Annotated in this window: 53 protein-coding genes (1 of these 53 only partly in view); 20 read left to right on the forward strand and 33 right to left on the reverse strand. The window is 78.0% G+C overall.

Translation table 11 applies throughout. The annotated features are described in order from the left end of the window. Positions 1-340: 340 nt before the first annotated feature. Complete coding sequence (locus tag ACI8AR_RS19590) at positions 341-2,746, reverse strand: phosphatase PAP2 family protein (RefSeq protein WP_457052483.1); 2,406 nt, start codon at positions 2,744-2,746, stop codon at positions 341-343. 257 nt (positions 2,747-3,003) lie between these two features. Between ACI8AR_RS19590 and ACI8AR_RS19595 the strand changes: the two genes are divergently transcribed. Further along, entirely contained in the window at positions 3,004-4,554 is a 1,551-nt protein-coding gene (locus ACI8AR_RS19595) for an RIO1 family regulatory kinase/ATPase domain-containing protein (protein WP_457052484.1), read from the forward strand. Then, positions 4,551-6,986 (forward strand): HAD-IC family P-type ATPase, encoded by a 2,436-nt coding sequence (locus tag ACI8AR_RS19600; protein ID WP_457052485.1) that lies wholly within the window; start codon positions 4,551-4,553, stop codon positions 6,984-6,986. The genes ACI8AR_RS19595 and ACI8AR_RS19600 overlap by 4 nt, the downstream gene beginning before the upstream one ends. Positions 6,987-7,085: 99 nt before the next feature. On the opposite strand, the gene ACI8AR_RS19605 is transcribed toward ACI8AR_RS19600, so the two are convergent. Continuing rightward, positions 7,086-8,108 (reverse strand): Acg family FMN-binding oxidoreductase, encoded by a 1,023-nt coding sequence (locus tag ACI8AR_RS19605; RefSeq protein ID WP_457052486.1) that lies wholly within the window; start codon positions 8,106-8,108, stop codon positions 7,086-7,088. Next, positions 8,105-8,689 carry a flavodoxin domain-containing protein gene (locus ACI8AR_RS19610; RefSeq protein WP_457052487.1) on the reverse strand — a complete coding sequence of 195 codons (585 nt, stop codon included), beginning with the start codon at positions 8,687-8,689 and terminating at the stop codon, positions 8,105-8,107. The genes ACI8AR_RS19605 and ACI8AR_RS19610 overlap by 4 nt, the downstream gene beginning before the upstream one ends. Before the next feature lie 179 nt (positions 8,690-8,868). Here ACI8AR_RS19610 and ACI8AR_RS19615 point away from each other — a divergent pair, with 179 nt between their 5' ends. Next, a complete protein-coding gene (locus tag ACI8AR_RS19615; RefSeq protein WP_456935354.1) occupies positions 8,869-9,540 on the forward strand; it encodes a response regulator in 672 nt (223 codons plus the stop codon). A 4-nt stretch (positions 9,541-9,544) separates the two neighbouring features. Here ACI8AR_RS19615 and ACI8AR_RS19620 read toward each other — a convergent pair whose 3' ends face one another. The 5 genes from ACI8AR_RS19620 to ACI8AR_RS19640 all read right to left on the reverse strand — a co-directional run bounded on the left by ACI8AR_RS19620 (position 9,545) and on the right by ACI8AR_RS19640 (position 14,132). Further along, entirely contained in the window at positions 9,545-11,194 is a 1,650-nt protein-coding gene (locus ACI8AR_RS19620) for a GAF domain-containing protein (protein ID WP_457052488.1), read from the reverse strand. A gap of 185 nt (positions 11,195-11,379) precedes the next feature. Beyond that, complete coding sequence (locus ACI8AR_RS19625) at positions 11,380-11,811, reverse strand: pyridoxamine 5'-phosphate oxidase family protein (RefSeq protein WP_457052489.1); 432 nt, start codon at positions 11,809-11,811, stop codon at positions 11,380-11,382. Between the two features lie 172 nt (positions 11,812-11,983). Then, entirely contained in the window at positions 11,984-12,538 is a 555-nt protein-coding gene (locus ACI8AR_RS19630; RefSeq protein ID WP_457052490.1) for a flavodoxin domain-containing protein, read from the reverse strand. Further along, entirely contained in the window at positions 12,535-13,452 is a 918-nt protein-coding gene (locus ACI8AR_RS19635; RefSeq protein ID WP_457052491.1) for a universal stress protein, read from the reverse strand. The genes ACI8AR_RS19630 and ACI8AR_RS19635 overlap by 4 nt, the downstream gene beginning before the upstream one ends. Continuing rightward, a complete protein-coding gene (locus ACI8AR_RS19640) occupies positions 13,449-14,132 on the reverse strand; it encodes a CBS domain-containing protein (protein WP_456935359.1) in 684 nt (227 codons plus the stop codon). Before ACI8AR_RS19640 ends, ACI8AR_RS19635 begins: the two co-directional genes overlap by 4 nt. A gap of 192 nt (positions 14,133-14,324) precedes the next feature. On the opposite strand from ACI8AR_RS19640, the gene ACI8AR_RS19645 reads away from it, so the two are divergent. Further along, positions 14,325-15,308 carry a universal stress protein gene (locus tag ACI8AR_RS19645; RefSeq protein WP_457052492.1) on the forward strand — a complete coding sequence of 328 codons (984 nt, stop codon included), beginning with the start codon at positions 14,325-14,327 and terminating at the stop codon, positions 15,306-15,308. A gap of 22 nt (positions 15,309-15,330) precedes the next feature. On the opposite strand, the gene ACI8AR_RS19650 is transcribed toward ACI8AR_RS19645, so the two are convergent. Continuing rightward, a complete protein-coding gene (locus tag ACI8AR_RS19650) occupies positions 15,331-16,392 on the reverse strand; it encodes a TerC family protein (RefSeq protein ID WP_457052493.1) in 1,062 nt (353 codons plus the stop codon). Between the two features lie 274 nt (positions 16,393-16,666). On the opposite strand from ACI8AR_RS19650, the gene ACI8AR_RS19655 reads away from it, so the two are divergent. From ACI8AR_RS19655 to ACI8AR_RS19665, 3 genes are all read left to right on the forward strand, one after another. Then, a complete protein-coding gene (locus ACI8AR_RS19655; protein WP_457052494.1) occupies positions 16,667-17,557 on the forward strand; it encodes a universal stress protein in 891 nt (296 codons plus the stop codon). Between the two features lie 10 nt (positions 17,558-17,567). Continuing rightward, on the forward strand, positions 17,568-18,566 hold the full coding sequence (locus ACI8AR_RS19660; protein ID WP_457052495.1) for a zinc-dependent alcohol dehydrogenase family protein: 999 nt from the start codon (positions 17,568-17,570) through the stop codon (positions 18,564-18,566). 103 nt (positions 18,567-18,669) lie between these two features. Further along, positions 18,670-18,957 (forward strand): hypothetical protein, encoded by a 288-nt coding sequence (locus ACI8AR_RS19665; RefSeq protein ID WP_456935364.1) that lies wholly within the window; start codon positions 18,670-18,672, stop codon positions 18,955-18,957. Between the two features lie 15 nt (positions 18,958-18,972). Here the strand turns inward: ACI8AR_RS19665 and ACI8AR_RS19670 are convergent, their stop codons facing one another. From ACI8AR_RS19670 to ACI8AR_RS19680, 3 genes are read right to left on the reverse strand one after another with little or no spacing between them, the layout of a single operon-like run. Next, a complete protein-coding gene (locus tag ACI8AR_RS19670; RefSeq protein WP_457052496.1) occupies positions 18,973-19,575 on the reverse strand; it encodes an Rv1733c family protein in 603 nt (200 codons plus the stop codon). Positions 19,576-19,578: 3 nt separating this feature from the next. Further along, entirely contained in the window at positions 19,579-20,442 is an 864-nt protein-coding gene (locus ACI8AR_RS19675) for a universal stress protein (RefSeq protein ID WP_457052497.1), read from the reverse strand. After that, on the reverse strand, positions 20,439-21,551 hold the full coding sequence (locus ACI8AR_RS19680; protein ID WP_457052498.1) for an Acg family FMN-binding oxidoreductase: 1,113 nt from the start codon (positions 21,549-21,551) through the stop codon (positions 20,439-20,441). The genes ACI8AR_RS19675 and ACI8AR_RS19680 overlap by 4 nt, the downstream gene beginning before the upstream one ends. A 212-nt stretch (positions 21,552-21,763) precedes the next feature. Here ACI8AR_RS19680 and ACI8AR_RS19685 point away from each other — a divergent pair, with 212 nt between their 5' ends. After that, positions 21,764-23,350, forward strand: coding sequence for a DUF4389 domain-containing protein (locus ACI8AR_RS19685; protein ID WP_457052499.1), 1,587 nt, complete (start codon positions 21,764-21,766; stop codon positions 23,348-23,350). A gap of 81 nt (positions 23,351-23,431) precedes the next feature. Then, positions 23,432-23,884 (forward strand): thioredoxin, encoded by a 453-nt coding sequence (trxA, locus tag ACI8AR_RS19690; protein WP_457052500.1) that lies wholly within the window; start codon positions 23,432-23,434, stop codon positions 23,882-23,884. Positions 23,885-23,919: 35 nt separating this feature from the next. On the opposite strand, the gene ACI8AR_RS19695 is transcribed toward trxA, so the two are convergent. The 3 genes from ACI8AR_RS19695 to ACI8AR_RS19705 form a co-directional block, all read right to left on the reverse strand. Further along, complete coding sequence (locus ACI8AR_RS19695) at positions 23,920-24,606, reverse strand: hypothetical protein (RefSeq protein WP_457052501.1); 687 nt, start codon at positions 24,604-24,606, stop codon at positions 23,920-23,922. Between the two features lie 28 nt (positions 24,607-24,634). Next, on the reverse strand, positions 24,635-25,168 hold the full coding sequence (locus ACI8AR_RS19700) for a hypothetical protein (RefSeq protein WP_457052502.1): 534 nt from the start codon (positions 25,166-25,168) through the stop codon (positions 24,635-24,637). A gap of 116 nt (positions 25,169-25,284) precedes the next feature. Beyond that, complete coding sequence (locus ACI8AR_RS19705; protein ID WP_457048893.1) at positions 25,285-25,533, reverse strand: PLD nuclease N-terminal domain-containing protein; 249 nt, start codon at positions 25,531-25,533, stop codon at positions 25,285-25,287. Between the two features lie 162 nt (positions 25,534-25,695). Between ACI8AR_RS19705 and ACI8AR_RS19710 the strand changes: the two genes are divergently transcribed. From ACI8AR_RS19710 to ACI8AR_RS19720, 3 genes are read left to right on the forward strand one after another with little or no spacing between them, the layout of a single operon-like run. After that, positions 25,696-26,733, forward strand: coding sequence for an alcohol dehydrogenase catalytic domain-containing protein (locus ACI8AR_RS19710; RefSeq protein ID WP_457052503.1), 1,038 nt, complete (start codon positions 25,696-25,698; stop codon positions 26,731-26,733). A gap of 16 nt (positions 26,734-26,749) precedes the next feature. Then, entirely contained in the window at positions 26,750-27,187 is a 438-nt protein-coding gene (locus ACI8AR_RS19715) for a DUF302 domain-containing protein (protein ID WP_457052504.1), read from the forward strand. Positions 27,188-27,197: 10 nt separating this feature from the next. Continuing rightward, a complete protein-coding gene (locus ACI8AR_RS19720; RefSeq protein WP_457052505.1) occupies positions 27,198-27,857 on the forward strand; it encodes a RibD family protein in 660 nt (219 codons plus the stop codon). Between the two features lie 10 nt (positions 27,858-27,867). Here the strand turns inward: ACI8AR_RS19720 and ACI8AR_RS19725 are convergent, their stop codons facing one another. From ACI8AR_RS19725 to ACI8AR_RS19735, 3 genes are all read right to left on the reverse strand, one after another. After that, positions 27,868-28,173: a zf-HC2 domain-containing protein gene (locus tag ACI8AR_RS19725; protein WP_457052506.1), complete on the reverse strand. Its 306-nt coding sequence runs from the start codon at positions 28,171-28,173 to the stop codon at positions 27,868-27,870. Then, entirely contained in the window at positions 28,166-28,882 is a 717-nt protein-coding gene (locus tag ACI8AR_RS19730; protein ID WP_457052507.1) for an RNA polymerase sigma factor, read from the reverse strand. The genes ACI8AR_RS19725 and ACI8AR_RS19730 overlap by 8 nt, the downstream gene beginning before the upstream one ends. Positions 28,883-28,985: 103 nt before the next feature. After that, a complete protein-coding gene (locus tag ACI8AR_RS19735) occupies positions 28,986-30,815 on the reverse strand; it encodes a glycoside hydrolase family 15 protein (RefSeq protein WP_457052508.1) in 1,830 nt (609 codons plus the stop codon). A gap of 116 nt (positions 30,816-30,931) precedes the next feature. On the opposite strand from ACI8AR_RS19735, the gene ACI8AR_RS19740 reads away from it, so the two are divergent. Next, entirely contained in the window at positions 30,932-32,335 is a 1,404-nt protein-coding gene (locus ACI8AR_RS19740; RefSeq protein WP_457052509.1) for a dihydrolipoyl dehydrogenase family protein, read from the forward strand. Between the two features lie 11 nt (positions 32,336-32,346). Beyond that, positions 32,347-33,594, forward strand: a complete 1,248-nt coding sequence (locus tag ACI8AR_RS19745) for a cation:proton antiporter (protein WP_457052510.1) — start codon at positions 32,347-32,349, stop codon at positions 33,592-33,594. Between the two features lie 298 nt (positions 33,595-33,892). Here ACI8AR_RS19745 and ACI8AR_RS19750 read toward each other — a convergent pair whose 3' ends face one another. Genes ACI8AR_RS19750 through ACI8AR_RS19765 form a run of 4 tightly spaced genes read right to left on the reverse strand, consistent with a single transcriptional unit; the run spans position 33,893 to position 37,959 of the window. After that, the gene (locus ACI8AR_RS19750) at positions 33,893-35,521 is read right to left on the reverse strand and encodes an FAD-dependent oxidoreductase (RefSeq protein WP_457052511.1); all 1,629 of its coding nucleotides are present in this window, start codon (positions 35,519-35,521) and stop codon (positions 33,893-33,895) included. Between the two features lie 10 nt (positions 35,522-35,531). Then, on the reverse strand, positions 35,532-36,467 hold the full coding sequence (locus ACI8AR_RS19755; RefSeq protein WP_457052512.1) for a cyclase family protein: 936 nt from the start codon (positions 36,465-36,467) through the stop codon (positions 35,532-35,534). Continuing rightward, complete coding sequence (locus ACI8AR_RS19760; protein ID WP_456927122.1) at positions 36,464-37,285, reverse strand: glucose 1-dehydrogenase; 822 nt, start codon at positions 37,283-37,285, stop codon at positions 36,464-36,466. The genes ACI8AR_RS19755 and ACI8AR_RS19760 overlap by 4 nt, the downstream gene beginning before the upstream one ends. After that, on the reverse strand, positions 37,282-37,959 hold the full coding sequence (locus ACI8AR_RS19765) for a hypothetical protein (RefSeq protein WP_457052513.1): 678 nt from the start codon (positions 37,957-37,959) through the stop codon (positions 37,282-37,284). Before ACI8AR_RS19765 ends, ACI8AR_RS19760 begins: the two co-directional genes overlap by 4 nt. Positions 37,960-38,174: 215 nt before the next feature. On the opposite strand from ACI8AR_RS19765, the gene ACI8AR_RS19770 reads away from it, so the two are divergent. Next, positions 38,175-38,771, forward strand: a complete 597-nt coding sequence (locus ACI8AR_RS19770) for a sensor histidine kinase (RefSeq protein ID WP_457052514.1) — start codon at positions 38,175-38,177, stop codon at positions 38,769-38,771. Positions 38,772-38,789: 18 nt separating this feature from the next. On the opposite strand, the gene ACI8AR_RS19775 is transcribed toward ACI8AR_RS19770, so the two are convergent. Genes ACI8AR_RS19775 through ACI8AR_RS19800 form a run of 6 tightly spaced genes read right to left on the reverse strand, consistent with a single transcriptional unit; the run spans position 38,790 to position 43,909 of the window. Next, positions 38,790-40,361: an FAD-binding oxidoreductase gene (locus tag ACI8AR_RS19775; protein ID WP_457052515.1), complete on the reverse strand. Its 1,572-nt coding sequence runs from the start codon at positions 40,359-40,361 to the stop codon at positions 38,790-38,792. Beyond that, complete coding sequence (locus ACI8AR_RS19780) at positions 40,358-41,263, reverse strand: FAD:protein FMN transferase (protein ID WP_457052516.1); 906 nt, start codon at positions 41,261-41,263, stop codon at positions 40,358-40,360. Before ACI8AR_RS19780 ends, ACI8AR_RS19775 begins: the two co-directional genes overlap by 4 nt. Further along, positions 41,253-41,477 (reverse strand): hypothetical protein, encoded by a 225-nt coding sequence (locus ACI8AR_RS19785; RefSeq protein WP_457052517.1) that lies wholly within the window; start codon positions 41,475-41,477, stop codon positions 41,253-41,255. Before ACI8AR_RS19785 ends, ACI8AR_RS19780 begins: the two co-directional genes overlap by 11 nt. Continuing rightward, a complete protein-coding gene (locus ACI8AR_RS19790) occupies positions 41,470-41,781 on the reverse strand; it encodes a hypothetical protein (protein ID WP_457052518.1) in 312 nt (103 codons plus the stop codon). Before ACI8AR_RS19790 ends, ACI8AR_RS19785 begins: the two co-directional genes overlap by 8 nt. A 56-nt stretch (positions 41,782-41,837) precedes the next feature. Then, positions 41,838-43,268: an ATP-binding protein gene (locus tag ACI8AR_RS19795; protein ID WP_457052519.1), complete on the reverse strand. Its 1,431-nt coding sequence runs from the start codon at positions 43,266-43,268 to the stop codon at positions 41,838-41,840. Continuing rightward, positions 43,265-43,909 carry a winged helix-turn-helix domain-containing protein gene (locus ACI8AR_RS19800; RefSeq protein WP_457052520.1) on the reverse strand — a complete coding sequence of 215 codons (645 nt, stop codon included), beginning with the start codon at positions 43,907-43,909 and terminating at the stop codon, positions 43,265-43,267. The genes ACI8AR_RS19795 and ACI8AR_RS19800 overlap by 4 nt, the downstream gene beginning before the upstream one ends. Positions 43,910-44,236: 327 nt before the next feature. On the opposite strand from ACI8AR_RS19800, the gene ACI8AR_RS19805 reads away from it, so the two are divergent. Continuing rightward, complete coding sequence (locus ACI8AR_RS19805; RefSeq protein ID WP_457052521.1) at positions 44,237-45,013, forward strand: hypothetical protein; 777 nt, start codon at positions 44,237-44,239, stop codon at positions 45,011-45,013. Between the two features lie 18 nt (positions 45,014-45,031). Here ACI8AR_RS19805 and ACI8AR_RS19810 read toward each other — a convergent pair whose 3' ends face one another. Together ACI8AR_RS19810 and ACI8AR_RS19815 are read right to left on the reverse strand one after the other, a co-directional pair. After that, positions 45,032-45,955 (reverse strand): alpha/beta fold hydrolase, encoded by a 924-nt coding sequence (locus tag ACI8AR_RS19810; RefSeq protein ID WP_457052522.1) that lies wholly within the window; start codon positions 45,953-45,955, stop codon positions 45,032-45,034. A 48-nt stretch (positions 45,956-46,003) separates the two neighbouring features. Then, positions 46,004-48,337 carry a heavy metal translocating P-type ATPase gene (locus tag ACI8AR_RS19815; protein ID WP_457052523.1) on the reverse strand — a complete coding sequence of 778 codons (2,334 nt, stop codon included), beginning with the start codon at positions 48,335-48,337 and terminating at the stop codon, positions 46,004-46,006. A gap of 148 nt (positions 48,338-48,485) precedes the next feature. Here ACI8AR_RS19815 and ACI8AR_RS19820 point away from each other — a divergent pair, with 148 nt between their 5' ends. Next, positions 48,486-50,870: a phosphatase PAP2 family protein gene (locus tag ACI8AR_RS19820; RefSeq protein ID WP_457052524.1), complete on the forward strand. Its 2,385-nt coding sequence runs from the start codon at positions 48,486-48,488 to the stop codon at positions 50,868-50,870. Between the two features lie 56 nt (positions 50,871-50,926). Here the strand turns inward: ACI8AR_RS19820 and ACI8AR_RS19825 are convergent, their stop codons facing one another. Then, positions 50,927-51,370: a DUF4383 domain-containing protein gene (locus ACI8AR_RS19825; protein WP_457052525.1), complete on the reverse strand. Its 444-nt coding sequence runs from the start codon at positions 51,368-51,370 to the stop codon at positions 50,927-50,929. A 238-nt stretch (positions 51,371-51,608) separates the two neighbouring features. On the opposite strand from ACI8AR_RS19825, the gene ACI8AR_RS19830 reads away from it, so the two are divergent. Further along, the gene (locus ACI8AR_RS19830) at positions 51,609-52,319 is read left to right on the forward strand and encodes an AMIN-like domain-containing (lipo)protein (RefSeq protein ID WP_457052526.1); all 711 of its coding nucleotides are present in this window, start codon (positions 51,609-51,611) and stop codon (positions 52,317-52,319) included. Between the two features lie 136 nt (positions 52,320-52,455). Here ACI8AR_RS19830 and ACI8AR_RS19835 read toward each other — a convergent pair whose 3' ends face one another. Then, positions 52,456-52,611: a hypothetical protein gene (locus ACI8AR_RS19835; RefSeq protein ID WP_457052527.1), complete on the reverse strand. Its 156-nt coding sequence runs from the start codon at positions 52,609-52,611 to the stop codon at positions 52,456-52,458. A 655-nt stretch (positions 52,612-53,266) separates the two neighbouring features. Continuing rightward, positions 53,267-54,031, reverse strand: coding sequence for an SDR family NAD(P)-dependent oxidoreductase (locus tag ACI8AR_RS19840; protein ID WP_457052528.1), 765 nt, complete (start codon positions 54,029-54,031; stop codon positions 53,267-53,269). A 267-nt stretch (positions 54,032-54,298) separates the two neighbouring features. Between ACI8AR_RS19840 and ACI8AR_RS19845 the strand changes: the two genes are divergently transcribed. Together ACI8AR_RS19845 and ACI8AR_RS19850 are read left to right on the forward strand one after the other, a co-directional pair. Next, entirely contained in the window at positions 54,299-55,339 is a 1,041-nt protein-coding gene (locus tag ACI8AR_RS19845; protein WP_457052529.1) for a class I fructose-bisphosphate aldolase, read from the forward strand. A gap of 12 nt (positions 55,340-55,351) precedes the next feature. Beyond that, positions 55,352-56,172 carry the 5' portion of a phosphoribosyltransferase family protein gene (locus tag ACI8AR_RS19850; protein WP_457052530.1) on the forward strand. 478 nt of this gene lie beyond the right edge of the window, so 821 of the gene's 1,299 nt are visible here — the first part of the coding sequence; it begins with the start codon at positions 55,352-55,354; its stop codon lies beyond the right edge, outside the window.

Raw genomic sequence — 56,172 nt, forward strand, 5'->3', positions numbered from 1 at the left:
CCTGCACCCGCTGCAACTCGGCGGCGGCCTGCTCGTCCGACAGCAGCGCCACCGGCAGCCGGGGGATCGACACCGGCCGCTCGATCAGCCAGCCGGCGAGCGCGCGCTCGACCGGCGAGACGTACTCGGCGACCTCCTCCACACCCCGCACGCTACGACCGGGGTACGACAGTTTCCGCAGCTCGGGGCGGGTCCTGCGGTTTCCGCCTGCAGACAGCCGAGTCGGTCGCGACCGACGCACTCCGGTCCGCGACGGATGGTTCTCGCTGCCCGTCGGTCGACCGGACGGCAGTTGCCGGGCGCCCTGTCGGACGTGCCGCTGGGCAGCCGGTCCGGCCGGTCAGACCGACGCGCGGACGGTGGCCGGGTGCGAGCGCCGGTCCACCGCGACCCCGACGGCGGAGGGGATCCAGACGGTCAGCGACCGGGTGACGAGGACGGCGGCGCACGCGGCGGCCACGGACGTCCCCATCGCGCCGAGCACCAGCAGCAGCATCGCCTCGGGCGCGCCGGGCAGGGCGGACGGGGGCAGCGCGATCCACACCAGGCGGAGGACGGCGTAGCCGCCGGCGACGGCGAGCACGGGCACCCCGCCGCCGGCCGCCTCGACCGCGGCCGAGAGGACGGCGGCCTCGAGCGCCACGGCGAGGGCGACCCAACCCAGGAGGGCCGCCTGCTGCCGCCGCGGGACCAGGCGGCGTGCTGGGACGGGCGGGTCCGGCTCGGCACCGCCGCGGCGGGCCGTCAGCTGCCCCGCCCCCACCAGCACCCAGGCGGCGAGGCCCACGGCGGCGGCCGGGAGGACCGCGGTCGGGGACCGCCAGTCCGGGAACGAGCCGTCGACGGCGGCGAGGGCGACGACCGCGACCGCCGCCACGGCCGCTCCGGCCAGGCCGGCGACCGCGGTCCGCACCGTCGCCGCGTGCGCGGTCGCCGGGAGCAGCCCGGCCCGCTCCAGCAGCCGGGAGCGGGCGCGACGCTCGCCGTCGCGACCGTGCACCAGCCCCACGTTCCGGGCGACCAGCGTGACGACGAGCGCCCGTCCCACCGACACCCGCCGGTCGGCGGCCCGGGCGACGGCGGTCGCGCGGGCCAGGGCCGCCGCGGCGGCCAGCAGCACGGCCCCGCCCAGCCACCGCCACCCCTGCGCCCCCACGCTGTCGACCGTGGCGGCGATCCCGGCGACGACCACCGGTCCGGCGAACGCGACCGCGCAGCCGAGGGTCACGAGCACCCGCGCCACCGGCCCCGCGGGCGGGAACACCGGGCGGTCGGGGTCGGGCAGGTCCAGCCGGGTGCGGACGGCGGTCCGCAGCGCGGCGAGGCGGGACGGCTCGGCGTGCACCCGCCGCCGGGTCTCCGACGACAGCGCCAGCGGCGTCAGCGACGGCAGCGCCGCCGCGACCGCCGGCCCCCCGAGGACCTCGATGGCCGCCGCCACCAGCTTGTCCGGGTCGCAGGAGGTGTCGGGCGCGGCGGCCAGCGAGGCCAGCAGCTCGGCGACGTCGACGGCCTTCTCGTCCTCGGTGGCGCCGGTCCGGGCGTTGCCGAAGTCGACCAGCCACGGCCGGCCCTCCGGGTCGACCAGCACGCTGGAGGCCACCAGATCGCGGTGCGCGACCCCCGCGGCGTGCATGCGGGCGACCTCGCCCCACACCCCGCGCAGCAGGACCGGGTCCCGGTCCGCCGGCCCGAGCTCGTCCAGCGGCCGGCCCTCGACGTACTGCTGCACGACGACGGCGTCCCCGTCCCCGCCGCGGGCCAGCAGCACCGACGGCACCCGCACCCCGCGCCGTTCGGCCGTCAGCGCGGCGACGGCCTCGTGCTCGGCCTGGTACCCGAGCGGCGCCAGCGCGTCGGCGTCCTTCACGTCACCGACGGCGAACACCCGCCACATCCGGTGCAGCCGGTCGCGCTCGTGCCGGTCCGGCTCCAGGTACTTCACGTACAGCCGCCGGCCGTCGCCGTCGACGGCCTCGAACGGCTGCGAGCTGCGGGCGCGCACCGAGGCCGCGGCCACCTCGGTGACCGGCAGCCCGAAGCGCCGCAGCGCCGCCTCGACCCGGCCCGGCGGCACCTCGCGCGCCGGCACCCCGAACACCCAGTGCACGAGCGAGCCGATCGCCCAGCCCAGCGCCACGCCACCGACGACGTCGAGGGGCAGGTGGGCGCCCACGTACACGCGGGCGAGCGCGACCGACCACGCCAGCGCCCACGCGACCCGGCGTCCCTTCCGGGTGAGGTAGGGGGCGGCGGCGGTGGCGAGGGCCGCGGCGACCGCCGAGTGGCCGGAGACGAAGCCCGCCCCGCCGATCGGGCCCTCGTGCAGCACCGAGCCGACCGGCAGGCCCGCGGGCCGCTCCCGGCCGACCAGCGACTTCACCAGGTCGGAGGCGACGTACGCGAGCAGGCCGGACAGCAGGAGGTCGCGCGCCGCCCGGAAACGTCGGGTCAGGGCGGCGACGAGCGCGAGCGCCGGGACGGCGAGGACGTTGCCCAGCTGCATGACGACCCAGACGGCCGGCAGGATGCCGGCCGGCAGGTCGTTGAACAGCCGGAACAGGTCCCGCTCGAGGGAGGACAGCTGGCCCCGCTGGGCGATCAGCACGCCGGTGCCCAGGACGACGAGCCCGAGGGCCACGCGGACCAGGTCGGTCGTCAGGCGCTCCGGGCGCGCCCGCCCGCCGGCGGCGGGACGGCGGGGAGCGGAAGTGGTCGCCTTGTCGAGGGCGGTGCGGACGGTCACCAGGCCAGTGCAGCCCGGACGCGCGCAGCCGGGCAGGGTCCTCCGGCCCTGCCGGTCGTGCCGCCGGGCCCACGCGCAGCAGGGACCTGGGACGCGAGCCTGGACCGGTGATCGAGACCGCACGGGGGGCAGCTGTGCTCGAGGGGCACCGGCAGGCGGGACCGCACGCCGATCCGGCCGTGCGTCCGCGGCGACCGTCCTGGCCGGCGGGCCCCGGCCGCCGGCGCCCCTCGGGCCGGGAGCGGCTCCCGCGCGAGGTGCCGGCCGCGGTCTGGGGGTGGACGGCGACCCTGGTCATCGCCGCCGTGCTGCTGGTCCTCGCCGACCGGCCCGGCGGTCTGCTGGGGCTGGACCGGGCCGTCGCCGACCTCGCGGGCCCGCCGGAGGTCCACGTCGGGGCCGCCGAGCTCGCGCATCTCGGCGCGGTGCTCGGCTACCGCGTCCTGTGGGTGCCCGCGGTCGCGGTGCTGGTGTGGACGGCGCGGTGGCGGCACCTGGTCGTGTACGCGGCCACGATCTCGGTCGTCGCCGCCGTGGCGCAGCTCGCCGTCGGGGAGGGCGTGCTCGTGCGGGCCGTCCGCGCCGAGGTCATCGGGACCCCCGACGCCGTCGAGCTCTCCGCCTGGCCGGTCCTGGTCCTCGCCACGGTGTCGGTGGCGACCCTGTACGTGCTGGCGCCGCCGGGCCGGGCCCGCCGGTGGGGCTGGCTCGCCGTCGTGGCCCTGCTGATGACCGCCGTCGTGCCGCGCGTCGCCCTGGGCCTGGAGGGCCCCTCCGTCGCCGTCCCCGCGGCGGTCGTCGGCGCCTCGGCCGCGGCGCTGGTGTGCACGGTCCTCGCGCCCGAGGACGCGTTCCCCGTGACCTGGCACCGCCGCGTGGCCGCCCACCTCGCGCTCGACGGGGACCGCGCCGCCCGGATCCGCGCCGCCGTGCTCGACCAGCTCGGGGTGGAGGTCACCGCCGTGGAGCCGTTCCGGCTCGACGGGTCGGCCGGGTCCACCCCGTGCCGGCTCGTGACCGCCGCGGGGACGCCCCTGTTCGGCAAGCTCTACTCGGCGACCCACCTGCGGTCGGACCGCTGGTACAAGGTGCTGCGCGTGCTCCGGTACGGCCGGCTGGAGGACGAGGCGCCGTTCGCGTCGGTGCGCCGGCTGGTCGAGCACGAGGACTACCTGCTGCGGCTGCTCCGCGACGGCGGCGTCCGGGTGCCGGCGCCGATGGGCGTGGTCGAGGTGCTGCCCGGCCGCGAGTACCTGCTGGTGACCGAGCTCGTGCCGCGCACCGTCGAGATCCGCCGCTCGCGGGTGGACGACGCCGTCGTCGACGACGTGCTGCGCCAGGTGCGGCTGCTGTGGTCGGCCGGCGCGGCGCACCGGGACCTCAAGCCCTCCAACGTCCTCGTCCAGGACGAGGCGCTGGTGGTGCTGGTCGACGTCTCGTTCGGGGAGCTGCGGCCCAGCCGCTGGCGGCAGGCCGCCGACCTCGGCAACGCGCTGCTCTCCTGCGCGCTGGTCGCGGGCCCCGAGCGGGTGCTCGCCCGCGCCCGCCTGCAGTTCACCGACGAGGAGCTGGCCGAGGCGATGGCCGCGACCTCGTCGCTCACCCTGCCCACGCAGCTGCGGCGGCTGCTGGCCGCCGACGGCCGGGACCTGGTCGGGCGCCTCCGCGACCTGCTGCCGCCGCACCCGCGGATCCGGGTGCAGCGGTGGAGTGCCCGGCGCGTCCTGCTGGCGCTGGCGACCGGCGGCGGGGCGGTGCTCACCCTGGTGCTGGCCGCGCTCAACCTGCGGGCGGGGGGTCTGCTGTGACCGCCGCCCCGGCCGCCCGGGCGGAGGTCGCCCGCCCCACGGCGGCGACCGGCCTGACCGGCGCCCAGGTGGCCGAGCGGGTGGCGGCCGGCCGGGTCAACGCGGTCACGACGCGGACCAGCCGCACCGTGGGCCAGATCGTCCGGGCCAACGTGTTCACGTTCTTCAACGGCCTGCTCGCCACGCTGTGGGTGCTGACGCTGCTGACCGGGCGCTGGCAGAACGCCCTGTTCGGCGGGGTCGTGGTGGTCAACTCCGTCATCGGGATCGTGCAGGAGCTGCGCGCCAAGCGGACCCTCGACCGGCTGGCCGTGCTGCAGACGCCGCGCGCCCGTCCGGTCCGCGACGGGGCCGAGCGCGAGGTCCCGGTGGCCGAGGTGGTCCTCGACGACCTGCTCGTCCTGCGGGCCGGCGACCAGGTCCCGGTCGACGCCGTGGTGCGGGTGGCCCGCGGGCTCGCCGTCGACGAGTCGCTGCTCACCGGCGAGGCCGACGCCGTCCCCAAGGAGGCCGGCGACCCGGTGCTGTCCGGCTCGATCGTGGTGGCCGGCAGCGGCCGCGCGCAGGCCACCGCGGTCGGCGACGACTCCTACGCGGCCCGGCTGGCCGCCCAGGCGAAGGCGTTCACCCGGACCCGCTCGGAGCTGGTCGAGGGGACGACGCGGCTGCTGCGCTGGATCGCCCTCGGCCTGCTCGTGGTCGGCCCGGCGGTGCTGTGGAGCCAGTTCCGGACCGACGAGAACGCCGACTGGCGCGACGCCGTCACCGGCACGGTCGGCGCGCTGGTCGGCATGATCCCGGAGGGCCTGGTCCTGCTCACCACGCTGGCCTTCCTCCTCGGCGCCGCCGGCCTGGCCCGCAGGCGGACCCTCGTGCGGGAGCTGCCCGCCGTCGAGGGACTGGCCCGGGTCGACGTCGTGTGCCTGGACAAGACCGGGACCCTCACGTACGGCGACGTCGGCTTCGACCGGCTGGAGGAGCTGGCGCCCGGCCCGCCCGCCGCACCCGCGCTCGCGCTGCTGGCCGCCGCGGACGGCGGCAACGCCACCGCCCGGGCGCTGGCCGCGGCGTTCCCCGACGCCGGCGGGGAGCGGGCGGCCGACGCCGTGCCGTTCGACTCGGCGCGCAAGTGGTCGGCGGTGCGCACCGCGGCCGGCACCACCTGGGTGCTCGGGGCGCCCGAGCTGGTCCTGCCCCTCCCCGCGGGGCCGGCGCAGACCGCGGCGCGGGACCGCGCCGACGCGCTGGCCGCCGAGGGACGGCGGGTGCTGCTGCTGGCCTGCACGCCGGCGCCGTGGACCGTCCGCGCCGGGGTGCCGGGGCTGCCCGCCGGGCTGGTCCCGGTGACGCTGGTGCTGCTCGCCGAGCGGCTCCGCGAGGACGCGCCGGACGTGCTGCGCTACTTCGCCGAGCAGGGCGTGGCGCTGAAGGTGCTCTCCGGCGACAACCCGCGCACCGTCGGCGCGGTCGCCGCCGCGGTCGGCCTCCCCGGGGTGTCCGGCGCGGGGGACGCCGTGGACGCCCGCACGCTGCCCGAGGACCCCGACGCGCTGGCCGACGTCCTCGAGTCGGCGTCCGTCGTCGGCCGGGTGACCCCGCACCAGAAGCGGGCCGTGGTGCAGGCGCTGCAGCGGCGCGGGCACGTGGTGGCCATGACCGGCGACGGCGTCAACGACGCCCTGGCGCTCAAGGACGCCGACGTCGGGGTGGCGATGGGCAACGGCTCCCCGGCCACCCGTGCGGTCGCCCAGCTGGTGCTGCTCGACGGCCGGTTCGCGGCCCTGCCGCACGCCGTCGCCGAGGGCCGCCGGGTGATCGCGAACATCGAGCGGGCGGCCAACCTGTTCCTGGTCAAGAACGTGTACAGCCTGGTGCTGTCGCTGGTCACGGTGGTGACGCTGGTCGCCTACCCGCTGGCGCCGGTGCAGCTGACGCTGGTCTCGGCGGTGACGATCGGCGCGCCCGGCCTCGTGCTCGCCCTCGCCCCCAACCGGCGCCGCTACCGGCCGGGCTTCCTGCGCCGCGTGCTCGCCTTCTCCGTGCCGGCGGGCGTCGTCACCGGCGGGGTCACCTACGCCGCGTACGCGCTGACCCGGCAGCTGCAGCCGGACGGCGGGGTGCCCGCGGCCCGGACGGCGGCGCTGCTCACGGTGCTCGTCGTCGCGCTGTGGACGGTGCTCGTCCTCGCCCGGCCGCTCACCCCCGGCCGGGTGGCCCTGGTGGCCGCGATGGCCGCGGTGGTCGTGCTCGTGCTGGCCGTGCCGGTGCTGCGCGAGGACGTGCTGCTGCTGGACCTCACCGCGACCACGCTCCTGCTCGGTGCGGGGCTCGGCGCCCTGGGGGCGCTGCTGGTGGAGCTCGTGTCGCGGACGCCGGGGGCCCGGCTGCCGCGGGCGGCGACGGACGAGCGGGCGGGGGGACAGCGGCGGTGAGCACGCCGCGGGCGCCGCGTGCACGTCCGCGGAGACGCACCGTGCAGGACCGCGGAAGTGCACGGGGCACCTCCGCGGACCTGCCCGGCGGTGTCCCGGTCAGGACCAGGGGGCGTCGAGCGGGTCGATGGTGTCGTCGACCGGGCGGCGCCCGGTCGGGGGGACCGGGTCGGCGCTGACCGGCGCCCAGCCCAGCCGCACGAGGGCCTGCGGCATCCCGGGCGCCTCGGGGGAGACGCCGGCGCACAGCGCGGCCAGCCGCGCCCGGGTGCCCGGGACCTCGAGCGGCTGGCTCACCGGGTCGGTGGCCAGGCCGATCGCGGTCGCGGTGAGCAGCACCGCGCTGAGCGCCTCGCCCGCCCGCAGCTCGTCGGCCGGGCCGTCCCCGGGGGTGGTGAGGACGGCGAGGACGGTGCCGTCGGACTCGTCCCTGCCGAGCTGGTTCTCACCGAGCGCGCCGCCGGCGAAGTCCCGCACCGGGACGACCGCCTCCGGCCCGCCGGCGCCGGCGTGCACCGGGACGTTGGCCGCCGGGACGCCCTCCACCGCGCCGCGGGACCGCCCGGTCCAGGCGGCGACCTCCTGCGCCAGGCCCGGCGTGAGCGACTGCTCCACGGCAGCCTCCTCGACCAGCCGCACCACCTGCGCCTGCGCGCGGGGGCCGAGCACGGTCAGCCGGGCCCCCTCCTCGGCCGCGGCGCGCGCGAGGTCGGCGAGCAGCTCGGCCGGGACGGGCCAGGTGGAGAAGACGCGCCGGTCGCTGCGGCGGTGCTCGATCGCCTGCGCGAGGACGAGGTCGTCGGGGCGCGGTTCGGCGGGGGACACCTCGACCGCGGCGAGGTGCGCCAGGTGCGCGGGGTCGGGGAGCCGGTGCACGCGCGAGGACAGGCCGGCGGCCCGCAGGGCCACGCGGAGGTGGTGCAGCGCGGCACCGCAGCCGATCAGCAGGTCCCGGCTCTGCGGGTCGGTGGCCGGCAGCCAGCGGGACGGGTCGGCGAACAGGTGGACCGACGTGCGCCCGATCCGCCACCGCCAGGGCTGGGTGTTGTGCAGCGACGGCGCGCGGTTGGCCAGCGCGAGGGCCGCGCGGGCGGTGGTGCGGTCGAGCACGAACGGGGTCACGGCTCCTCCTGGGTGGCGGCGGGGACGGTCGGGGGGTGGGGCACCGGCAGGCGCCGCCGGGTCCCCCCGAGGTCGCCGGCCACCTGGCGGGCCCAGCCGTCGATCGCCGCCCAGTCGCGGTTGTCACCGGGGCGCTGGCCGACCGCGCGGTAGAACAGCCGGCCCCACAGCGGGACGCCGCGGGTCTGCACCACACCGGCGAACAGGCGGTGCGACCGGGGCCGGAGGCCGTGGGGGAGGTCCCGCTCGAGCCGGGCCGCCTCCTGCCGGGCGAGCCACCGGGTGACGCGGCCGCGGGGGTCGATGCCCGCGACGCTGAACAGCCAGACCGGCGGTGCGTCGTCCGCCGCGGCGAGCCGGGCGAGCAGGTCCCGGGCACCGGCCAGCCAGCGCATCGAGTGCACGGCGCTGCCGACGACCGCGGCGTCGTACCCCGACGGGTCGACCTCCTGACCGGCCGGCCGCAGGTCCACGACGCACCCGGCGTCGGTCAGCCGCGCGGCCACCCGCTCGGCCACACCGCGCGTGGAGCCGGCGGCGGTGGCGTACCCGACCAGGACCCGGAGGGGGATGTCGTCCATGCACCGACGCTCGCGCCACCGGCCGGGCGGCGGTGAGGGCCGGACGTCCCCGCCCGGCGGGCCGGAGGTCGCCGCCGGGCGGAGGACCCGCAGGCCGGGACCTCCGACCCTGAGCACCGAGTGGTCCCGAGGCCCTAGCCTCGGACGGCGACAGCGACGGGCGGGACGAGGGGTCACCGGTGGACACGGACACGCAGCAGGCGCCGATCGGGGTCTTCCTCCTCGACGACCACGAGGTGGTGCGCCGCGGCGTCGCCGACGTCCTGGAGAGCGACCCCGGCATCCGGGTCGTCGGGGAGGCGAAGAACGCCTCCGAGGCCCTGGCCCGCGTGCCCGCGCTCAAGCCCGACGTCGCCGTGCTCGACGTCCGGCTGCCCGACGGCGACGGCGTCTCGGTGTGCCGCGAGCTCCGCAGCCGGATGCCGGAGCTGCGGGTGATCATGCTGACCAGCTACAGCGACGACGAGGCGCTGTTCGAGGCGATCATGGCCGGCGCCTCGGGCTACCTGCTCAAGCAGATCCTCGGCGCCGACCTGGTCAGCGCGGTGCGCACGGTCGCCGCCGGCGGCTCGCTGCTCGACCCCGCGGCCACCACCGCGGTGCTCGAGCGGATGCGGCGGGCCGCGGAGCCGGCCGGGCCGCTGGCCCGGCTCAGCGAGCAGGAGCGCACCGTGCTCGAGCTCATCGGCGAGGGGCTCACCAACCGGCAGATCGGCGAGCGGATGTTCCTGGCCGAGAAGACGGTCAAGAACTACGTGTCCCACCTGCTGGCCAAGCTGGGGCTGGAGCGGCGCACCCAGGCCGCGGTCCTGGCGACCGAGCTGCGCGGCGGGGTCCCCCGCCAGAACTGACCGGTCAGGACAGCGGCGCCCACCACCGCAGCCGGGTCCCGCCGTCCGCGACCGCGCCGACCTCGAGGCCGCCGCCGCGCGCGGCCGCCCGCTGCTCCAGGTTGCGCAGCCCGCTGCGCGCCGCGCGGGCGTCGATGCCCCGGCCGTCGTCGACCACCTCGAGCACCAGCCCGTCACCGGCGTCGACGGTCACGGTCACGTGCCGGGCGCCGGAGTGCCGGGCGGCGTTGCTCACCGCCTCCCGGACGACGGCCACGACGTCGGTGGCCAGGTCGCCGGTGACGAGGGTGTCGACCGCGCCGGAGGTGCGCACGGTGGTCTCCAGGTCGCCCGCCGTGTCGGCGACCGTGTCGAGCACGCGCCGGCGGAGGCCGTCGTCGGCCTGGTCGACGGTGTGCAGGTCGAAGATGCTGGTCCGGATGTCGCGGACGGTCTCGTCGAGCTGGCCGACGACGTCCCGGATCCGGCGCTGCGCCTGGGGGTCGGGGATCCGGGGCAGGACCGACTGCAGGCTCAGCCCGGCCGCGAACACCCGCTGGATGACGTGGTCGTGCAGGTCCCGCGCGATGCGGTCCCGGTCCTCGTAGACGTCGAGCTGGCGGGCCACGCGCTGCTGGGCGGCCAGGTCCAGGGCCACCGCGGCCTGGTCGGCGAAGGCGCTGACCAGGGGGATCACCGCCGGGTCGAAGGAGGGCCTGCCGGCCCGCCGGGCGGCGATGATGACCACCGACTCGGTGTGCGTCCCGCGCAGGGGCACCGCCAGGCAGGGGCCCCAGTCGACGTGCGCGTTGGGCCCCTCGTAGGCCAGTCCCGTCATGTCGACGGTCACGACCCTGCCGCCGTCGTCCTCGACGGCCTGCAGCACCGGGCTGTCGCACAGGGGCAGCGTCGCCCCGGTCAGGTCGGTGAGCCCCTCGCCGACCTGGACCCGGACCTCGTAGCAGCTCCGGGGGTCGGGGCCGACCGTGATCCAGGCGGCGTCGGCGCCGGTGAGGGCGGCCACCCGGTCGGCGACGAGGGACAGCGCCCGCTCGGACGAGTCGGGGTCGAGCAGGCTGGCCCGGACGTCGGAGAGGGCGGTGGCCCACCGGCGGCGCTCCTCGGCCTCCTCGTAGAGCCGGGCGTTGTCGACGGCGACGCCCGCGGCGCCGGCGAGGGCGGTCAGCACCGCCTCGTCCTCGGGGGTGAACTCCCCGTGCCGCTTCTCGGTCATGTAGAGGTTCCCGAACACCGTGCCGCGCACGAGCACGGGCACCCCGAGGAAGGTGTGCATCTCCGGGTGGCCCGGGGGGAAGCCGACCGAGGCCGGGTGCCTGCTCAGGTCGGTGATCCGCAGCGGGTACGGCTCGGTGATCAGCTGCCCGAGCACGCCCTTGCCCTCGGGCAGGGAGCCCAGCGCGGCCGCCGTCTCGTCGTCGATGCCGACGTGGATGAACGCCGCCAGGCCGCCCTGCGGTGCCAGGACGCCCAGGGCGCCGTAGCGGGCGTCGACCAGGTCGGTGGCGCTCTCGACGATCCGCCGCAGCGTCGTCTCCAGGTCCAGCCCGGAGGAGACGGACAGGAACGCGTCGAGCAGCTGCTGGACGCGGGCCTGGCTGCGGGCGACCGCGGTCAGGCGGTCCTGCACCTCGTCGATGAGCTCGGTCAGCCGCATGCCCGCCAGCGACGGGCTGCCGGAGGGGTCGTGGCCGGTTCGGGGTTCGGGACCCGTCCTGGGCCCGGGCGCGGTCATCTCGGGGCTCCCCCCTCGGGCGGAACGGGGCCGTCCCTGGAGCCTGGCACGGAACGCCCCGGAGGAGTAGGCACCCGGGGCGCCGTCCCCGTTCTGCTCCACCGTGGTCACGCGGAGCGTCGCGGCGCCGTGGCCTGTGCGGTCGACCGCCAGCCGCGCAGGACGCCGACCTGCAGCACGACGTAGCAGTGCCCGTCGCCCGGGGTCGGGGGTGCCGGCCAGGCGAGGGCGTCGAGGACCAGGAGGGCCCCGGGGTCGGTCACCGTCCGGGCGGGACCCACGACGGTCACGGCCCACCCGTCCTGCTCGTCGGGGTCGTCGACGCCGAGGGCGACGACGGCGCCGCCGGCCGGCGGCAGGTGGTCGCTGTCCTCGTGGGCGGCGATCACGACCCGGTCCCGGTCGAGCGCGAAGCGGACGGGGGAGATCGCCGGCAGGGCGTCCCGGGTGAAGCCGAGGTGCCCGCGGGAGGTGGTGCCGAGCAACCGCCGGCACTCCTCGTCGGTCAGCAGGGTGCGCATGACCCGCACGTCGTTCACGTCCGTCCCCGTCCGGCGTCCCCGGTCGGCGCCGACCCGGGTGCGCCCGCACGGGCGCCACGAGCGCACAGCCTGCGCCCCCCCGCCCCGCAGCGCACAGGGACCTCCGTCCCGCCCCGGGAGGACCGGCGGCCCGGGAGGCCACCCGGAGCGGGAGTCCGCGCGGTCACGGTCACGTCCCCGGGGACGGCCCGGGCGCCGCCGGCGCTGGCGTCGGGACCAGCGCCGCGGCGATCTCGTCCGCCCAGGACCGGACGGCGTCCCAGTCCCGGAAGTCGCCGACCGGGGCGCGCATCGCGGTGACCATCGCGCGCTCGCCGAAGCCGAGCAGGGACCGGTCCAGCCGGCCGGGCAGGACCCGGTGACCGCGCGGGGCGAGCAGGGCGGCCAGCGCGGCGGCGTCCTGCGGCTCGTCCGGCGGGTACGGCGGGTCGCCGATCGGCCCGCTGGAGAACAGCCACACCGGCCGCCGGCGGAGCACCCCCGCGCAGCGGACGGCCAGCTCCTGGGCCGGCGGGAGCCACCGGCCGGCGTAGACGGCGCTGCCCAGCACCACCGCGTCCCAGGCGGCGGGGTCGGGCCGCGACTCGGCCGGCAGCGCCGCCGCGTAGAGGTCCACCGGGCGCCCGGCCGGGGCCTCGCCCAGGCCGCGGGCCAGGGCCTCGGCGATCTCGCGGGTGGACCCGTGCCGGCTGGCGTAGGCGACCAGGACCCGGGGCCGGCTCACCGTCCGCCTCCCCCCGCGCCGTCGTCGGCGGGGACGACCGCGACCGGGCAGGTCGCGCGGTGCACGACCCCGTGCGTGGTCGAGCCGAGCCGGGCCAGGCCGCGGTGCCGGCGGACGCCCACGACGAGCAGCTCGGCCGGGAGCGCGGCCGCCACCAGGGCGCGCGCCGGCCGCTCCCGGACGACGGCCTCGCGGATCGTCACGTCGGGCTCCTTGTCGCGCCAGCCGGCCAGCGCCTCGGCCAGCACCCGCTGCTCGTCGGCCAGCACGCCGGCCCAGTCCACGAGGGGGCCGGCCTGCAGCAGGGCGGTCTCCAGGGCCACGTCCTGCCAGGCGTGCAGGGCGAGGAGATCGGTGCCGCGCGTCGCGGCCTCGGCCAGGGCGAAGGCGAGGACGGCGTCGTCGCCGGGCCGTCCGGCGACCGCCGCGACGACACCGGACCGGGGGCGGACGACCGCCGTCGCCGGGTCGGGGAGGAGGAGCACCGGGCACGGTGGGGCGAGGAGGACCGCGGCCGCGGTCGAGCCGAGGAGCAGGCCGGCGAGCCCGCCGGCGCCCCGGCTGCCGAGCACGAGCAGCTCGGCGTCGCGGGCGGCCTCCGCGAGCGCGGGCGCCGGGGCGCCGGACTCCACCGACCAGTGCACCCGGTCGGGTCCGAGGGCGTCCGCGGCCTCGCCGGCGGCCGTGCGCAGGGCGCTCTCGGCCGCGGCGTGCAGGAGCGTGCCCAGCTGCGGCACGTCCGCCGCCCGGGTGCCGCGCACCGGCGCGGCGGCGGAGGGCCAGGACAGCGCGTGCACGAGGTGCAGGGCGCAGCCGCGCCGGGCGGCCTCCTCGACGGCGGCCGCGGTGACCTCGCGCGCCGCCGCGGACCCGTCGACCCCCGCGACGACGAACCGCCCCGCCGGCCGGCTCACGGCCGGCTCCCCGGCGCCGGGACCGACAGGGGGCGGACCGGCTCGGCGTCCGCCGCGGCCTCCCCGGCGGGCAGCACGCGGACGTCGGTGATCCCGCCGACCGTGCGGGCCAGCGCGGTCAGCGCCCGGCGCTCGACCTCCTCCGAGCCCTGCGGACCGCCGCGCAGCCGCCGGATCGTCGCGGTGCCGTCGCGCACGTCCACGGCCCAGGCGTCGAGCTCACCGGTGTAGCCCTCGACGAGGCGCAGCAACTGCTGCCGGACGTCGTCGTCGGGGCGCGCCAGCAGGTGCAGCAGGTCGCGGCGGCTGACGATGCCGACGAGCCGGCCGCCGTCGGTCACCGGCACGCTGCGCAGGCCGGCGTCGACGAACAGGCGGGCGACGTCGGCGACGTCCGCGGTGACGTCGACCGCCCGCACGTCCCGGGTCATGACGTCGTGCACCAGGGCCGGCGGGGGACCGCCGTCCGCCTCGTCGCGGCGCAGGTGCAGGCGGGGGTCCTGGGGGAGGCGGTGCCGCAGCAGGTCGGCCTCGGCGACGATGCCCACCAGCCGGTCCTCGTCGTCGACCACCGGCAGGGCGGCGAAGCCCCGCGCGGCCATCACCTCCGCGGCGTAGTGCACCGCGGTGTGCGGGCCCACCGTGACCACGTCGCGCGTCATGACGTCCCTGGTCTGCACGGCTCCTCCTCGCGGTCGGTGCCCCGGACGCTAGGGAGACCGGCGCGTCCGCCCCCAGGGTCGGCAGCCGCCGTGCGCAGGGACGGAGGTCCCGGGACCCGGGGCCCCTCGCCCCGGGCCGGGCGGCGGCCGCCCGGCGCATCGTCGGGGCGCCCGCCCGGGACGGCCCGGGCCCGGACGTGAGGACCCCCGATGGACGCCATCCCCCAGCAGCAGTCCCGCGCCGGCGCGCCGGTCGTCGTCGCGCCGGTCGTCGTCGGAGTGGACGGGTCGGTCCCGGCCCGCGCCGCCCTGCGCGCGGCGCTGCGCGCCGCCGCGGAGCGCTCCGCCGGGCTCGTGGTGGTCAGCAGCTTCGCGTCCGACCTGTACTGGTTCGGCCACGACGGGGTCCTGGTGCCCGCGGTCGACGACGTGCGGCGCGCGACCCGGGAGCTGACCGACGACCTGGTCGCGGAGGTCCGCGCCGACGTCCCGGAGGCGACCGGGGTGCCGGTGACCGTGGAGGTCACCGCGGACGCGCCCGCGGCCGCCCTGGTGGGCCGGTCGGCCGACGCGCAGCTCGTCGTCGTGGGCAACCGCGGGCGGGGGGCGGTGCGCAGCGCGCTGCTCGGCTCGGTCGCGCTGCACACGGTCACCCACGCCCGCTGCCCGGTGCTCGTGGTGCACCCGCGGACCGACGAGCCGGCCACCCCGCCCCGGCTGGTCGCCGGCTTCGACGGCTCCGCGACGGCGCGCGCGGCCCTCGCGGCGGCGGTCGAGGAGGCCGCGCGGACCGGTGCGGAGCTGCACGTGCTGGCCACGTACGTGCTCACCGACTACTGGGTGGACCTGAGCTCGGTCGTCGTCCCCTCGCGGGACGAGATCCGCGGCGAGCTGCGCAAGCGGGTGGACGAGGCGGTCGACGGCGTGCTCGCCGGCCGGCCCGCGGACGCTCCGGTCCCGCGGATCGACGTCGACGTGGTCGAGGGCGCCGCCTCCGACGTGCTGGTCGACCGGGCGCGCGACGCCGCGCTGCTGGTCGTGGGCGGCCGCGGGCGCGGGGCGGTGCGCGGGCTGCTGGTCGGGTCGGTGGCCCTGCACTGCGCGATGCACGCCGCCTGCCCGGTCCTGGTCGTCCACCCCGCCGGCCGGCGCACCGAGGTCGCGGTGGACACGGCCGAGCCGGCCCGGGCCTGACCGGGCGCCCCCGGGGCGGGGCTCACGGCCGCTCCCCGGAGGACGGGCCGGACGCCGCCGCCGCCGGCTCCACGGCGCGGCGGCGGCCCCACAGCGGCTCCAGCGCCGCGAGCTCCTCGGCGGTGGCGGTCCGGAACGGCGGGGCCGACGGGGTCTGCACCGCGCGGCGGCCCTCGCCGCGGGTGGCCCGCAGGCTGGCGGCGACCGAGACGCCGAGGATCGTGGCGATGACGGCGAGGCTGACCGCGGTCGGCACGTAGAAGAGGTCGACCTTCAGCAGCATCTTGACGCCCACCCAGATCAGCACGAGGGCCAGTCCGGTCTTCAGGTAGACGAAGCGGTGGATCAGGTCGGCGAGCAGGAAGTACATCGCCCGCAGGCCCAGGATCGCGAAGGCGTTGGCGGTGAAGACGAGGAACGGCTCGTCGGTCACGGCGAAGATCGCCGGGATCGAGTCGACGGCGAAGACGACGTCGGTGACCTCGACGAGGACGAGCACCGCCAGCAGCGGGGTGGCCAGCAGGACGCCGCCGCGGCGGATCAGCAGCCGCTGGCCGTGGTAGGCGTCGGTCATCGGCACGTACCGGCGGAAGAGGCGCAGCGTCCGGGACCGCTCCGGGTCGATGTGCTCATCGCGCTGCCGGATCATCCGCCAGCCGGTCCACAGCAGGAACACGGCGAACAGGTAGAGCACCCAGCCGAAGCTCGCGATGAGCACCGAGCCGCCGGCGATGAACAGCCCGCGGAAGACCAGGGCGCCCAGGACGCCGAGGAAGAGCACGCGGTGCTGGTACTCCCTCGGCACCGCGAAGAACGTGAAGACGATCGCCCAGACGAAGACGTTGTCCACGGCCAGGGACTTCTCGATCAGGTAGCCGGCGAAGTACTGCTGGCCGTACCCGGCGCCGTGCGCCCACCACACCCAGGCGCCGAAGGCGATCCCGAGCGCCACCCAGATCCCCGACCACACCGCGGCCTCCCGGACCCCGATCACGTGGGCCCGGCGGTGGGCGAACAGGTCCACCGCGAGCATCCCCACGATCACGCCGAGAACGGCCGCCCACACCCACAGCGAGACGTCCATGCGTCCCTCCCTCCGGTCGACGTCCATCAACCGGAGGTCTCTCCCGGCGCCGCTGCCGGGCGCCCGTCCCGCCGGGCGCCGGAGCGCCGTCCTGACGACGGGACGTGGGGGGATACTCCCCTCCGCGAGAACAAGTGAAGCAGAGTTCGCCTGTCTGCGCCACCGGGACCAAGGTCCGCCGCCGGCGGGACGTCCGGCGGCGGCCCCGGCCCGGGGCCGGGCGGAGGGTGACCGGGGTGCCCGGCGACGGCGGGGCGGGTCGCGGGGGGCGTGCATGACGGAGCGGACGACGGAGGGACCCGGCGGCCGGGTGGTCGTGGGCTTCGACGGGTCGCCGGCCGGCCGCGCGGCCGTCGTCTGGGCCCTGGCCGCGGCGGAGCGGGCCGGCACCGGCCTCGAGGTGCTCACCGTGCTCCCGGTCGGGGACGCCTGGGAGGACGCTGAGCTGCTCGACCCCGCGCGCGTGGACCTGGTGCGCTCCGACGTCGCGGCGCACGTGCGCGACCTGCTCGACGAGCAGCACGCGGAGGTGCCGGTCACCACGACCGTGCTCATCGGCCGCCCGGTCGAGGAGCTGGTCGCGCGCTCGGCCGACGCCGGGCTGCTCGTGGTCGGCAGCCGGGGCCGCGGGGCCACGCGCAGCACGCTGCTCGGCTCGGTCGCCCTCGGCTGCGTGCCCCGCGCCCGGTGCCCCGTCGTCGTGGTGCACCCGGCCGTGCCCGGCCCCGGCCGGCCGCGGGTGGTCGTCGGGCTCGACGACACCGACGGGGCCCGCGAGGTGCTGTGGCGGGCGGCGGTCGAGGCCGGCCGGATGGGCGCCGACCTCGACGTCGTCGTCGCCCGCCGCCCGCCCGAGCCCTGGGCGGCCGCCCTCGTCCCCGAGGGGCCGCCGGCGGGCGGGGACGCCGGTGCGCGCGCCGCGGCCCTCGTGCGCGAGGAGCTCGGCGCGCGGCCGGGCGTGCGGGTGTCGGTGGAGACCGGGCCGCCCGCGCAGGTGCTGGTCGGCTCCGCGGAGGGCGCCGCGCTGCTCGTCGTCGGCAGCCGCAGCCGCAGCCGCCTGGGCGGGATGCTGCTCGGCTCCACGGCGCTGCACTGCGTGGTGGCCGCGCCCTGCCCCGTCCTCGTCCTCCACCCCCGGCCGGCGCCGGCCGGGACGACGGTCTGAGGCGGCGCGCGTGCGGGCCTGGGTGGTCGGGACGCCGGCGCCGGCCGACGCGGGGCCGCTGCGCCTCGTCGAGCGCGAGCCGCCCGTCCCCGGCCCGGGCCAGGTGCGGGTCGCGGTCAGCTGCTGCGGCGTGTGCCGCACCGACCTGCACCTGGCCGAGGGCGACCTCCCGCCGCGGCGGCCGGGCGTCGTCCCCGGGCACGAGGTGGTCGGCCGCGTCGACGCGCTCGGGCCCGGGGCGGCCCGCTTCGCGCTCGGCGACCGGGTCGGCGTCCCGTGGCTCGGCCGCACCGACGGCAGCTGCCGGTTCTGCCGCCGCGGCGACGAGAACCTGTGCACCGACCCGCGGTTCACCGGCTGGGACCTCGACGGCGGCTACGCCGAGGCCTGCCTGGTCGACGAGCGCTTCGCCCACCGGCTGCCCGAGGGCCTCGACGACGAGGCGGCCGCGCCGCTGCTGTGCGCCGGGATCATCGGCTGGCGCGCGCTGCGCTGCGCCGCGGTCCCGCCCGGCGGCCGGCTGGGGGTCTACGGCTTCGGCGGCAGCGCCCACCTCACCGCGCAGGTCGCGCTGGCGCAGGGCATGCGGGTGCACGTGCTCACCCGCGGCGCCGCCAACCGGACGCTGGCGCGCGAGCTCGGGGTGGACTCCGTCGGCGGCCCGGTCGACCCGCCGCCGGAGCCGCTGGACGGCGCGGTGCTGTTCGCGCCGGCCGGGGAGCTGGTGCCGGTCGCGCTGCGCGCCCTGGACCGCGGCGGCACGCTCGCCGTCGCCGACATCTGGCTGTCCGACGTCCCCGCGCTGTCCTACGCCGGCGAGCTGTTCCAGGAGCGCCGGCTGCGCAGCGTCACCGCCAACACCCGCCGCGACGCCGAGGAGTTCCTCGTCCTCGCCGCCCGGCTGGGGGTGCGCGCGACGACGACCGCCTACCCCCTCGACGACGCCCCGCGCGCGCTGACCGACCTCGCGCACGGCCGCTTCGCCGGGGCCGCGGTGCTGCACGTGTGAGGTGCCGTTGGTCCCGCTGCCCGGGACCGTCGCCCCCTGCCCGGCCGATCCCGCACCGGCGAGCGTGGGGCCGGACGGACCGCACCGCGCAGGAGGCCCCGAGATGACCGCGACCGGCACCCCCACCCCCGAGGACCGCCCGCGCCGGGAGATGTCCGAGGACGAGAAGCTCATCGCGCAGTGGGAGGCGCGCCACGACGTGGCCGCCCGCGGTTCGCACGCCGACCCCCTGGCCGTCCAGCACTACCTGAGCCGGGCGCACGCCGACGAGCGCGGGCACGGGCAGCCGGTCCGCCCGGCGGCGCCCCCGGCCGCGGACGCCCCGGCGCCCCGTCCGGCCCGGCCGGAGCCCCGGCGGCCGTGGTGGCGGCGCCTGCTCGGCCGTCCGTGAGGGCCGGCGGGGCGCTCAGCGCAGCCGGAACCGGTGCGCCCAGAGCGGCTCGACCTCGGCCCACTCGCGGGCCCAGGCGCGGTCGCGCGCCCGGCCGGCCCAGGCGCAGACGCCGGCGTGGCCGACCGCCGCCGTCGCCAGCCCCAGCAGCAGGGTCAGCACCCCGCTGGTCACGCTGACCACCGCGACGTCGCCGCCGTCGATCGGCGGGCCGGCGCGCCCGCCGTCGGGACCGGTCCACACCGGGACCGTCGCCCCGGCCGGGGTGCCCGGCTCGACCGGGACGGTGTCCTCGCGGGTGGCGCCGTCCGGGGCCTCCCAGCGCGCCGGCGCGGTCGCCCGCAGCGACGTGGGGGAGCCGGGCAGCACCTCCGCGTCCTCGAGGACCACGGCCGGGACCTGCTGCCGCTGCGCGGCCTGGCGCTCGGCCAGCGCGCCGGTGTCGGACGCGACCACGCTGCCCACCGCCAGCGCCACCGGTACGACCGCGACGGCGAGCAGGACGCTCGCGAGCCAGGAGACCAGCTCCGCCCGGTCGGTCGTGCGGGCACCGGGGCGCAGGCCGCGCCGCACCAGCGTGCGCAGGTACCCCGGCGACGGGGCGGGCCCGGGGGTCACGGGTCACCTCGCCGGCGCGACGGCGGTGCGGCGCCGCCGGGCCTCGTCGGGGCGCGGCGGGGGAGGGGGTGGCACGACGAGGACGGGGCAGTGCGCGTGGCCCGCGACCGCCTCGGCGAGGGCGGGGCCGGCCGCGGTGCGCGCCCGCCCGAGGACCAGCAGCCCGGCGTCCCGGGACAGGCCGATCAGCGCCGGGGCGGGGTCCCCCTCGCGGACGTCGACCGTGACGGGCACCGCCGGCCAGCCCTCGTGCACCCGGGCGGCCTGCGTCTCGACGAGCCGGCGCTCGGCCTCGGCGACCGCCTCGGGGACCGCCGCCCCGCGGAGGGCGGCGCCGCCGGGCCACGCGTGCACCACGTGCAGCGGGCAGCCCCGCGTGCCGGCCTCGAGGGCCGCGGCGGCCAGCACCGCCGTCGTCCCGGCCGTGCCCCCCACGCCGGCCACGACCTCGGCGCCCCCGGTGGCGCCCGGTGGGACGGCGAGCACGGGGCAGGCCGCGGACACGAGCAGGTCCCGGGCGACCGGGCCGAGCGCGCCGGCCGTGGTCCCGGTGCCGAGGACCAGCACCTCCGCCCCGGCGGACTCCTCGCGCAGCACCTCGGCGGCGGGCCCGGTGTGCACGACGGTCCGCACCGGGATGGCGGGGGCGCGGGCGGTCAGGTCCCGGCGCAGCGCGTCCAGCCGCGCGAGCGCCCGGTGCCACGGCCCGTCGTGGGCGCGGCCGGGGTCGCGCGCGCCCTCCACCGCGGCCACCAGCAGCAGGGGGCGCAGCTCGCGGTGCGCCCGCTCGGCGGCGGCGGCCGCCACCGCCGGCGCGGACCGGTCGGGGGCGATCCCGGCCACCACCGGCGCCAGCCGGGAGGTCACACCCACGTCGTCCCCCCGCGGCCGTCGGAGACCGGGCGGGGGCCCGGTCCGGGCCGGCCGCTCCTCGACGGGGAGCCGGGGAGCTGGCGCTGGGCGGGGGCGGCGCTGTTCTCGACGACGGTGCCGCGCGGACGGCGGGGCGTCGGCGAGGTGACCGGCGCCCGGCCGATGCGCAGCACCGACTGCGGGTGCGCGTCCCAGGTGAGCGCCGAGCGCAGCTGGGTGCGGGTGACCGGCACCTCGACGGCCTGGGTGAGCGGCCCGGCCACCCAGCCGCGGACGGTGAGCTCCAGCAGCACCCGCTCGAGGGCCTCGCCGCAGCGCAGCCACGCGAGCAGGTCGTCGCGGTGCGTGGCGAGCAGCACGAGCGTCTGGTCGGTGCCCGAGCCGGTGCCGGCCGGGAGCAGCCCGGCGCCGGTGGTGTCGAAGTCGCGGACGGGCAGCTCGTCGTGCTGGAGCCCGTCGACGTGCGGGACGACGCTCACCGGCACGCCGTCCCCGGCGCCGGGTTCGCGGGTGGTCCAGCGGCGCAGCTCGGCCCGGTAGGCCGGGTCGGCGTTCTGCACGCGGTCGGCCTGCTGGGTGAGCCGGGCGAGCAGCCGCACGTGCTCCTCGCGGGTCACCGGGACCAGCACCGTCTCCTCCGCGGCCGCCGCGGCGGTCAGGACCCGCAGCACGTCCTCGGGGACGCGGTCGGCGCCGAACCGCCGCCGGTTGGTCCGGCGCCGGCGCACGGCGGGCGCGAGGGCGGCCAGCGCCGGGTCCGGGGGCCCGTCGACCGGGCGGAGGACGGCCATGAGCCCCGGGTCGGCGGGGTCGGGCAGCCGGTCGACGCGGACGGCGCGGCCCGCCGCGGCCAGCGCGACGCGGGCGTTGAACAGCGCCGCACCCACGCTCTGCGCCAGGGCCCGGCCGACGGGGTCCAGCACCACCAGCTGCCGGGTGCGGTCGGCGAACAGCTCCAGCCGGTCGGGGTGCAGCGCGATCCGCCACGGCTGCGTGTTGTGCACGGAGGGGGCGCGCACCGCGGCGTCCGCGGCCGCCTCCAGCGGTGTGCGCCGCGGGATCCGGGTGGGCTGCAGGTCCGGTGGGGGAGTGCGGCGGGCCATGGGAGGACTCCTCGGGAGGGTGCGTCCCCCGAGCGTCGTCCGCCCGGGCGCGGGCGTCCGGGGCCCGCGGTCCCCGGGACCAGCGACCAACGTCCCCGGGGGGACCCGCCTTCGTCCGTGTCGCCGCGGCGGTGCGGGCGCCGAGGCTCGGGAGGGCCGCCTGCGCCGGGGAGACGACCCCGGGTCGCCGCGGTGGCCGGAGGAGGTGCGCCGTGAGCGAGCACGTGTCCCCGGTGGCGGCACCGCCGCCCCCCGCCTACCCGGTGCGGGTCGACGGAGCCCTGGACCCACGGCTGTCCCGCGGGCTCTGGCTGGTCAAGTGGCTGCTGCTGGTGCCGCACGTCGTGGTGCTGGCGTTCCTGTGGACCGCGGTGGCCGTCGTCACCGTCGTCGCGTTCTTCGCCGTGCTGGTGACCGCCCGCTACCCGCGGCCGCTGTTCGACTTCACCGTGGGCGTGCTGCGGTGGACCTGGCGGGTCCAGCACTACGGCTACTCCGCGCTCGGCACCGACCGGTACCCGCCGTTCACGCTGGCCGACGTGCCCGGCTACCCCGCGCGGCTGGACGTCGCGTACCCGGAGCGGCTGTCCCGCGGCCTGGTGCTGGTCAAGTGGCTGCTGGCGCTGCCGCACTACCTCGTGCTGGCGGTGTTCGTCGGCGGCGGGCTCTGGTTCGGCACGGGCGACTGGGACGGCGACGGCGTCTGGAGCGAGGGGTGGGCGGCCGGCGGCCTGGTCGCGCTGCTGGTCCTCGTGGCCGGCGTCGTCCTCCTGTTCACCGGCCGTTATCCCCAACCACTGTACGACTTCGTCCTCGGCATGGACCGCTGGGCCCTGCGGGTGTCGGGCTACGTGCTGCTGCTGACCGACGCCTATCCGCCCTTCCGGTTCGACATGGGCGGCCCGGACCCGGCCGCGCTCCCGGCACCCGCCGCGGCGGCGCCGCCGGTCCCCGCCGGGCAGCCGGCTCCCGCGGTCGTGACGGCGGCACCGGTGGCCGCGCCGGCGACCAGCCGCTGGACCGCCGGGCCGGTCGCGGCCGTGGTCGCCGGGGCGCTGCTCGTCACCGCCGCGACCGGCCTGCTCGCCGCGGGCGGCAGCCTGCTGTGGGCCGACACGACGCAGCGCGCCGGTGGCTTCGTGACCTCCGAGGCCGCCGGGGTCGACACCGCCGGCCACGCCGCCGTCAGCCAGGGGCTCCTGCTGCAGGGCGACGGGACCGACTGGGTGGTCGACGAGCTGCTGGGCACCGCGCGGGTGGAGGCCACCGCCACCGGACCCGACGACGAGCTGTTCCTGGGGCTGGCCCGCACCGCCGACGTCGACCGGTACCTGGGCGGCGTCGCCCGGGCGGAGGTCGAGCCGGCCGAGGGGGGCTGGTGGTCCGGGGACGAGTGGGCGTGGGCCGTGGACGAGGAGGCCGGCGGGCCGCCGCGGGTCGCGCCGGAGGAGGCCGGCATCTGGACCGCCTCGGCCGTCGGCACCGGGACGGTGACGCTGGACTGGCGGCCGGACGAGGGCGACTGGACCGTCGTGCTCATGCGGGCCGACGGCGGCGCCGGCATCGAGGCCGACGTCCGGGTCGGCGCGACCCTGCCCGGGCTGACCTGGGTGTCCGTGTCGCTGCTGGCGGTGGGGGCGCTGCTGCTCGCCGGTGGCGTGCTGCTCGTCGCGCTGGGGGCGAACCGGGCCCGGCCGCTGCCGCCGTCCGGCCCGGTCCCGGCCGCTGGTCCTCCGGTCCTGCCGCGCCCGCGCGGTGTCGAGCCGGAGCCGTCGCCGTCCCCCAACCCGCAGCCCTGACCGCGCGCGGTGCCCCGCCGGCGGGCGGGGCACCGCGGCGCCGGGCTCGACGGTCCACCCACGGGGCGGGAGGAGGACGGCATGGGAGCGGACGGCGGAGGAGCGGGCGTCGTCGCGTGCCCGGGCTGCGGACGGCGCAACCGGGTGCCCGCCACCGCCCGGGGACGGGCGCGCTGCGCCGCGTGCGGCGCCGACCTGCCCTGGCTGGTGGCTGCCGACGACACGGACTTCGCCGCCGTCGTCGAGGACAGCCGGCTGCCGGTGCTCGTCGACGTGTGGGCGGCCTGGTGCGCCCCGTGCCGCGCGGTCGCCCCCGTCGTGGAGGAGATCGCCCGGGAGAGGGCCGGCCGGCTGAAGGTGGTGCAGGTGGACGCCGACGCCGCGCCGCGGGTGAGCAGCCGGCTCGGGGTGCGCGGCATCCCCACGCTGCTGCTGTTCGCCGACGGCCGGGAGCAGGCCCGCGTCACCGGGGCGCTCCCGGCACCGGCGCTGCGCCGCTGGCTCGACGACGCGCTGGCCGCCGCCGGTCGCTGAGCCGCCCGCCGGACGCCGAGCCGCCGGCGCGCGGGTCAGCGCGCCGTGGGGGACGGCTCCCCCGGGGGAGGCGGGTGCCCCTGCCGGCGGCCCAGCCGGACGGCGATCCGCGCGCGCCCGTCGGCGGGCGGGGAGGGGACGGCGGTGCAGCCGAGGGCCACGGCGGTGCGGGCCACGCGCTGCAGCGCCTCTCCCGTCCGCAGCCACGCGGCGGCGTCGTCGGTGCGCCAGTCGAGGACGAGGACCGTCGGCCGTCTCCCGACCGACACGACCGGCGTCCCCTCTGCGGCGGCTGCGGCCGCGAGGCGCGCGACCACGCCGGCGGGGACGTCGTCCCCGCCGGCCTCCCCGGCCGGCGCGACCGGCGGGAGGGCGGCGAGGTCGGGGTCCGGCAGGCCGGGCGCGGGGTGCAGGACGGCGAGTGGGCCGCCGGGCCCCGAGGGCAGGCGGTCGACGGTGGCGGCCCAGCCCGCGGCCGCCAGCGCCGCGCGGAGGTCGAGCACCAGGCCGCCGGCGGCGAGCAGGGAGGCCGGCGCGGCGGTCCCGCACGGCCCCTCGACCTCGAGCCGGTCGGGGTGCAGGACCACGCAGGCGGACCGTCCCGGCAGGCCCGCCCGGCCGCGGACGACGGCGGTCGCCACGTCCTCGAGCACGGCCATCAGCGGGGTCAGCCGCGGTCCGGTGTCCTCCGGCGGCCTCACCGGCGCGGTCGGGGGCCTCACGGTCTCCACCTCCCGGTCGCGTCCCCGGCTACCGGCCGGCCGCGGCGGAGGTCGTGCGGACGCCGAGGTCACGGCCCCACGCCCGGGCCCGCTCCTCCTCGCCCTCGACGAGCGGCCCCGTGGTGCCGACGACGGAGAAGTGCTCGGCCGGCGCGACGACGCGGGCGCCCAGCCGGCCGAGGAGCTTCTCCTCGGTGCGGGACGCGTGGTCCATCCGCGTGATGACGGAGTGGCCGCTGCCGCGGGTGTCGAACGCCGCCGCGAACACCCCCTCGGGCGCGTGCGCGGACTCCAGCCACTCGTGCAGGCCGGTGCCGGGATCGGGCACCGCGGCGCCGTACTGGTCCGCCGCGCTGCGCCGGGTGGAGGGCCGTGGCATGCCGAAGGCGTGGTTGGGCCCCCCGACGACCAGCAGGGTGACGTCGGGGCCGATCTCGGCCGGCGCGTCGGCCGCGGCCACGACGTCGGCCGGCAGCGACTCCGCGAGGCCCGCGGCGACCGCGCGGGCGATCGCGGCGGCGTCGCCGAACAGGGACTCGTAGACCACCAGTGCACGGCTCATGGCGACGTCCTCCCTCGGGTTCCGGTCGCTGCCGATGCTGCGCGGCGCCGGCGTCCGGCGGTCACGGGCGGAGGGCCCCGGCGGGCGGGCCGGAGGTCGCTGGCGGGGAGGGCCGCTCAGCGGCGGCGGCCCCACAGGAACCAGGCGGCGGGACCCACCCAGTTGACGGCGATGACCGCCGCCCACACGGCCCGGCGGCCGTTGACCTGGTCGGGACGGCGGCGCGCCAGGTCGGTCCACGCGGCGACCGCCAGGGACACCTGCACCGCGCCGAGGCCCAGGAGCACGCCCCGCTCCCGCGGTGTCAGCTCCGCCCAGCGGCGTGCCCGGTCCCGGCTCGCGGACGTCGTGCTCGCGGACGTCATGGCGGCCTCCTCGGCACCGGTGCGGGTCCCGTCCCGTCGAGCCTCCGGGGCCGGCCGGCCGGGCGCGAGGGGCGGTGCGTCCCTGCCGGGCGGGACGTTCGGCACTCCGGGCGCCGGCCGTCGCCGCGCTGGACTGGACGCTCCGACAGCGGGAGGAGAGTCATGCAGGCGCTCGTCTACCACGGTCCCGGCAAGCGGTCCTGGGAGGTCGTCCCCGACGCGCGCCTCGAGGACCCCGAGGACGCCGTCGTCCGGGTCGACGGCTTCACCATCTGCGGCACCGACCTGCACATCCTCAAGGGCGACGTCCCCGAGGTGACCCCGGGGACGATCCTCGGGCACGAGGCCGTCGGCACCGTCACCGAGGTGGGCCCCGGCGTCCGGACCGTCCAGCCCGGCGACCGGGTGCTGGTCTCCTGCATCACCGCGTGCGGCCGGTGCCGGTACTGCCGGGAGAGCCGGTACGGCCAGTGCCTGGGCGGGGGCGGCTGGATCCTCGGGCACACCACCCACGGCGTGCAGGCCGAGGCGGTGCGCGTCCCGTACGCCGACGGCTCGGTCCACCGGCTGCCGGAGGGCGTGTCCGACGAGGCGGCGCTGATGCTCGCCGACATCCTGCCCACCTCCTACGAGGTCGGGGCGCTCAACGGCGGGGTGCGGCCGGGCGACACCGTGGTGATCGTCGGCGCGGGGCCGATCGGGCTCGCCGCGGTGATGACCGCCGGGCTCTACACGCCGGAGCGGATCGTCGTCGTCGACCCGGTGGAGGCGCGGCGGACCGCGGCCACCGAGCTCGGCGCCGACCTCGTGCTCGCGCCCGACGACGACGTCGTCGGCCGGGTGCGGGAGCTCACCGGCGGGCTCGGCGCCGACGTCGGGATCGAGGCCGTCGGCATCCCGGCGACGTTCGACCTCGACGTGGACGTGGTCCGGCCGGGCGGCCGGGTGGCCAACATCGGCGTGCACGGCAAGCCGACGACGCTGCACCTCGAGGACCTGTGGATCCGCGACGTCACCATCACCACCGGCCTCGTGGACACGTGGACGACGCCGATGCTGCTGCGGATGCTGCAGGCCGGCAAGCTCGACGCCGGCCGCATCGTCACCCACCGGTTCGGCTTCTCCGAGGTGCCGGCCGCCTACGACCTGTTCTCCGACCCGGTCGCGTCCGGCGCGCTCAAGGTCGTGGTCCACCGGTGAGCGGGAGGACACCACGGTGACGGCAGGGGAGCAGGTCGAGGACGGCCGGTCCTACGGGATGGCGGTCGAGGTCGGCCTCCCGTACGCCGAGGCGGTGACGCGGGTCCGCGACGCGCTGGCGGCGCGGGGCTTCGGCGTGCTGACCGAGATCGACGTCGCGGCCACCCTGCGGGCGAAGCTCGGCGTCGAGGTGCCGCCGCAGGTGATCCTGGGCGCCTGCAACCCGCCGCTGGCGCACCGGGCGCTGCAGGCGGAGCCCGACGTCGGGCTGCTGCTGCCCTGCAACGTCGTCGTCCGGGTCGGCGAGGACGGCGTCACGCGGATCGCGGCGATGGACCCCGACGTGATGGTCGAGGTGACCGGCCGGGCCGCGCTGGCGCCGGTCGCCGCCGAGGCGCGCGACCGGCTCGCCGACGCGCTGGGTGAGGTGGCCGACGCCGCGCCGGTCGGCTGAGGGCGCCGGGGTGGACGCGGCTCGCCGCCCGCACGTGGTGGTCCACGCCGCGGTCTCCCTGGACGGCGCCAGCACCGGGTTCCCGGTCGACGTCGGACGCTTCTACGCCCTGGCCGGGACCTGGCACGAGGACGTCACGCTGACCGGGGCCGACACCGTCCTCGCCCGGGAGGCGGACCTGGCCGGCGCCCCGCAGCCGGGACCGGCGGCCGACGGGCCCCTGCTCGCGGTCGTCGACGGCCGCCGGCGGGTCACGGCGTGGCAGGCGCTCGCCCGGGCCGGCTACTGGTCCGGGGTCCTCGCCCTGCGGGCCGGCGACGTCCCGCCGGGCGCCGCGACCGACGTCGAGGAGCTCTCCACTGCAGGGGACCGCGTCGACCTGGCCGCGGTGCTGGCCGAGCTCGGTCGCCGCGGCCTGCGGCAGGTGCGGGTGGACAGCGGCGGGAGCCTGACCGGCGCGCTGCTGGCCGCCGGCCTGGTCGACGAGGTCAGCCTGCTGGTCCACCCCGTCCTCGTCGGTGCCGGTCCCCGCTGGCACGGTGCGGCGCCGCTGCCCCTGGTGCCGCTGGAGCTGACCGACTGCGGGAGTCCGGACGGGGGCGGCGGACTCGTGTGGCTGCGCTACCGCGTGCGGCGCGGCCAGGACACGAGGTCCACGCCGGGCGGGTGAGCGGCACCGGTCACGCGGGCGGGGCGCCCCGACCCGCACGACCCGCGTGCAGGGCGCCGTACACGTCGAGCAGCCGCTCGCGGGCCGCGTCGGGCAGCGTCGGCACCGGCAGCGCCCGCAGCGCGGCGGCCGTGCCGCGGACCTGCTCGAGGTAGACGACGCACGGGTCGCACAGCTCCAGGTGCGCGCGGACCGCCCGGTCGACCGGCTCGGGCAGCGCGCCCTCGAGGTGCTCGGTGACCAGCTCGACGAACTCCTGGCAGGCGACCTCCAGGACGTCGTCGGCGGAGGGGCGGGGCGCCGGCAGCTCAGCCACGGCCCTCTCCTTCCCCCGGGGCACCGCGGTACACGTCCTCGAGCCGGGCGCGCAGCCGCGCGCGGCCCCGGTGCAGCAGGATCCGCTGGTTGCCGGCGCTGATGCCCAGCCGCTCGCAGACCTCCTCCGACGTCAGGCCGTGCACGTCGCGCAGCTCGACCACGGTGCGCTGCCGCTCGGGCAGCTCGGCCAGCGCCGTGCGCAGCTCCCGGCGGACCTCGCCGGCCTCCACGGCCTCCTCCGGCGGGGGGTGCCAGGGGCGCGGTGCGCCGGTGTCGGTCCAGTGCCGGGGCCACCGGTCCGCGCCGCCGCGGAAGCGGGCCGGGTCGACGGTGGGGCCGGCGTCCGGGCCGTCCTCGTCGGGGAAGGCGGAGGACCACGGCAGCACGCGGACCTCCCGGGCGCCCCGGGAGCGGGCCTGGTTCTCGAGGATCCGGAACACCCAGGTGCGCAAGGAGGACCGGCCCTCGAACCGGTCCAGCTGCCGGATCACGGCCAGCCACGTGTCCTGCACGACCTCCTCGGCGGAGGCGCGCGTCGACACGTGCAGCAGGGCCACGCGCAGCAGCGCGCCCGACCAGGCGTCCACCAGGTCCCCGAAGGCGCCGCGGTCCCCGGCGCGCAGCCGCCCGAGCAGCTCGGCCTGGGCCTCGCTCCCGCCCTCCCGGACGGCGGCGGCGACCGCCGAGGAGCCCGACTCCTGTGGCATGGACCTGCTCCTCGCGCCGCGACGACCGGGGACGGGGAACCGCTGCGGCCATCCTGCGGAGCCGGGACCGGGAGCGTCAGGGGAGGAGGTCCCGCCGGGACGCTCACCTCCGGGCCCGCTCGGCCTGGTCGATCGCCCAGGCCGCGTTGACCAGGCCGATGTGGCTGAACGCCTGCGGCACGTTGCCGAGCAGCTCGCCGGTGGCCGGGTCGACCTCCTCGGCCAGCAGGCCCAGGTCGCTGACGAAGCCGGCCGCCCGCTCGAACACCGCGCGGGCCCGCTCCACCTGCCCGGCCAGCGCGAGGGCCTCGGCCAGCCAGAAGGTGCACAGCAGGAAGGTGCCCTCCTCGCCGGCCAGCCCGTCGACCCCCTCCTCGGTGCGGTAGCGGTAGACCAGGCCCCGCTCGTCGGTGAGCCGGTCGGCGATCGCGTCGATCGTCGCGAGCATCCGCGGGTCGTCGGCGGGCAGGAAGCCGACGATCGGCAGCACCAGGTTCGAGGCGTCCAGCGCGGTGGACCCGAAGGACTGGGTGAAGGCGCCGGCCTCCTCGTTCCACCCCTGCTGGAGCACGGTGTCGCGGATCTCCTCGCAGGTCTTCGCCCACTCGTCGACCCGGTCCTCGCAGCCGAGCCGGGGGGCCAGCTCGATGGCCCGGTGCAGCGCCACCCTGCACATGACCTTCGAGTACAGGAAGTGCCGCGGCTCGCCGCGGACCTCCCAGATGCCCTGGTCGGGGTCCCGCCAGCGGACCGCGGCGGTGTCGGCGCAGGAGGCGAGGAACCAGCGGGTCTCCTCGTCGAGGCCGGCCAGCTGGTCGCGCAGCCGTGCGGCCGCGCCGAGCAGCTCGCCGTAGACGTCGACCTGGCGCTGGTCCCACGCGCCGTTGCCGACCCGCACCGGCCGGCTGTCCCGCCACCCGCGCAGGTGGCCCAGCGTCCGCTCGCTGAGGTCGTGCTCCCCGGCGACGCCGAACATGATCTGCAGCGACACGTCCGGGCCGATGCCCCCGGCGCCGGCGGTGGTCATGAACGCGAAGAAGTCCTCGGCCTCGTCGGGGCAGGCCGCCACCCACAGCGCCTCCATCGTGAAGCTGGCGTCGCGCACCCACGAGTAGCGGTAGTCCCAGTTCCGCTCGCCGCCCACACCCTCGGGCAGCGACGTCGTCGCGGCGGCGACGACCGCGCCGCTGGGCTGGTACGACAGCCCCTGCAGCACCCGCCCGGAGAGGTGGACCAGGTCCGCCCAGGGACCGTCGTAGGACTGGTGCAGGGCGCACCAGGACTCCCAGGCCTCCAGCGTGCGGTCGAGCAGCCCGGCCAGCTCCGGCTGGGACCACACGTGCGCGGGCACGGGGTCGCCGAGGGTGCTGCGCTGCAGCGCCAGGTGGACGACGTCGCCGGCGCGCAGCCGCAGCCGCGCCCTGGCCCGGCCCTCGTCGAGCTCCGCCGGCGCCGGGAGGGTCAGCACCAGCCAGTCCGCCCCGCCGCGCGCGGCGACCCCGCCGTCGAGGTGGGACAGCAGCGGCACGATGAGCCCGTACTCCGGCCGCGGCCGGTAGTCGACGAGCACCTCCACCTCGCCGACGGTGCAGGCCAGCCGGCGCACGAGCACGTGCGGGGCGTCGACGCCGATGCGGTGCCCGCCGTTGTCCGGCCCGAGCCCGAGCGCGTCGGTGAGCACCAGCTCGCCGCCCGCGGTGCGGAACGTCGTCTCCAGCGCCAGCGAGCGGCCGGCGTAGCGGCGGGTGGCGGTCCACTCGCCGTCCGGGTGCACCGACCAGTGGCCGGCGTCGTCGTCGAGCAGGTGGGCGAACACCGCCGGGCCGTCGAAGCGCGGGAAGCACAGCCACTCCACGGTGCCGCCGCGGTCGACCAGCGCGCAGGAGTGCCGGTCGGAGAGGAAGGCGAGGTCGGCGATGGGGGTGGAGCTCATGGCGGTCTCCCGGGGTCGAGCGGTCGTGCCTGTGCAGTCGCGCCGCCGCCGGTGCCGTTACGCGTAACGCCCGGCCGGGGGGTGGGGACGGGGACGGCGAGAGCGAGGAGGTCGCCGTGTCCGGGTCCCGTGTGTCCGAGGTGCTCGAGGTGGACGTCGTCGTCGTGGGTGGTGGCCCGGCGGGGGAGGTGGCGGCGGGCCGCTGCGCCGACCGCGGCCTGGACACCGCCCTGGTCGAGAGCGAGCTGGTCGGCGGCGAGTGTTCCTACTGGGGGTGCATCCCCAGCAAGACGCTGCTGCGCCCGGGGGACGTGCGGGCCGCGGCGGCGCGGGTGCCGGGCGCCGGCGCCGTGCTCGACGTCCCGGTCGACGCCGCCGCGGCGTTCGCCCGCCGGGACCACATGACCGCGTCGTGGGACGACCGCGGTCAGCAGGAGTGGCTGGCCGACCACGGCATCCGGCTGCTGCGCGGGACCGGCCGGCTCGCCGGGCCCCGGTGCGTGCAGGTGGCGGGCGGGCCGGTCCTGACCGCTCGGCGGGCGGTCGTGCTCGCGACCGGGTCGGTGCCGGTGCTGCCCCCGGTGCCCGGGCTGGCCGACGTGCGGCCCTGGGACAACCGGTCGGCGACGTCGGCGAAGGAGGTGCCCCGGCGACTGCTCGTCCTCGGCGGCGGCGCCGTCGGGCTGGAGATGGCGCAGGCGTTCCGGCGGCTGGGCGCGGCCGAGGTGACCGTCGTCGAGGGGATGGACCGCCTGCTGCCGCGGGAGGAGCCCTTCGCCGGCGAGCAGGTGAGGGAGGCCCTCGAGCGGGAGGGGGTCGCCGTGCGGCTGGGCACCCTGCTGACCGGCATCCACCGCGAGGGGTCCGACGGGCCGGTGCGGGCCGCCCTGCACTCCGGCGACGAGGTGACCGCCGACGAGGTGCTGGTCGCCGTGGGCCGGCGGCCCCGCACCGGCGACCTCGGGCTGGAGACCGTGGGGCTGACGCCGGGACGGCCGGTCCCTGTGGACGACCGGCTGCGCGCCGTCGGTGTCGCGGGGGAGTGGCTGTACGCGGTCGGCGACTGCACCGGGCTGGCCCCGTTCACGCACATGGGCAAGTACCAGGCGCGGGTCGCCGCGGACGTGGTCACCGGCCGGGACGCCCGGGACCGCGCCAGCCGCGACGCCGTCCCCCGGGTCACCTTCACCGACCCGCAGGTGTGCGCGGTCGGGCTCACCGCCGCCCAGGCGCGGGAGCGCGGCCTCGCCGTCCGCGTGGTCGACGTGGGCACCGGCGAGGTGCCCGGGTCCTACGTCTCCGGCGAGGGGCTCGGCGGGACGACCCGGCTGGTCGTGGACGAGGCGGCCGGCGTCCTCGTCGGCGTGACCATCACCGGCAGCGGCGTGCAGGAGCTCCTGCACTCGGCGACGGTCGCGGTCGCCGCCCGGGTGCCGCTGGCCGACCTCGCGCACGCCGTCCCCGCCTTCCCGACCGTCGCCGAGGTGTGGCTGCACGCCCTCGAGGCGGCGGGGACCTGACGGGGTGCGCCGTGCCCGAGGTCTCGTTCACGAACCTGCTGGTGGTCGCGGCGGTCGCCGCGGCGGTGCCGCTGGCGCTGGGCTGGGCGCCGCGGCTGCGCGTCCCGTCGGTGGTCCTGGAGATCGTCGCCGGGGTGGTGCTCGGCCCGTCGGTGCTGGGCTGGGTCGAGGTGGACCTGCCGGTGCAGGTGCTGGCCCTGGTCGGGCTGGCCTTCCTGCTGCTGCTCGCGGGCCTGGAGATCGACCTGCGCGGGCTGCGCGGGCGGTCCCTGGGGACGGCGGGGCTGGGCTACGCGGTCAGCCTCGGGCTGGCCGCGCTGGTGGGGCTGGGCGCCGACGCGCTGGGCTGGACCGCGAGCCCGCTGTTCCTCGCCGTCGCGCTGACCGCCACCGCGCTGGGGCTGGTGGTCCCGGTGCTCAAGGACGCCGGGCAGGTGGCCTCCCCGGTGGGGCAGACCACGATCGCCGGCGCGTCGGTGGCCGACTTCTCCGCCATCGTCCTGCTCACGCTGCTGTTCTCGGCCTCCGGCGGGGGCGCGGGGACGACGGCGGCCGTCCTCGCGGGCCTCGGCGTGCTGGTCGCGGTCCTGGCCGTCGTGCTGGGCCGGGTCGGGATGTCGATGCGCCTGGGGGACGTGCTCGTCCGGCTGCAGGACACGACGGCGGAGATCCGGGTGCGGCTGGTGGTCGTGCTGCTGTTCGCGTTCGTGGTCCTCGCCGAGCGGCTCGGTCTGGAGCTGCTGCTCGGCGCCTTCCTGGCCGGCGCCCTGGTCGGCCTGCTCGACCGTGACTCGGCCACGCACCCGCACTTCCGCCTCAAGCTCGAGGCGATCGGGTTCGGCTTCCTGATCCCGGTGTTCTTCGTGGCCAGCGGGGTGCGGCTGGACCTGCGGGGGCTGGTCGAGGAGCCGGGCGCGCTGCTGCGGGTCCCGGTGTTCCTCGCCGTCCTGCTCCTCGTGCGGGGCCTGCCGGCGGTGCTGCACGTCCCGGCGCTGGGCCGGCGGAGTGCGGCCGCGGTCGGGCTGCTGCAGGCGACCTCGCTGCCGTTCCTGGTGACCGCGGTGCAGATCGGGGAGGCCACCGGCCGGCTGGACCCGGTGACCGGGGCGGCGCTGGTCTGCGCCGGCCTGCTGTCGGTGCTGGTGTACCCGGCGGTGGCGCTCGGGCTGCTGGGCCGCGAGCCGGGACCGGCACCGGCGCAGGGTGGGGTGCCGGTGCCGGTCCCGGCGGAGACCGTGCCTGAGCGGCCTCCGGCCTGACCCACGGCCGGGCGGGCGGACCGATCCCGCGGGACCCGTGCCCCGCCGACCGGCTCGTGCTCTGCCCACCGACTCGTGCTCTGCCCACCGACTCGTGCTCTGCCCACCGACTCGTGCTCTGCCCACCGACTCGTGCTCTGCCCACCGACTCGTGCTCTGCCCCTCGTGCTCTGCCCACCGACTCGTGCTCTGCCCACCGACTCGTGGTCTGCCCCCCCGGGGGGGGGCCCGCCCGCCGCGCCCCGGCAGGCCCACCCGGCCCCGCCCACCCTGGGTGGGCAGAGCACGAGCGTCCGCGTCAGGCCATCCCGGCCCCGGCCTCCTGCGACGCCCCGGCCTCCTGCTCGGTCCGAGGCTGCGGCACGGCGGCGGCCGTGCCGGGCACACCGAGGCGCTCGGCGATCCGGTCGGCGACCCGCAGCGCGTTGGCGACGATGGTCAGCGTCGGGTTCACCGCGGTGCTCGACACGAAGAACGACGCGTCGGCCACGTAGAGGTCCTCGACCTCGTGCATGCGGCAGTCCAGGTCCAGCGGCGCGGTCGCCGGGTCCGGCCCGAAGCGGATCGTCCCGTTCTGGTGCGCCACCCCGCCGATGCCCAGCTGCCCGCCCGCGTACTGGCGGTTCTCGTACACGTCCTGCTCGCAGCGGATGGAGTCCAGCAGGCCCATCAGGCGCATCCGCAGCCGGGCGACCTCGGCGGCGTTGGTGCGGCGGTAGAACAGCCGGATCCCGCCGTCGGCGTCCACGGTCACCCGGTTCTCGTCGAGCGGCAGGTCCTCGGTGGTGAGCCAGAAGTCGATCGAGTGGCGGGCGAGGTCGGCGGGGTCCCGGGCGTCGGGGACGTCGAAGCCGATGAGCACGGCGTCGCTCTTGCCGTTCATCTGGATCGAGCCGACCGGGTACTCCCAGTCCGGGTCGAACGGGTCGGACCAGTAGAGGTCGTTCACGCCGATCGTCTTCTGGAAGCGCGTCGGGTTCGGCGTCTTCGAGAACGCCACCAGGCCGGAGTTGTTGTGCAGCATCAGGTGCCGGCCCACGTGCCCGGAGCCGTTGCCCAGCCCGGCCGGGTGCCGGTCGGACGCCGAGGCGAGCAGCAGCGCGGCGGAGTTGATCGCGCCGGCGGCCAGGACGACGACGTCGGCGGTGTACTCCTCGCGCTCGCCGTCGCGGTCGACGACGACCCGCGAGACCCGGCGGCCCGAGGCGTCGGTCTCCAGCCGCACCACCCGCGCCCGGGTCCGCAGCTCGACGTTCGGGTGGCGCAGCGCCGGTTCCACCGTCATCACCTGGGCGTCGGCCTTGCCGTTGACCAGGCAGGGAAAGCCGTCGCAGGTCGCACAGCGGATGCACGCCGACAGGTGCGGCTGCGCCTCGTCGCGCAGGATGCCGTTCGGCAGGGAGAACGGGTGCAGGCCCGCGGCGGTCAGGTCGGCGCGCAGCTGGGCGATCCGCGGCTCATCGCTGATCGCCGGCCACGGGTACGGGCCGGACGCCGGCGGGTCGTCGGGGTCCTCGCCGCGGGTGCCGTGCACCTGGTAGAGCTGCTCGGCCCGGTCGTACCACGGCGCGAGGTCGGCGTAGGTGAGCGGCCACGCCGGCGAGACGCCGTCCACGTGCTGCACCGGCCCGAAGTCCCGTTCCCGGAAGCGGTAGAGGACCGCGCCGTAGAACTTGGTGTTCCCGCCGACGTAGTAGTGCTGCTTGGGCGTGAACCGCCGCCCGTCGGCGCCGTCGGTCCACTGGCCGCTGTTGGCGTAGCGCTTGTCGGCCCACAGCGCCCGCGGGTCCCAGTTCTCGACCTCCCGCGGCAGCCAGTCGCCGCGCTCGAGGACCAGCACCCGCTTCCCGGTGGGCGCCAGCGCCCAGGCGACGGCGCCGCCGCCGGCTCCCGACCCGATGACGACGACGTCGGCGTGCTCGGCCATGGGGTCCTCCTCAGGTGATGGCGAGCGGGGTGACCCAGGCGCCGGTGGCGCCGCGCAGCTTGGCGTGACTGACGACGAGGCAGAACTCGCGTAGCCCGGCCGCGGCCGCCTCGGCCAGCCGCAGGTTCTCCAGCACGACGACGCCGTGCCGGACGTTGAGCGTCTGCGGGACGACGAACGGCTCGCCGGGGTCCTCGGGCGGCACCGGGCCGTGGCTCCAGGTGTCGCAGCCGGTCAGCGCGATCCGCCGCTCCGCCAGCCACCCGGCCAGCTCCAGTCCCGGGCCGGGCTCGCCGGAGGAGTACCGCACGGGGTCCTCGCTCCAGAACCGGCCCCAGCCGGTGTGGAACAGGACGGCGTCCCCGGGGCGCGGCGTCCGCCCGCCGAGCGCGGCCCGGGCGTCGTCGACCGTGACGACGTCGCCGGGGCCCAGGGCGTCGACCCCGCGGACGGCGGCGACGTCGAGCAGCAGGCCGCGGGTGACCACCTGCGGCAGCGTCTCCACGCCGAGCCGGGCGGTGCCCCACTCCTCGGCGATGTCGGCCAGCCGGTGGCCGTTGTAGGTGCGGTCCCCGACCTGCAGGTGGTTGAGCGCGTCCAGGTGGGTGCCCATCTGCTGGGTGGCGGTGATCTGCTCGACCACCCAGTTCACCCCGTTGCGGCCCCAGCCGTCGGGACCGCCGCCGTCCGGCCGGCGGCGGTTGACGAAGTGGGCGGTGGTCGTCAGGTAGGAGCGGAACGTCCGCCCGGGGAAGGCCGGGACGTCGGCGTGCAGCACGTGCGCCAGGTCCAGCACCCGCCCGGTGCGCACGAGGGCGACCGCCGCGAGGACGACCTCGGGCGTGATCTCGTTGAGCGCGCCGGCGGCGTCGTCCGGGCCCCAGCGGGAGGGGAACCAGCCCGCCGTCCGCTCGTCGGCGGAGGGCGGGCGGTCCAGCGCCGTCACTCCGAGGACCAGGTGGTCTCGAACGACGGGTAGAGGGTGAGCCCGCCGTCGACGAACAGGGTCTGGCCGGTGACGTAGGCGGCCTCGTCCGAGCAGAGGAACGCGGTGATCGCGGCCATCTCCTCGGCGTCCCCGGCGCGGCGCATCGGGATGTGGCTCTCCACCATCTGCCGCTTGACGGGGTCGTCGATCCAGGACCGGTTGATCGGGGTGACAGTCGCGCCCGGGCCGATGCCGTTGACCCGGATGCCGCGGGCGGCGTACTCGAGGGCGAGGGTGCGGGTGAGGTTCTGCATGCCGCCCTTGGAGACCGAGTAGCCGAGGAAGCGGGGCTTCGGGATCACCTGGTGGACGCTGGAGACGTTGACGATGCAGCCCGGCGAGCCGGTGCCCAGCCACGTGCGGACGGCCTGCCGGCTGCACAGGAACGCGCCGCGCAGGTTGACCGCGAGCACCCGGTCGAAGGCCGCGGCGTCGAGCGCGTCGCTGTCGGCGGCGACCTGGATGCCGGCGTTGTTGACCAGCAGGTCGATCCGGCCGTACTCGCCGAGCGCCTGCTCGAACATCGCGCCGACCTGCCCCTCGGAGGACACGTCGGCGGCCACCAGGATCGGGTGCGTGCCGGCCGCGGACATCTCCTTCATGCAGATCTCCACGCCGTGCTCGATCGCCTCCCGGGTCTCCTCGGCGCCCTCGGGCGCGCCGACGTAGTTGATGGCGACGTCGACGCCCTCCTGACCGAGGCGGATCGCGATCGCCTGCCCGATGCCGGAGCTGCCGCCGGTGACCAGCGCCTTCTTGCCCTGCAGACCCTTCACGTCCTGCTCCTGTCGGTGAGTGCCCGTGCCCGTCCCTCGGTGAAGGAGGCGACGGCGTCGTCGGGCGTGCGGATGCGGCCGGCGCCGACCAGGGCGCCGAAGGGGGCGTTCCAGAACGGGTCGTCCGACGTCGGCCCCTCGTGCGGGCCGACGTAGAGGTAGGGCTCCGGCGTCGCGTCGTCGCCGGGCGAGACCCCGTAGTTGACGGCGTCGAGGGTGATCGCGAGGTCCAGGTGCTCGGGCCACAGCACCGGCTCGGCCGGCGTGCCGAGCCCGGCGGCGAGGCGGCGCAGCGCGGCGTCGCCGAGGGCCCACCACGCGGCCAGCCGGTGCGCGGCGGCGGCGTCGACCGGCAGCGGCGCGTCCGGGTCGGGGACGGTGGCGGGGGAGTAGCTGCCGCGCAGGCCGAGTTCGACGCCGGCGGCGTCGGCCGCGGCCCCGAGCGTGGTGAGCGGGTGCTGGTGCCGGGCGTCCCCGTCGACGACCACCAGCCGGTCGGCGACGACGGCGAGCTGCCGGCCGCCGACGCCGCGGGTGGTGGCGTAGCCGCCCGGGAACGCGCGCAGCCGGATGGTCCCGGAGGCGGCGTACTGCCCGGCGGCGAGGACGTGCTCGGCGAGCAGGTGCCAGCTGTGCCGGGTCGTGGCCAGCGCCGGCGGCGAGGTGCGGGTCATGCACCCGTCGTCCCTCGCCGGCGCCGTTCGTTACGCGGGCCGGCCGGCTTCCCGGAGCCACCGGGAGCGGCACCCCGACCGCCCGCGGCGGGTCCGGCCGCGCCGTCCCCCGTCATCAGGAACCGCCCGGGGGGTTACCGTCCCCTGCGGACTGACGGGTTGCGGGCCCCCACGGTGCCGGGGCGCCCGCGGAGGCTGAGCCGAGGCGAGTGGACATGTGGCCGTCCGAGTACGACGACGCCGCGGCGGGCCTCTACGACGAGATCGTCCGCGACCTGTACTCGGCCGGGCTGACCGTCTACGGCGTCGCCGCCGGCCTGGGGCCCGGACCGTTCGCCGAGCGCCTGCGGGCGGCCACCGCCCAGCTGGACGACGCCATCAAGCGGATCCGGCTGGCGGTCCTCGCGCTCGCCGACCGGCCGGCGACCGACACCGGCAGGTACGCGTCCCGGCTGTTCGACACGATCACCGCGGCCACCCCGGGGCCGGCCGCCGCGCCGACGACCAGCGTCGCCGGGCCCCTCGGCGACCTGCCCGAGCCCGTCGTCGGCGAACTGCTCGACGTCGTCCGCGCGGTCCTGACCCACCTCGGCGGGCACGCCGGTGCCGGTGCCGTCGAGGTCGTGGTCACCGTCGCCGACGGCGGCGTCACCCTGCGGGTCGTCGACGACGGCAGCGGACCGGCGGCCCTCCCCGACGACGGCAGCCTGGCCGAGCTGCACCGGCGGGCGAGCGCGCGAGGGGGGTCCTGCGTCGTCGAGCCGGGACCCGCCGGTGGCACCCGGCTGACCTGGGCGGTCCCGCTGCGGTAGCCCCCGCGTCCGGCTGTGTCACCGGCGACCGGTCGTCGCCGGGTCCGCGTCCGCCACGGCGTCGAAGTCGACGACCGCGCCGTCGGCCGGGGCCGTCCGGCACGCGAGGACGACCCCGGCGCCCGGGCCCGTTCGGGCGCGGCAGGTCCCGCACGCACCGGCCCGGCAGCCGTACGGGAGGTCGAGGCCCGCGCGCAGCCCCGCGTCGAGGACCGACTCCCCGGCGGCGACGGGCACCGCGTGCTCGGCGCCGCGGTGCCGGACGCGGACGGTGCCCCCTCCGGCGTCCGCGGTCGCCGGTGGCGCGGCGGCGAAGGTCTCGGTGTGCACCCGCCCGGGCGGCAGGCCCAGGCCGTCGACCAGCGCCCGCCGGACCTCGGCCGTCATGGCGCCCGGTCCGCAGACGAACGCCTCCTCGACGCCGGCCAGGTCGCCGCGGTCGGCGAGCAGGCGCAGCACCTCCCGGTCGATGCGCCCGGGCAGCACCGGGGGACGGACCGGCTCGCGGCTGCGCAGGTGCACGACGCGCAGCCGGTCCGGGTACCGCTCCTGCAGCAGGGCCAGGCGCCCGGCGAACAGGGTGTCCGCCGCGGTGCGGTTGCCGTAGACCAGCGTGCAGCGGCTGCCCGGTTCGACGGCGAGCACGCTGGCGAGGACGGAGACCACCGGCGTGATGCCGCTGCCGGCGGCCACGCCGAGGACGTGGCGGGCGGCGAGGCGGGAGACGTCGGTGCCGAAGGTCCCGGCAGGCGGGGCGACGTCGACGACGTCCCCGGGGCGCAGGGCGGTGGTCACCCAGGTGGACGTGCGGCCGCCCGGCAGCCGGCGCACGGCGATGCGCAGCTCGCCGTCGGTGACGCCGCTGCAGACGGAGTACGGCCGGGTCACGACGGCACCGCCGACCCGTGCCCGCAGCAGCACGTGCTGACCGGGCCGGAAGCGGAACACCGGCGCGAGGTCCGCGGGGAGGGCGAAGCGCACGGAGACGGCGTCCGGGGTCTCCCGGCGCACCTCCGCCACCCGCAGGCGGTGGAAGGCCGGCGCCTCCGGCCGCGCCGTCGCTCCCGCGGGGCGGGCGATGCGGACGAGGGTCAGCAGCAGCACCACCGTCACCGTGCCCGCCACGACGGCGCGCGCGACGCCGGTCCCGGCGTCGGTGCCGGCGGTGACCAGGTGCACGGTGGCCGACCAGAACAGCAGGTAGCTGGTCAGGTGGACGCGCTTCCACCAGCGCCGCGGCAGCCGGGACGCGAGCAGCGAGGTGCCCAGGACGGCCAGCAGCAGGTAGCCGGCGACCACGCCGAGGGCCACCGGCACCGGCCGCCAGTCGCTGGCCAGGGGCACGAGCAGGTCCGGGAGGCCCATCTGCACGTAGCCGTCGAGCACCAGCCCGGTGAGGTGCAGGCCGGTGAAGAGCACCGCGAGCACGCCGAGGAACCGGTGGACCGCGGCCGTCCACGCCCCCGGCACCCGGCGTCCCAGCAGGCCGCCGTGCAGCAGCAGCCCCCACACGACCGTGGCGGACAGCAGGGCCCAGGCGACCAGGCCGCTGGACCGGGCGAGCCACCACCAGAACTGCGGGTCGCTCACCGCAGCACCCCCGCGGGCACGCCGGCGGTGAGCCGGGCACCTGACGCGGTCACGGCGACCGCCGCGGCGCCGTCGAGCAGGCCGAAGCCGGCCGGGCCGCCGACGGCGACGGCCGTGGCCAGCACCTCGGCCTCCCACCCCTGCTCCGCGACGACGGTCGCGGCGACGACCCCGCCGTCGGCCGGCGCGCCGGTGGACGGGTCGACGAGGTGGTGCACCTCGGTGCCGCCGGCGCGCCACCGGCGTTCCAGCCGGCTGCTGGTGGCCACCGCGCCCTCGGGCAGGGCCGCCCGCAGCAGCTCCCCACCCCGGCGGAGCGGGTCGGGCACGGTCACGACCCAGCCGGCCGGTGTCGGGGCCTCGCCGGCGGCACGGAGGTCACCGCCGACGTTGACCAGGCAGCCGGCGGCGCCGGCGTCGCGGAGCTCGGCGGCGACGAGGTCGGCCGCCAGGCCCTTGCCGAGGCCCCCGGGGTCGACGGCGACCCCGGGCGGCAGCCGCACGACGGAGGCGACCGGGTCGACCTCGATGCCCGCGCAGCCCGGTGCCGGGCCGGGGGAGGCGATCGTCGCGGCGGGCACCGCCCGCACCAGGGCCAGGTCGCGGTCGTAGCCGAGCCCGAGCAGCGCGGCGTGCACGGTCGGGTCGAACAGTCCGCCGGTCCGGCGCCACCCGTCGAGCGAGCGGCCCACCAGCACGACGGTGTCCGCCGAGACGGGGACCGGCCGGCCGCCCGCGGCGTTCAGCGCGCTGACCTCGCTGTCCGGACGGAACCGGCTCCAGCGGGCCTCCAGCTCGTCCAGCCTCCGCCCGGCGTGGACCAGCAGCGGCGCCGGGTCGTCGGCGACGACGACCACGTGAGCGGTGGAGCCCATGACGGGGAAGACCGCCTCAGCTGGCATGGCTGCTGGTGGTCGGCGGAGCGGTCGTCGGGGCCGGCCGGGGCGCGGCCGGCTGCTGCGGGTCCACGGTGGTCGACGTCCCCGGCGCGGTCGTCGCGGTGCCGGCGTCGTCGGCTGCCACGGCCATGCCACCCATCAGGGCGAGGGTCACGCCGACGCTGGCGCCGAGGGCCAGCACGCGCGCGCCGACGGCGGTCCGGGCGCGGTCAATCATCGCGCTCGCCCTCCCCGTCCTCGGAGCCCTCGTCCCCGTCCTCGCCCTCGTCCCCGTCCTCGTCCCGGTCGTCGTCCTCGGGGGACCCGTCCTCGTACGCGTCGCCGTCGTCGGCCGGCGGCGGGGCGACGTCCGTCGCCGGCCCGGAGGGCGTGCCGTCGTCGGGGGTGGTGACGGCCGGCAGGGTGCCGGCCCCGTCGGGCCGGTCCCCGTCGAACAGGCCGGCGTTGGCGGCCAGCGCGGAGCCGCCGCCCAGCAGGGTCAGGGCGGTCGCGACCGCCGCGATCGTGGTCCGTCGGTACACCGGAGCCTCCTCGCGGGAGCTGTTGCCGGACCCGGTGGACCGGCACGCCAGCCACGCTAGGAACGGCCGGGGAAGGAGGAGGCGGGGCGGAGGTGAGCCGCAGGTAAAGGACCCGCCGGTGCCGTCGGGAGGCCGACCACGGCCTGCAGGCCCCGGCCGGCCGGCCCCGGTCGCAGCTCGACGGTCCCGCCGCCGGCCTCGGCCAGCCGGCGGGCGATCGACAGCCCGAGTCCGGAGCCCGCGCGCGGTGCGTCCGGCGCCCGCCAGAAGCGGTCGAAGGCCCGCTCCCGCTGCGCCGGGCCCAGGCCGGGTCCCTCGTCGGTGACGGTCACCTCGACGCGGCTCGGCGGCCGTGCGGCGACGGCGACCCGCACCGTCCCGGCCGGCGGGGAGGCGGTGACGGCGTTGGAGATCAGGTTGTCCAGGACCTGCTCGAGCGCGCCGGGCACGGCCGTTCCCGTGGCCTCCGCACCGCGCCCGGCGGTCAGCCGGACGCCGCGCCGCTCGGCCACGGACCGCCACGCCTCCAGCCGGCCGGCGACGACGTCGGCGACGTCGACGGGGACGGGGACGACCGCGCCGGCGTCGGCCCGGGCCAGGACGAGGAGGGACTCCACCAGCCGCGCCAGCCGGTCGGTCTCGGCGACCGCGGCCTGCAGCTTCGGTTCCTGGTCCGGGGGCAGGTGCCGCTCGAGGTTCTCCAGCCGCAGCCGCAGCGCCGTCAGCGGGGTGCGGAGCTGGTGGGCGGCGTCGGCGACGAACTGCCGCTGGGAGTCCAGCAGCCGCTCCAGCTGGTCGGCCGTGCGGTTGAAGGTCCCGGCCAGGGACCGCAGCTCCGGCGGGCCGGCGGTCGCCGGGACCCGGGTGCCGAGCCGGCCGTCGGCCAGGTCCCGGGCGGCGTCCTCCAGCAGGCGGACCGGGCGGGTGACCTGCCGGGCCAGCACCGCCCCGACGACGGCCACGACCAGCAGCACCACCAGGGACAGCAGGCCCAGGCGCAGCCAGTTCTCCCGGATCCGCTCGTCGAGCTCGGCGATCGGGTAGCTGACCCGGACCGCGCCGTGGACCTGCCCGCCGGAGGTGACCGGGACGGCCACGTAGACCAGGTCGCCGCCGAGGGTCTGCGAGCCGCGGGTGCCGGTGGCCCGCTCCCCGGACAGCGCGGCGGCGATCTCCGGCCGGTTGGTGAAGCCCTCGCCGCCCGTACCGGGGTCCGCGGAGTCGGCCCGGGCGATCCCGGCGCGGTCGACGACGACGATCCGCCCGCCGCCGGCGGCGTACCCGGCCAGCAGGGTGTCGATCCGCGGCGAGGTGCCGGCCTCGAGGTCGTCCTCCACGACCGCTGCGACCGAGGTGGCGTCGCGCTCCAGGGCGGCGTACAGCGCGTCGCTCTCGTGGTCGGCGAAGACCAGGCCGAGCGGCACCACCAGGACCGCCAGCACCAGCGCGGTGATCGTCAGGTAGGAGGCCAGCAGGCGGCGGGTCATGGCGGGACGTCGAGGCGGTACCCCACGCCGCGGAGGGTGGCGATCCAGCGGGGGTCGCCGAGCTTCCTGCGCAGGGACGCGACGTGCACGTCGAGGGTCTTGGTCGATCCCCACCAGTTCTCGTCCCAGACCCGGGCGATGATCTCCTCCCGGCGGCGCACCGTCCCGGGTTCCTCGGCCAGCAGGGCGAGCAGGTCGAACTCCTTGCCGGTGAGCTCCAGAGGACGGCCGGACAGCAGGACCTGCCGGCCGCGCCGGTCGACGGTCAGCGCCCCGAGCTCCTGCCGGCCGCCGGCCGCCGCGGTCCGGGCGCCGCGCCGGAGCACCGCGCGGATCCGGGCCACCAGCTCGCGGAAGCCGAACGGCTTGACCACGTAGTCGTCCGCGCCGAGCTCGAGCAGGAGGACGCGGTCGAACTCGTCGCCGCGCGCGGTGACCACGACGACCGGCGTGGCGGACCGGGCGGTCAGCGTCCGGCAGACCTCGCGCCCGTCGACGTCGGGCAGGCCGAGGTCGAGCAGCACCAGGTCGGCGTCGGGGTCGGCGAGGACCGCCTGCCCGGTCCGGACCCAGCGCACCCCGAAGCCCTCGTACTCCAGGCCCTCAATGAGCGGCTCGGCGATCGTCGGGTCGTCCTCCACCAGGAGGAGCCGGGGACCTCGCGGCCTCGGGAGGGAGCCGGCCCGGGGCGCCGCACCGGGGTCCGCGCCGACCGATGTGCGCACACCGACCTCCCTGCGGTCACCGGGACACCACGGTGCCCACCGGCGTCACCGGGCGTGCAGGGCCGAAGGTCGCCCGGTCCCGGGTCCCTCGGCGGCCCGCCGTGCCGGGCTCCCCGCCAGGCCGCGAAGGCCCGGGCGCCGCAGGACGAACGGCACTGACCCGCGCGCGGCGGCGTGGACCAGGGTGGCTGCATGGCGTCGAGAGGGACGGCGGGAGGAGCCGGTGCAGCTGCCCTGTCGCCGGTGCTGGAGGCGATCCTGAACCAGTCGCGGGTCCACCGGGAGCACGAGCGGTTCTACTCGTCCTCCCCGCTGGAGACGGCGTTGCGGCTGCAGCGGCACGCCCGCACGCTGCAGGCGCTGGGCGACCGGTGGGCCACCGTCGTGCCCGCGCCGCGACGGGAGGTGGTCAGCCCCTACATGGGCGCCGACGACCTCAACAGCGAGGCGGCGATCGCGCTGGACGGGGCGCTGTTCCTCGAGGGGGAGGGGCGGCCGGCGGAGATCACCGCGATGATCGCCGAGCTCCGCGCCGACGCCGAGGGCTTCGTCGCCGGCGGGCGCTGGCTGGCCACCGCGATGGAGGCCGCCTGGCAGGGGGCGGCGGCGGTGCTGGACGTGGACGGGCTGGCCGACGTGCTGGGCGAGCGGCACCGGATCATCAGCAACGACTGGCTCGCGGCGCACGTGCAGTCGCTGCTCGGGCAGATGCTGGCGCGTGCGGCGGACATGCTGGAGCGTCTCGACCTCACCCCCGGCGCGCTGCGCGCCGACCTGGCCGGCGCCCGGGTCACCCCCCGCCGGGTGCACTCGGTGGCCGAGGTGGTCTCCCGGGCGGCCGACCTGTGCTGTGAGTCCTCCCGGCTGGTGCACGACAACGAGCGTCGCTGGCGCGTCTTCCGGCACCGGGTGGCGGAGGTGGCGCGGGCGATGGACGCCGGTGCCGCTCCGGCAGCGCAGGTGCCCGACGACGACGCGCCACGGGACGGGTGGTCCGGCGGCGCGTCCGGGCCCGGGTGACGGGACACGGACCGTCGGTCAGCGCGGCAGAGCCGCCGAGGGGAGGCGTGCCAGCCGGTCGAGCAGCGGTGGCAGGACGGCGTCGAGGTCCTCGGTGAACAGCAGGTGCACCTCGGAGTCGACGACGAGCAGCTCCCTGTGCGGCGCGACGATCCGGTCGTAGACCAGCCGGGTGTAGGACAGCGGGAACAGCGGGTCGTCGCGACCGGCGACGACGGTGACCGGGCAGCGGACGCTCCCGTCGCCCAGGCCGGACAGGTCCGCGGCGACCGGGCCGGCCAGGAACCGCAGCGGATGGGCGCGCAGGCCCAGCGGGTCGGTGTGGAGGTGGTCGGCGTTCGCCGGGTCGCGTGTCACGCGGGCCATGTCGAGGTAGGCGTCGAACGGGACGGGCACCCGCGGCAGCAGCCGGCCACCGCTCCGGACCGCCGCGACCACCGCCGGGTACACCCGTGCCAGCCACGCGGGGAACCGGGTGATCCCGACCGTCGACGGCAACGACGGGGCCAGCACGTTGTGGGCGAACACCGCATCGAGCCGTTCGCCGGCGGCGGCCAGCGCCATCGCCACGACGCCGCCCTGGCTGGAGCCGACCACCGCGACCGGCCTGCCGGGGAAGGCGGCGCGGGTCCGGGCCACCGCGTCGCGGGCGTTGGTCACCAGGGTGGGGAACACGAGGGGCCGGCGCACCCGGGGGCTCTTGCCGTGGCCCTGGGAGTGGACGCCGACCGCGGCGATGCCGGCGCGGTCGAGCGCGTCGAGGAACTCCTCGTAGAACAGCGGGTGGGTCACGGTGCCGGGCAGGAAGACGACGGCCCGCCGGTCGGGTCGCCCGTTCCACACCGACAGCACCATCGGTGCCTCCGCCGACCGGAGGAGGACCTCCCGGTAGGCGTCGGGCCGCTGGACGGCGTTGAGCCGGCGCCGGGTGGCCGTGCGCATCGGCGGGTCCTCTCGGGGCTGCTGCGGCCGTGCCGGTGGCCGCCCGGGTCATCCTGTGGCGACGGCGAACCAGGTCTCCTCCTCGGCGAGGTGGAGCTGCAGCAGGGTGTGCAGCGCCGACAGGGTGGCGAGGAGGTCGCCCCGGCGTGCGGCGTCCATCCCGCCGCCCTCCTCCAGCGCACGGAGGTGGGCCTGCAGCCGGTCGGTCAGGCGGCCGATCTCGGCGTGCGACCGCTCCATGGAGGCCACCGCCTCGCCGGCCCCCCGGACCGCGGCCAGCTCCGGGACGAGCTGGGTCTGCTCGGCGTGCTCGTGGGGCAGGACCCGGTCGACGAGCGCGCTGCGGGCCCGGTGCAGCGCCCCGACGGCGTCCGGGGACGGCCCGTCCGCGAGGGCGTCGGCGGCGGACCGCAGCAGCGGCAGGACCTCCCGGACCTCGTCGTGCTCGCCGGCGAAGCGGCGCACCAGGGCCCGGGTGCCCGGCCGCACGGCCCGGCCGCGGTCCCGCCCGCCGCGGAGGGCGCGCAGCGCGTTGAGGATGACCGCGACGTCGATGGCCTCCTGCAGCAGCGCCCCGAACGTGGGCGGGAGCAGCCCGACGGCGGCGAACGCCATGGCCGCCAGGGACAGGCCCATCCCGGCGACCGCGCTCTGCACGGCGATCCGGCGGGCGCGGCGGGCGATCTCCATGGCGTCGGCGACCCGGTCGAGCCGGTCGGTGGTGAGCACCACGTCGGCGGCCTCGGACGAGGCGGTCGCCCCGCGGGCGCCCATGGCGATCCCCACGGTCGCCGCCGCGAGCGCGGGGGCGTCGTTGAGCCCGTCGCCGACCATCACGGTCACGGCCCGCTCCTGCTCGGCGCGGACCGCGGCGACCTTGCTCGCCGGCGTCTGCTGGGCACGCACCTCGTCGAGTCCGAGCACGGTGCCGACCTCCCGGGCCGGCTCGGGACGGTCGCCGGTCAGCAGCACGAGCCGGCCGATCCCGGCGGAGCGCAGCCGCTGCAGGGTCAGCGCGGCGTCGGCCCGCAACGGGTCCTTGAGCAGGAGCGCCCCGGCCGGTGCGCCGTCGACCTCCACCCAGACCAGCGCGCAGTTGTCGAGCCCGGCGCGGGCGACCGCCGTGCGACCCCAGGGGGCGTCCGGCTCGGCCTCCCGCTTGCCGACCCGCACACGGCGGCCCTCGACGGTGGCGACGACACCGCGGCCGGGCTCCTCGTGCACGTCCCGGGGCAGGGCCGGCGCCAGGCCGCGCGCCCGGGCCTCGGCCACCACGGCCTCGGCGAGGACGTGCGGAGAGAGCTGGTCGGCCGAGGCGGCCAACCGCAGCACCTCCGGGGCCGGCCAGCCCGGCGCGGTCAGCACCTTGGTCACCGCCGGGCGGCCGGCGGTCAGCGTGCCGGTCTTGTCCAGCAGCATCGTCCCGGCCAGCCCCAGGTTCTCCAGCGCGCCGCCGCTGCGGACCACGACGCCGAGGCGGGAGGTCCGCGACAGGCCGGAGACGATGGCGACCGGTGCCGCCAGCAGCAGCGGGCAGGGCGTGGCGACCACGAGCACCGCGACGGCGCGCTCGATCGACGCGCTCACCAGCCAGGCCAGTCCGGCGACGGCGAGCGAGAGCGGCAGGAACCAGGCGGCGAACCGGTCGGCCAGCCGGACGACCGGGGCGTTCCCGGCACCGGCCTGCTGGACCAGCGCGACGATGCCGGCGTAGGTGCTCTGTGCCGCCGGCACCGTGCAGCGCACCTCGAAGGCGCCGCCGGCGTCGAGCGTGCCGCTGCGCACGGTGTCCCCGACGGCCCGTTCGACCAGCTCGGGCTCTCCGGTCAGCGCCGACTCGTCCAGCACCGCCGGGCCGCCCTCCACCAGCCCGTCGACCGGGACCACCTCGCCGGGGCCGACCACCACGAGGTCCCCGACCCCGACCTCGTCGACGGGGACCTCCGTGACGACGTCGCCGACCCGGCGGCGCGCCGTCCGCGGCGCCCGCTCCAGCAGCGCCCGCAGGTCCCGGGTCGCCCGCCGCTGCGCGGCGGCGTCCAGCGCCCGCCCGGTCGCGAGCATCACCGCGATGAGCGCGCCGGCCAGGTACTCGCCCACGACCAGGGTGCCGAGGAGCGCGAGCAGGGCGATCAGGTCCACCCCGAGGGTCCGCCGCAGCAGCGCGGCCACCATCCACCCGGCCGCCGGGACCAGCGCGACCAGCGTGGCAGCGGCCCACAGCGCGTCGTCCCACCCCTCGGCGCCGACCGCCCAGCCCAGGCCGCCCGCCGCGAGCAACCCCAGCGTCACCACCAGCAGCGCCGGCTCCAGCCACCGCCGCAGCCGCGACAGCCGCCCGGGGCGGGGGGAACGGCGGGACGGGACCTCGACGACGGACACGCGCGTCTCCCTCCCGGTGGCGGCCGGCGGGGCCCGGCCGGCACCGACACTCGCCGTCCCGGGTGGCGGGGACCATCGGCGCGGGACCCGGACCGGGAGGGCCCAACGGCTCTCCCTGACGACGACCGGGGACCGGTGCACTGCTCGGATGACGACCGGTGCCACGGCAGGAGCGGGCGTCCGGGGTCTCCGGCTGCCCCGGACGGCCGGCCGGGCGCCCGTCTACCGGCACCCGGGGGACCTGCTGCGCGTCGGGCTGGGGCTCGCGCTGCTGGGGCTCACCGTCCTGGTCGCCCGCCGGGGCGAGCTGAGCGTCTACGAGGCCGACGTCTTCCGGCTGGTCAACGACCTGCCCGCGCTGGTGCACGGGCCGGTGTGGGTGGTGATGCAGCTCGGCAACGGGCTGGCGGCGGTGGTGACGGCCGCCGTCGCGGCCCTGCTGCGGCAGGTCCGGATGGCCCGGGACCTGCTGGTGTCCGCCGTCCTCGCCGGGCAGGCCGCGACCCTGCTCAAGGACGTCGTCGGCCGGGAGCGGCCCGGGGGTCTGGCGGTGGGCGAGGTCCTGCACGGCGGCGCGCTCGGCGGCCACGGGTTCGTCTCGGGGCACTCGGCGGTCGCCGCGGCCCTCGCCACCGCCGTGGCGCCGTACCTGTCCCGGCGGTGGCGGCGGGCCGCCTGGGCGCTGGCGCTGGCGGTCGCGCTGGCCCGCCTCTACGTCGGGGCGCACCTGCCGCTCGACGTCGTCGGCGGCCTGCTCGTGGGATGGGTCACCGGCTCGCTGGTGCACTACGCCTTCGGCGTGCCCCGGCGGCGGCCCGGGACCGCCCGGGTGGCCCGGCTCCTCGACCGGTTCGGCCTGCCGGTGCGCGACCTGCGGCCCGCGGAGGTGGCGGCCCGGAGCTCGCACCCCTTCACCGCCACCGGCCCCGGGGACCGCCCGCTGTTCGTCAAGGTGCTCGACCCCGACCCCCTCGACCGCGACTGGCTGTACCGGGCGGCCCGGCTGCTCGTGGTCGGGGACGTCCGGGACGCCGATGCCCTCGCCCCGCTGGCGCAGCAGGCGGCCGACGAGGGCGTCGCCATGATGAGCGCCCGCGAACGGGGGGTCCGGGTCCCCGGCATGGTGCTGGCCCGCGGCACCGGCGGCTGGGCCCTCGTCGTGCAGGACCGGGTCGACGCCCGCCCCCTGGAGGGCCTCCCGCCCTTGGAGGTCACCGCCGGGCTGCTGGAGCGCGTGTGGGCCCAGGTCGCCCTGCTCCACGCGGCGCGCCTCGCGCACCGCGACCTCGTGGCCTCCAGCGTGCTCGTCGCCGCCTCCGGCGAGGTGTGGGTCGTGGACTTCGGCAACGCCGTCACCGGCGCCGACGACGAGACCCTCGGCCGGGACGTCGCCGAGCTGATGGCCTCCCTGGCTCTGCGCGTGGACCCCGGCACGGTCGTGGACACCGCGATCGGGACGCTCGGGCCCGGCGTCGTCGCGGCCGCACTCCCCGGCCTGGAGCCCCTCGCCCTCTCCGCGGCCACCCGTGCCGGACTGCGCGCCGACCCGGCCCGCCTCCCGCAGCTGCGCCGCGTGGCCCACTCCCGGCTGGGCCTGCCCGACCCCGACCGCCCCCGCCTGCCACCCGCGGGCCCCCTGGCGTGGGCGCTCGTCGCCGCCGGCACCGCCACCGTCTTCGTCGGGCTGGAGTGGGTCGCCGGGGTCACCGGGGTGCTCGCCGAGGTGGAGCTCCAGGGCTGGCGCTGGCTCGGCGGTGCGCTCGCGCTCGCCGTCGCCGCCCGCGCGGCGGCGGCGGCCGCGGCCCGGGCCGCGGTCGACCGCCGGCTGGCCGTCGGCCGCAGCTACGTCGCCGCGCTGGTCACCGACGGGGCGGCGTTGGTCCACGGCCGTGCCGGAGCCCGGGTCGTCGCCGGCCGGTACCTGGAGCGGGCCGGCATCCCGCCCGGGACCGCCGCCCGGGCGCCCGACCCCGTCCGGGCCGGCGCCGTGCTCGGCGCGGCGGTCGTGGCGACCGCGGCGGTCGCCGCGGCGTTCGCCGACGGGCGCCTCACGAGCTGGCGGACGCCCCCCTCGTGGCTCCCGCTGCTCGTCGTCGGCGCGGCGGCCTGCCTGGCGACCTGGGCCGGTCAGGCGCTCGCCCGGCATCCCGGCGCGCTGCCCGTCGGGACGGAGCAGTCCCCGGACCTGCGGCCGGGCGCCGCGCGAGCGGCGACGGTCGTCGGCTGGTCCGCCGCGGCGGTCGCGCTCGAGACCGCCGCCCTCGTCGCCGCGCTGCACGGCGTCGGCGGGCACGTGCCGATCCTGGTGACCGCGGCCGTGTACGCGGCGCTCCGCCTCGGCTGGGCCGTGCTGCCGTGGCTCGGCGCTCCCGGCATCGCCGAGGTCTCCCTGGTCCTGGCGCTCACCGCGTCCGGCGAGCGGCTCGCCCAGGCCTGTGCGGGCGTCCTGTTCTTCCGCCTGCTGACCTGCTGGGTCCCGGCGCTGACCGGGTCGTTCGCCGCCGCGCGCTTCGAGCAGCGGCTGTTCCTGTGATCGCGCGGTCCCGCGGCTCGCGCCCGGGGCCGGAGCCGGCCCCGGGCGGGGGTGCCTCAGACCCGCGTCGTCCGGCGGCCGACGGTGGCCTGCACCGGGCCGAGGGCGATGGCCAGGCCGATCGCGGCGCTGATCGCGTGCAGCCAGTTGTCCGCCGCGTTGATCGCCAGGAAGTCCCACGTCTCGCCGACGGCGAACAGCCCGTACACGAAGGCGGCGCCGTAGCCGACGGCGAGCAGCCAGCCGTAGGTGCGCGCGAGGGCGAGGGAGCGGGCCAGGGCGAGTCCGGCGACGCCGATGGCCAGGTGGACCAGGTTGTGCAGGGGGTTGACCTCGAAGCCGAGCAGCTCGTCGCCGGTGTGGGCGGCGAAGTCGTCGAAGCCGGTGACGAAGTAGCCGGCGACGCCGGCGACCGTGTAGACGGCACCGACGACCAGGGCGGTGACCTGCGGCCACGTCCAGGTCCCGGGGGTGCCGACGGTGCGGTCTCGTGCGGACATGGGGTGCCTCCTCGGGGAACGTCCGCGGTGAGGGCCCCAGTGCGCCGCCGTGCGCGGGAGTGCGCCAGAGCAGCAGGTCACCGAGGGGCGGGACCTGGGTCGGCGGACGGTGGTGCCGGAGGTCCCCGCCGTCCGACGGAGGTGCCGGACGGCCCGCGTCCCCGGTGCCGTCCGGCGGTGGACGGGCGTGTTCCGGTCCGCCACCGTCGGCAGCGGGACCCGGCGAGAGGAGCCGACCATGCACCGCACCGAGCCCGGGAGGACGGCGTCCGCACGGGGCCCCCGGACCCTGGCCGCCCTGGTGCTCCTCGGGGGACTGCTCGCCGGCTGCGGCGGGGGTGGCGGGGACGGCACCGGGTCCGACGGCGGCGCCACCGCGACGGCGTCGCCGCCCTCGCCCTCGCCCTCGCCCTCGCCCTCGTCGTCGCCCTCGCCGTCGCCCTCCCTCTCGCCCTCGCCGGACGGTGCCGACGGCGAGCAGGACGACGGGGCGCCGCAGCCGCCGTTCCCCGCGGACACCGCACCGGACACCGAGGAGGCGTCGTCCGACGCCTCCGGCAACGTCACCGCGATCCGCATCGGCCGCCACGACGGCTTCGACCGGGTCGTGTTCGAGTTCGGCGGCACCGGGACGCCCGGGTGGGACGTGCGCTACACCGACGACCCGGCCCGGCAGGGCAGTGGCGAGCCCGTCGACCTGGCAGGGGACGCCACGCTCCAGGTCGCGGTGACCGGGGTCGGGTACCCGCCCGACACCGGGGTCGACGAGTACGCGGGACCGCGGCGCCTCGCCGCCCGGGACACCGAGGTCGTCACGGAGGTGTACTTCGACGGGACCTTCGAGGGCGTCACGGCGGCCCTGGTGGGCACGGAGTCGGAGGCGCCGTTCCGCGTCTACCTGCTCGAGGACCCGGCGCGGGTCGTCCTCGAGGTCGCCGATGCGCCCTGACCGCCGGGCGCGGTCAGGGCGGTGACGTCGACGGCGGCGGCGTCGCCGGCCAGCCCGTCGTAGGCGGTGAGGACCCCGGGCACGCGGGCGGTCGCGAACGCCGACGGCTGCCTCTTCTGCCCGGCCGACAGGGACGTCAGCCCGCGGCGGACCGACCGGGGGTGACCCGGCCGTGGTCACCGACGGCGGAGGCGACCGGGCAGGCCAGCAGCTCCGCGAGCGCCCGGCGGTCCGGGTCGCCGGCCGGCACGCCGCGCCGCAGGGCCAGGTAGCCGGCGAGGGCGTCGAGCACGGTGAGCGCGCTGTACCGGGTCGGAGGCCAGCTACCGGTCGTGAACCGGCGGCCGTGCCCGGCCCTGCGGCGTGTCGGCGAGGTCCCGGCCCATCCGGTCCAGCGCCCGGCGGACCCGCTCGTCGTCCCCCCGCCCGAAGCGGACGAGCACCGCGGTGACGGCGTGGCTGTCGCACAGCAGCGTCCCCCAGACGGGCGGGTCGCCGCGCCGGAGGGCGGTGTACGACGGGAAGCGGCCGCTGGGCTCCTGGTGGGAGCACCCGGTCGAGCAGGTGCTCCACCCGCGGGTCGTCGCGGGCGCCCACGCCCCGCTCGGCGAGCGGCAGCAGCCAGTCGGGGGCGAACCGGGGGCTGTCGTGACCGGAGAACGACTCGCCGGCCTCCCGGTCGGGCAGCCGGTCCAGCAGCTCCCGCGTCGCCGGGTCGGCCAGGGACGCGTCGTGCGCCGCCCGCACGTGCGGGTCCTCCGGCGGGCGGCCGAGCACGGCGGTGAGCACGTGCCAGCGGGCGGCGGGGTCGTCCGAGGCGAGCAGCCAGGGGAGCGGGTCCCCACCGAGCGGCGCCGTCCACGGCGTCGGGTCCACCCGGCCGGTCCACGGACCCCGGGGACCCACGACGAGAGGCGCAGGTCCCCGTCCGGCGGGGCCGGCCGGCGTCAGCCGGGCGGCACCTGCCCGGTGACCGTGCCCCCGTCCACGACGAACTCCGACCCGGTGGAGAAGCTGCTGTCGTCGCAGGCGAGGAAGACCACGAGCGCGGCGACCTCCGCGGGCTCACCCATGCGCGGGATCGGCATGACGGCGAGCATCCGGTCGCGCATGGCCTCCTGCACCGGGTCGTGCGACTCGGTCATCGGCGTGCGGATGGGACCGGGGTGCACCGAGTTGACCCGGATGCCGTCCCGGGCCAGCTCCAGCGCCGCGGCCTTGGTCAGGCCGCGCACGCCCCACTTGCTGGCCACGTAGGCGGACAGCGCGGCGTAGGCCTCCAGCCCGGCCGTGGAGGAGATGTTGACGATCGAGCCGCCGCCGGCCCGCCGCAGGGACGGGATCGCCGCCTGCGTGCCGAGGAAGACGCCGGTCAGGTTCACGTCCAGCACGGTCTGCCAGACCGCCGGGTCGAGGTCGGCGATCGCGCCCCAGCGCACGATGCCGGCGTTGTTGACCAGCACCCCCACCGGCCCGAAGGCGGACTCCGCCGCGGCGACCGCCGCCCGCCACTGGCCGGCGTCGGTCACGTCCAGGTGCACCGCGCGCGCCCGGTCCTCGCCCAGCTCGGTGACGACCTTGGCCGCGTCGTCGTCGAGGACGTCCCCGACGACCACACGGCCGCCCTCGGCCACGACCGCCCGGGCGACGGCCGCGCCGATGCCCCGCGCGCCGCCGCTGACCAGGACCGTCCTGTCGTCGAGCCTCCCCATGACGCCTCCCGGTCCGGGCCGTCCCTCGGCCGTGCAGGGCATCCGGCGGCGCTCGGCCCGCCGGATGCCCGCGCGGCCAGGGTGACCGGCCGCGAGCCGCGGGACCACCGACCTCGGGCCCCGCCGCCGGTGACCTCGGTCCTCCGCCACCGGTCACCCCGACGGTGGACACGGGAGGTCGTTCGCGGCCGCCGGGCGGGACGAAGGCCCGTGGGCGCCGCCTCCCCGGCGCACCCACCCTCGACGGAGGACGGCCGACGAGGGGCGGTGCCGACGGTGGACCTGGAGACGATGGCCCGGACGGCGCGGACGCTGGTGGCCCCCGGCAGGGGCATCCTCGCCGCGGACGAGAGCACGCCCACGATGGCGCGGCGCCTGGCCGCGGTCGGCGTCGCGTCCACCGAGGAGCGGCGCCGGGCGTACCGGCAGCTGCTGTTCACGACCGAGGGGATCGCCGAGGCGATCAGCGGGGTGATCCTGTTCGACGAGACGATCCGCCAGCGCGCCGACGACGGCACCCCGCTGGTCGAGGTCCTGCGCCGGGCCGGCGTGGTCCCCGGCATCAAGGTCGACCGCGGGACGGTGCCGCTGGCCGGCTTCCCCGGCGAGGTGGTCACCGAGGGGCTGGACGGGCTGCGGGTCCGGCTGGACGAGTACGCCGAGCTCGGCGCGCGGTTCGCCAAGTGGCGGGCGGTGGTCCGGATCGGGGAGGGCCGGCCGACGGCGACCTGCCTGGAGGCGAACGCCGCCGCCCTGGCCCGGTACGCGGCGCTGGCCCAGGAGGCCGGCCTGGTGCCGATCGTCGAGCCCGAGGTGCTCATGGACGGCGGGCACGACCTCGAGTGCTGCGCGGAGGTCACGGTCGCCGCCCTGCGGGCGGTGTACGACCAGCTGGCCCGCCACCGCGTGGTCCTGGAGGCGAGCCTGCTCAAGCCGAACATGGTGCTGCCGGGGGAGGACTGCCCGTACCGGGCCGGCCCGGAGGAGGTCGCCGACGCCACGATCGGCGCGCTGCGGCAGGCCGTGCCCGCGGCGGTGCCCGGGATCGTCTTCCTCTCCGGCGGCCAGTCCGACCAGCAGGCCACGCTCCACCTGGACGCGATCAACCGGCGCGCGCCGCAGCCGTGGGAGCTGAGCTTCTCCTTCGGCCGGGCGCTGCAGGCCCCGGTGCTGCGCGCCTGGGCCGGCGACGACGCCCACCGCGACGCCGCCCAGGCCGCCCTCCGGCACCGCGCGGCGATGAACGGCGCCGCCCGCCGCGGCGGCTACCGCCCCGAGCTCGAACAGCCCGTGCCCGCGGGCGCCTGACCCCTCCCGGCCATGCGGTGGCAGCGCGCTCCCTTCGCCGACCGGACCGACGCCGGCCGGCGGCTCGCACCGCGGCTGGAGCACCTGCGCGGCCGGGACGTCGTGGTGCTGGGCCTGCCCCGGGGCGGGGTGCCGGTCGCCGCCGAGGTGGCCCGGCACCTGCACGCGCCGCTCGACGTGCTCGTCGTCCGCAAGCTCGGCGTGCCCGCCCGGCCCGAGCTGGCGATGGGCGCCGTGGGGGAGGGCGGCGTGGAGGTGCTCAACGACGACGTCCTCGCCCGCGCCGGGGTGGGCCCGGCGGAGCTGGCGGCGGTCGAGCGGCGGGAGCGCGCGGAGGTCGGGCAGCGCGCGGTGCGGTTCCGCGGGGACCGGTCGCCGGTGCCGCTCACCGGCCGGACCGCGGTCGTGGTGGACGACGGCATCGCCACCGGTGCCACCGCGCGGGCCGCCTGCCGGATCGCCCGAGCGCACGGCGCGGCGCGGGTGGTGCTCGCGGTACCGGCGTGCTCCCCGTCCACCGCCGAGCGGCTGCGCCGGGAGGTGGACGAGCTGGTGGTCCTGACGACCCCGGCGGACTTCGTCGCCGTCGGGCAGGTCTACGACGACTTCCGGGCCGTTCCCGACGACGAGGTCGTGGCCCTGCTGCGCCGGATCGCCCTGCGGGACGAGGAGGTCGAGGTGGCCGCGGGGACCGTCCGGCTGGCCGGGCGGCTCTCCGTCCCCGAGCACCCGCTCGGCCTGGTCGTGTTCGTGCACGGCAGCGGCAGCAGCCGGCACAGTCCCCGGAACCGGTACGTCGCCGGGGTGTTGCAGGAGGCCGGCCTGGCGACCCT

It is taken from the genome of Geodermatophilus sp. SYSU D01036, from assembly GCF_054050435.1.

Excerpts from the sequence above, each read along its gene's own strand:
- ACI8AR_RS19610 (WP_457052487.1), bottom strand. The coding sequence starts at position 8,689 with ATGGACGACATCCCCCTCCGGGTCCTGGTCGGGTACGCCACCGCCGCC.
- ACI8AR_RS19620 (WP_457052488.1), bottom strand. The coding sequence starts at position 11,194 with ATGCGGCTGACCGAGCTCATCGACGAGGTGCAGGACCGCCTGACCGCG.
- ACI8AR_RS19645 (WP_457052492.1), top strand. The coding sequence starts at position 14,325 with ATGGACGCCATCCCCCAGCAGCAGTCCCGCGCCGGCGCGCCGGTCGTC.
- ACI8AR_RS19650 (WP_457052493.1), bottom strand. The coding sequence starts at position 16,392 with ATGGACGTCTCGCTGTGGGTGTGGGCGGCCGTTCTCGGCGTGATCGTG.
- ACI8AR_RS19655 (WP_457052494.1), top strand. The coding sequence starts at position 16,667 with ATGACGGAGCGGACGACGGAGGGACCCGGCGGCCGGGTGGTCGTGGGC.
- ACI8AR_RS19665 (WP_456935364.1), top strand. The coding sequence starts at position 18,670 with ATGACCGCGACCGGCACCCCCACCCCCGAGGACCGCCCGCGCCGGGAG.
- ACI8AR_RS19680 (WP_457052498.1), bottom strand. The coding sequence starts at position 21,551 with ATGGCCCGCCGCACTCCCCCACCGGACCTGCAGCCCACCCGGATCCCG.
- trxA (WP_457052500.1), top strand. The coding sequence starts at position 23,432 with ATGGGAGCGGACGGCGGAGGAGCGGGCGTCGTCGCGTGCCCGGGCTGC.
- ACI8AR_RS19700 (WP_457052502.1), bottom strand. The coding sequence starts at position 25,168 with ATGAGCCGTGCACTGGTGGTCTACGAGTCCCTGTTCGGCGACGCCGCC.
- ACI8AR_RS19705 (WP_457048893.1), bottom strand. The coding sequence starts at position 25,533 with ATGACGTCCGCGAGCACGACGTCCGCGAGCCGGGACCGGGCACGCCGC.
- ACI8AR_RS19710 (WP_457052503.1), top strand. The coding sequence starts at position 25,696 with ATGCAGGCGCTCGTCTACCACGGTCCCGGCAAGCGGTCCTGGGAGGTC.
- ACI8AR_RS19730 (WP_457052507.1), bottom strand. The coding sequence starts at position 28,882 with ATGCCACAGGAGTCGGGCTCCTCGGCGGTCGCCGCCGCCGTCCGGGAG.
- ACI8AR_RS19735 (WP_457052508.1), bottom strand. The coding sequence starts at position 30,815 with ATGAGCTCCACCCCCATCGCCGACCTCGCCTTCCTCTCCGACCGGCAC.
- ACI8AR_RS19750 (WP_457052511.1), bottom strand. The coding sequence starts at position 35,521 with ATGGCCGAGCACGCCGACGTCGTCGTCATCGGGTCGGGAGCCGGCGGC.
- ACI8AR_RS19765 (WP_457052513.1), bottom strand. The coding sequence starts at position 37,959 with ATGACCCGCACCTCGCCGCCGGCGCTGGCCACGACCCGGCACAGCTGG.
- ACI8AR_RS19770 (WP_457052514.1), top strand. The coding sequence starts at position 38,175 with ATGTGGCCGTCCGAGTACGACGACGCCGCGGCGGGCCTCTACGACGAG.
- ACI8AR_RS19780 (WP_457052516.1), bottom strand. The coding sequence starts at position 41,263 with ATGCCAGCTGAGGCGGTCTTCCCCGTCATGGGCTCCACCGCTCACGTG.
- ACI8AR_RS19785 (WP_457052517.1), bottom strand. The coding sequence starts at position 41,477 with ATGATTGACCGCGCCCGGACCGCCGTCGGCGCGCGCGTGCTGGCCCTC.
- ACI8AR_RS19795 (WP_457052519.1), bottom strand. The coding sequence starts at position 43,268 with ATGACCCGCCGCCTGCTGGCCTCCTACCTGACGATCACCGCGCTGGTG.
- ACI8AR_RS19810 (WP_457052522.1), bottom strand. The coding sequence starts at position 45,955 with ATGCGCACGGCCACCCGGCGCCGGCTCAACGCCGTCCAGCGGCCCGAC.
- ACI8AR_RS19820 (WP_457052524.1), top strand. The coding sequence starts at position 48,486 with ATGACGACCGGTGCCACGGCAGGAGCGGGCGTCCGGGGTCTCCGGCTG.
- ACI8AR_RS19825 (WP_457052525.1), bottom strand. The coding sequence starts at position 51,370 with ATGTCCGCACGAGACCGCACCGTCGGCACCCCCGGGACCTGGACGTGG.
- ACI8AR_RS19830 (WP_457052526.1), top strand. The coding sequence starts at position 51,609 with ATGCACCGCACCGAGCCCGGGAGGACGGCGTCCGCACGGGGCCCCCGG.
- ACI8AR_RS19840 (WP_457052528.1), bottom strand. The coding sequence starts at position 54,031 with ATGGGGAGGCTCGACGACAGGACGGTCCTGGTCAGCGGCGGCGCGCGG.